Here is a 56,520-nt window from a genome sequence, read left to right as displayed (position 1 = left end):
CGTGCGCATCACCTCGGTGATCAGGTCCTGTTTGCCCTGGAAGTGGTACGAGATCATCCCGGTGCTGCTGAGACCGGCCCGGCGCGCGATGGCCGCGAAAGAGGCACGGGCGTAGTCCGTCTCGGCGATGGTGTCGATGGCGGCACCCACGATCTGGGCGCGGCGGGCCTGCTCGGTGACCGTGAGCACACGCCGTTCCTGTGCGGCCATCACCACCCCGTGATCGCGAGCGCGAAGGCGTGCCGCTGCGGTGCGGCCCGGGCCGGTAGCTCGACGAGCAGGTCGGCGCCGTGCTGCTGCCAGGTCGATGCGGGTGGCCCGCCCACCAGGGCGACCGTGGCGCTGTCGGGGATCGTCAGGTCGCGCAGGGTGATCGCGCCCGCGGGCTGATCGGCGAGCACGATCGCGTGCACGGTGTCGCCACGACGGGTGAAGTGCACCGCGTGACCGTCCGTCGTGGTGGTGGCGGACCGCTCCCACGGGACCGTGTCGTAGATCGCCTCCGCGTTGCGCCCGAGCCAGGTACCGAGCGCGCGCAACGGCGCCCGCTGGAGGTCGGGGATCCGCCCGTCGCCGTCGGGGCCGACATTGAGCAGGAGATTGCCACCCCCGGCCACCACGTCCACCAGCAGGTGGATCACCTCGGCCCCGGTGAGGGTGTCCGCGGCGGTCTCCTCGGCGTTGTATCCGAACGACCTGCCCAACCCCCTGGTCAGTTCCCACGCGCCGGACGGCGGGTCGGTGGGCGGGGCGTACTCGTAGGTGGTGAAGTCGTGGTGGAAGTCCTTGGGCGGGTCGGGAATCGGCTTGCCGAGCGCGCCCATCACCCGCAGCGCCCCGCCCAGGAAGCGCAGATAGGCGGCCCGGGCGACCCGGTTCCCCGGCAGCTTCGGCTGCATCCAGCGATCGTTCACCAGGCCCTCGGGGACGGTGTCGTAGTAGTGCGCCATGATCTCGTGCGGATCCACCTCGGCAGGCCAGCCCATGTCGTTCCAGAGGATCGACGGCGCGTAGGTGTCGATGAGTTCACGCCACTGCGCGGTGGCGTAGCGGGCGTACTCGGGTCCCAGCGCCTGATGCCGGATCAGGTCGGTCATGGTCCGCAGCGGCGTGGTCCGGAAGGTCCAGTTCATGCCGCCGCAGTAGTACAGGCCCATCCGCGCGCCCCGCTGCCGCACGGCGGCCGACAGGTCGCCGACGAGATCGCGGGACGCGCGATAGTCCGCGGGCATATGTGGATTGCCGATATCCGTGGGCCACAGGGGATATCCGTCGAGATGCCGGGTCACCAGGACGACATACCTGGCGCCCGCCCCGGTGAACAGCTCCGCCCACTCGTCGAAATCGACCGCCCGCGCGGCCGCGTCGAAGCGGGGTCGGAAGCCGGTGTAGTCGACACCGTCGCCGTAGGTGGCGGCATGGTGGATCGCGGTGGGGGAACCGGGAACTCGCAGCGAATTGAGGTACCACTCCGCGTACGGGATCCGGTCGGCGGTCGTCGCGCCGGTGGTGAGGTCACGCATGAACGCGGTGTAGTCCGCGGTGCCGCGTGCGGCGAAGGCGGGCACCGAGTACGGGCCCCAGTGCACGAAGATGCCGAGCTTGGCCCCGCGGTACCAGTCCGGGACCGGCCGCTGGGCCAGGGCCTGCCGGTTCGGCGGGTAACTCATCGGCACTCCTCGGTGTCGTGCGGTGCGAGCGGCGATCCGCCGGATTTGCTCAGGTGAGCAAAAATAAGCATACATGAGCAAGATGACCGGGTTCGCCCAGGTCAGGGCCGCGCGAGATCCCGTTCAGCCCTGTGGCATCGGCAGGGGAATCACCACGCCGAGCGGCAGCGTGAGCTGCGGACCCGGTGTGGGGTCGCGGTCGGCCGGTGGCCGTTCGGTGTCGGTGGGCTGCTCGCCGCACAGGATCCCGCACTCGATGGCACCGATGACCGGGAGCGACACGAGGATCACCGGTTCACGCGGCGGGGCCGGGGTCGGTGCCATCGGTTCGAGTGCGAGCGGGGATTCGTCGGCGGGGGAGGGGGAATCGGGTGCCGTGTCGGCCGGTGGCCGGGTGGGTGCCGCCGGATCGAGGACGACGTCGACGCGCACCGGGGCACCGCCGGTGCGGTAGCGCTCCGACCAGCCGAGGACGTCGGCCGCGTAGGCCGCCGAGTAGTTGTAGCGCAGCACCGCACGCTGCCGCGCCGCGGCGTCCCGCAGATCGGTGCCGTCGGCACACAGGTAGCGGCCCGCGGCCATCGCGGCGTCGAACACATTGTGCGGGTCCGTCGTTCCGTCGCCGTTGCCGTCGGTGGCGTAGCGGCTCCAGGTGCTCGGCAGGAATTGCATCGGGCCGACCGCGCGCACGAATCCACCCCCGGCGGCGGGGATCACCTCGTTGCCGGGCAGCGTGCCGTCGAGGGCCGGACCGAAGATGGGGCGCAGCGTGGTGCCCTCCGCGTCGGTGTTGCCCCGGTCGGCGTGATCGGACTCGATCTTGCCGATCCCCGCCAGCAGATGCCAGCTCACGCCACACCCCGGCGCCGAGGTCTGCAGGGACAGTTCGGCATTGCGATAAGCGGCGAGGACGACCTCGGGGATGCCGAGGCCGCCCGTGGTGCCGGTCGACGCGACCGCGATCGGCTCGATCGGCGGCGTCGCGGTCCGCAGTTTGCGCGGCGTCGGCGGCGTGGGCGCGAGCAGTCCGACGACGGTCGACTCGGTCGGCAGCGACTCGACAGTGGCCGGCGCGGCGAAGAGTTCGGGCACGGCCGGTGCGGAGACGCGGGCCGAACCGGTGACGAGCAGCCCGGCCGCGAGGATCGTGGTCGCGGCGAGAGGAGCGGAGCGCATGGGGTGAACACCTTCCGCGGCCCCGGTGCGGGCCGCCTGGAATCGGGTAGTGCGGACGGGTGGCCGTGTCCGGCCTGGTGGCGACGTGATCAGCGCACCGGATACCTGCGGTCGGTCAGGTCGAAGGCGTGGGGCTGACCCGCGTGATAGAGCGCGCTGTCGGCGAGCATCAACGGCTCCCACAGCGGCATCCGGAATCGGGGCGTGATCGGGACGCGGCCCGCCGCCGAACCGCTGACGTGCAGCACCGCGTTCGCCGCCCGCCGCCCGCTCTCGTTGGCACCCTCCAGACACGCGACGTTCGTCCGCGTCCGGATCCAGTCGCCCGCGAGGAACAGGTTGTCGATGGCGGTGGTCGTGTCCGGCCGGTCGGCCCACGAGCCGGGGTTCGGGCGGAAGCCCGCGCCGTCGTAGGAGACCTCCGGGGTGCCGGGATCGCTGACCGGGGTCCGCCAGAACTGTGCGGTGAACACCGCGGTCGCCTTGTCCGGCGGGATCGCGCAGACGTAGTAGTCGGCCTCGACGCGATGCCCGGCGCCGGTGCGGTCGGTCACCGTGGCAACCCGGATGTGCGCGCCGTCGGTCTCGAAGCCCGACAGCCGGGCGCCGAGCGCGAAGGTGACGCCGAGCGAGCGCAGGTGGGCGACCCACGGATCGATGAAGGTCGCCGAGGTCGGCCCGTTGAGCACCCGGTCGTCGCGGTCGCCGTCCGGGTTCAGCAGTGTCCGGACGAAGTCCTCGCCGGTCCGGCCGATCGAATGCGCGCTGCAGGCGCTGGCTTGCGTCGCCATCAGCGTCCGGAGGAAACCGTCGCCGAGGAAGCGGTGGTAGTCGGCCGACGCGTTGTCCAGGCCCGCGAATTCGCTCCAGCTCATCCGTTCCCACTGGCCGAGTCGGCGTTCCTCGCAGCTCGAGATGTAGACCGCCAGCCGTTCGGCGGCGAACAGCGCCTCGTGCGGGCGCAGGCGGAACAGCGCCTCGAACACCGAGGCGAAGGAATCGGCGAACTGCCGTGGCGTCCGCGGGCTCTGGCGCGACCGCAACGGAAACGGCAGCGCGACAGTCGAGTTGACGCGTCCCCTCCCCGCGATCGTCGCCGCGTCGACCCGGACCAGATTGTCGTACACGCCGTCGCGGTTGCGGCGGAACGGAATGCGGCGCAGCGTGTCGGGCAGGTCGCGGTGGCAGCCGAAGAAGGTGTGGAAGCCGTGTTCGCCGGGCAGGCCCCGATCGCTGACGATGCTGCGGCACTTCCCGCCCGCCGCGCCGCGCCGTTCGTAGACGGTGACCGCGAAGCCGCGTTCGGCGAGTTCGTGCGCGGTGGTCAGTCCGGCGAGCCCGGCGCCGAACACGGCGACGGTGCTCCCGCCCGGCGCGGCCGCCGCCCGGCGGTTGGTCGATCGCAGGAAGCCACGTCGCGCGGACTGCCAGTTGATTCCCATGTCTCGTCCAGTCGTCTGTCCGGCCGTCCTCGACGTGTGCGCGCCGTTGCCGGGTGTCGATACCCCACGCCTTATGTTACTGATGATTCTGAACGAGCAGTGCGAAAACGGCGATACACGGTCGACTTAGAGTGAGTCGATGACATCTCTAAGTTGATGACAATTCTTTCAACTCGAGGTACTGTTCGAAGTGCCCGGCGACGACGTGTGTGGCGGAAGTGCCCCTCGCCACAGCGTGATCGCGCGTCGTGCCTCCTCACGTGTTCCGTGCGGCAGCCCAGCGAACTCACTGTCGCGGGGAACGGGTGATCGAGAAGCGCGGCGGCCGGAGTCGATGTGCCGGTTCCGGCCGCCGCGCGCCGGGCAGGCGCGGCGGGGCCTAGTGCGGCAGCGGACGGCCGAGCAGAACGGTCTCCAGCAGCCCGATCACGGTGTCCTGCGGGCAGATTCCGTCGTCACCGAAGGTGCGTCCGAGGTCGACGACCAGGCTGAAGGCGGCGTGCACCAGGATGCGGGCCTCGCCGAGCGACAGCTCCGGCCGGGTCGCGACCACCAGCCGGGCCCACTCGGTGACGATCAGCTGCTGGAGATGGCGCAGCGTCACCTGGTCGGTGTGGTCCACGTGCCGGAATTCCGCGTAGTAGACGAAGGTCAGCGCGCGTTCGTCGAACGACCCAGACACGTACAGCTCGATCAGCGTGCCCAGCGCCGCGGCCGGCGTGCGCGCGGCGGCGGTCGCGGGCCGGATCGCCGCCGACACCCGGTCGGCCGCCCGGCGGAACGCCGCGACCAGCAGATCGCTCTTGCTGCGGTGATAGCGGTAGACCGCCGACGCCGAGGAGAGCTCGGCGGCCGCGGCGATGTCCTCCACGCTGACATTCGGATATCCGCGCTCGTGGAACAGCTCGACCGCCCGATGCAGCAGCAACTCGTGCTTGAACAGGGGTGCGCGGCCGGCGGTGCGGCGAACCCGGGGCGCGGTGCGCGGGCCGGACAGGTCGGCGTCGACCACGGCCCAGCTCAGCGAACCGAGCAGGGCGGCCAGGGTTTTCGCCGGCACCGTCGCGTGATGGTCGCCGATGCTGCTGATCACGGCGTAGATGGACACCGCGCGCACGGCGCGATCGTGCCCGTCCAGCTCCGGCCTGACCTCGCCGATGCGCGCGCGCAGGCTCGCGATCGCCGCGGCGAACTGATCGCTGAACGCCCGGAGGTCCTCGGGTTCCAGATAGCGGCGTTCCCAGCGGGCCAGGGCGGCGGTGGGCCGGTTGGCGATGGTCGCGGCGACGATGGCGGCGAGCACGTGCTCGAGGCGCTGCCGTGGCGTCCAGCCCGCCGCCTCCTCGGGGAGTTCGACCGCCCGCAGCGCCAGGCCCGACAACCGGAGCAGCTCGGCGCGGAACAGCGCGTACTTGCTCGGGAAATGCCGGTACAGGGCGGTCGAACTGATATCGAGCCTGCGGGCGATGTCGTCCATGCTCACGCCGTGGTAGCCGTGCGCGCCGAACGCCGCCGCCGATTCCGCGGCGATCTGCGCCCTGCGGTTCTTGGGCCTGCGCCGGACCGTGCGCGCCGGTGCGTCCGAGGACGGCGCGTCGGCGTGCGTGCCCGGCGATCTGCCCTCGGCCGCGCGCGCGGAACCGCCGCGGTGCCGGGGGGATAGCGCGCCGGGTTCGGTCACTGGGCGGGTGCCGTCGTCAGCGGGGAGTTCACCTTCTCGACCAGCCAGCGGCCGTTGTCGTTGTGCAGGCGCAGCACCATGGACAGCTGCCCCGGCTTGGGCTTGTGCTCGGTGCCCAGGCTGGAGATGGTCTGGCCGATCACCACGATCGCCTCGGCGGACTCCTCGTCGCCGGTGCGGATCGCGCACTGGGTGTCGGTGACCTTCGAGGTGACCTCGCCCTGGGTGAGGACCTCACGCAGTTCCCCGCTGGTGGCCTCGAACTGCTTCTTCCAGTCACCGGTCGAGCCGTCGAGGACCGCGGCGAAGTACGCGTCGAGCTTCGTGCTGTCGTAGTCGGCCAGCACCGGACCGTAGTGGCAGGCGGCCTCGCGCGCCTGCTGCTGGGCCGCCAGCAGGTCCTTGGTGTTCTGGTTCTCGAAGAACAGGAACACCGAGGCCGCCAGCGAGGCGCCGAGCAGGACGGCCGCAGCGCCCCGCAGGCCGAGCCGCCTGCGGTCCATCGCCCGCAGGCGCGAGGCCCACCCCACCGTCGGGGCCGTGGATGGTGTTTCGGCAGTGGGCGTTTCGGCGGCGGCTACGGTCGGCTCGGCGACCGGGGACTCGTCGGTGGTGGTCGGTTCGTTGCTCATCGTGAGGACTCCTTATCGAGGTGCCGGGACCGCGGGCTGGGACAGCTCGTTGCCGGTGGCGCCGGGCGGGGGACCGGAGCCGTTGTCGGGACCGGCGGGCCGCGGGGCATTGGCCGAGCCGCGGATCTGCAGCGCCGGATTGTTGGTCACGCAGTAGTTGTAGAGGCGCACCCTGGTGTCGGTGGTCGGCGTGGTCGCCACCACGGGCACGGTGTCGTAGTCGCAGGTCGGGCGCGGCCAAGGATCGACCATCGTGAAATACATGTTGTCGTAGGCGGGGACACCGACCGCCTCGGCGAAGCGGCTCAGCGACGGGAAGAGCGCTTCGATGGCGGGCTGGCGCAGTTTGGCCGCCCGGGTGATGGCGACCAGGTTCGTCACCAGATCGGTCATCGGGTTCTGCGTCCGGGAGACGAACCCGCCGAGGGTGGCGAGCTGTCCCGGACCCTGTTCGAGCAGATGCCGCAGTTCCGCGTCGGCGGCGGTGAACTGGCGGAACAGCGCGCTGCCCGCGGTGGTCAGCGTGCCCAGATCCGGCTGCGCGTGCGAGGTCGTCGCGGCGATCACCTCGAGATTGCGGATCAGCTGTTCGGTCTGCGGGAGCAGGTCGGTGAGGCCAGCCATGGCGCGGCTGAGCCCGGAGATCATGTTGCGCAACCCGTCCGGGCCGCCGGCCAGCGCTTTGTCGAGTTCGTCGACGATGACATTGAGCCGTTCGGGATTCATCCCGCCGACCAGCCCGCTCAGATTGCCCAGCACCGACTGCATCTGGACCGGGACCGCGGTGTCGGCCCGGCGCACGACCGCGCCGTCGGCCAGGAACGGCCCGGACTCACCGGCGGGCCGGAAGTCCAGGTACTGCTCACCGGCGGCGGACAACCGGGCGACGGCCACGGTGCCACCCACCGGAATCCGGGTGTTCCCGTCGATCTCGGCGACCGCGGCGATGCCGTCGCCGGCGACGCGCACATCACCGACCCGGCCGACGCGCACGCCGCGGAAGGTCACGTCGCTGCCCGTCGTGAGACCGCCCGACGTCGCCAGTTCCACGGTGACGTCGTACTGGCTGCGGGTCGGGTCGAACCGCAGGACCGCGCCGCCCAGATAGAGGCTGCCCAGGACCAGCACCACGACCAGCCCGACATTGGCGACCGCGACACGATGGCGGACCAGCCACTGCCACAGGGGTGGATTCATCGGGGTCCCTCCTGCTGCGGCTGCGGTGCCTGCGGGGTACTGGTGACGCGGCCGATCACCTTGGCGATGACCTCCGCGAGGCTGCCGAGGAACGCGGGCACGTCCCCGCCTTCGGGCCAGCGGCTGCCGGTGGGATCGGTGAGCGCGCCGACGTCGAGATAGGACAGGGTGGCCGCCACGGCCAGGTTCGGGCCGCGCAGGCTGTCGACCAGCGACGGGTACAGCGCGTGGAAGCCGTCGAGGGTGCCGGTGAGGTCGTCGCCCATCTGGGAGAAGCCGTTCATGAGGTTCTGGATGCTCTGGAACAGGCTGACGAACTGCGGCCCGTTGGTCGCGCTGAAATCGCCGAGCGCGTCCATGGTGACCGCGACCCGGTTGATCAGGTCGACGATGGCCTGGTTGTTCTCCGCGAACAGACCGATCAGCTGCGGGAAACTGTCCGCCGCGGCCCCGAGTTCGGTTTTGCGCCTGGCCAATTCGCCGGTCAGAACCGACAGCCCGCCGAGCGTGGCGTCGAGATCGCCGGTGCGCTGGTTGAGCGCGGAGATGACCGAGGTCATCTCGCCGACCAGGTGCCGCAGCTGGGGCGCCTTGCCCGCGAAGATCGAGTCGAGCTCGGCGGTGACCCGCGCGGCCTGATTGAGACCACCGCCGTTGAGCAGCATCGAGATCGAGATCATCAACTGCTCCACCGAGGCCGCCGACGCGGTGTGCTCGGCGCCGATGGTCGCGCCCGCGACCAGGGGCGGCCCGGCCGCCTCGGCGCTGGGCAGCGTCATGGCGACGAAGATGTCGCCCAGCGGCGTCGCCTGGCGCAGCTCCGCGGTGGTGCCCTGCGGCAACTGGATGTCGGCGCGGATCTGCATTTCCACATCGGCCAGGAACGAGGTCGTCGAAATGCCGGTGACGACACCGATATCGGTGCCGCCGATCTTGACGTGGGCCCGATCGGGCAGGTTGAGCGCGTCGCGGAAGGTGGCGTGCAGGGTGTAGCCGGGCCCGCCGATGCCGGGTTCCGGCATGGGCAGGTCGGCCACGGTCATCGAGCACGCGGTGCTCGTCGAGGCGACGGCGGCGGCGCACACGGTGGCCGCCAGGGCCGAGCGGAGATTCATTTCGTCAGTCCCAACAGCGCGGCGGTGAGCCCGAAATCCGGGCCCATATCGGCGATCTTTCCGGTGCGGCAGCCGTCGAGGCGCATCTGGACGCGCTCGCAGAACAGCGACAGCGCCTCGCTGTCGAGCACGATCTTGTCGAGCAGACCGTGCAGGCGCAGCGCCTGGCGCTCCCGGCTGACCGCGTTGTCGACGTTCTGGAACAGCAGCGGCGCCACGTCGACGACCTCGGTGAGATTGCGGGCATTGGCCCGCATCTGGGCCGCGATCGCCACGAACTTGGTGAGCGCGCCCGCGAGCTGGTCCTGGTTCTGGCCCAGCACCGAGGAGGTGTTGGTGATGAAGTCGTCGAGCTGGGTGAGCACCGCCTGCAGGCCGGGGGACTGCTGGCCGAACAGGGCGATCAGTTCGGTGATCCGGCCGCTGAAATCCCGGACGGTCTGGTCGTTCTCGGCGATGATCTGGGTGATCTCGCTCAGCTTCACGATCGTGTTGGCGATCTGGTCCTTGTTGGCGAAGGTCACCTCGAACGCGGCGGAGAGCTCGTCGAGGGTCTCGCGCAGGCGGTCGCCGTTGCCGTCGAGCAGCGGGAACAGGACCCGGCTCGCCATCGGCCCGGTCTCGCTGCCACCTTTGAGCGCCTCGCCGAGCTGATCGAAGTTGGCCAGGATGCGGTCGAGTTCGACCGGGGTCCTGGTGCGCGCCAGCGGCAGATGCGCGCCGTCGGCGAGTTCGGGACCCGACCCGGTGTAGGCGGGCGCGAGTTCGACGTGCCGGTTGGTGATCAGCTGCGGCGACACCAGCGCCGCCATCGCCTCGGCCGGGATCCGGACGTCCCGGTCGACCGACATGACCACCTCCACGTAGCTGCCGCGCGGGGTCACCGAATCGACGACGCCGACCGGAACGCCGAGCACCGAGACCTCGTTGCCCGGGTACAGCCCGGCGACGTTCTCGAAGTCGGCGCTGATCCGCTTCTGCCGGCTCACCATCCGGTCACCCAGCCCGGTCACGCTCTCGGGCAGCAGCGCGCAGCCCGAGGCGAGCAGCGCGGTCAGGCACACCGCCGCCAGCTTGCTCGTGTGTCGTGTGTTCATCAGTTGCACCCCTGTACGGCTTGCGCGAAGCACAGCCAGTTGTCCGGGAAGATCCACGGCGCCCAGATCTCGCCGTAGGGCCCGTTGCCGACCACATTGTTGAACTGGCGCAACGCGACCGGGGAGATCTCGTAGAGCCGGTCCAGGTTCTCCTTGTTCTTGGTCAACCCGTCGGCCATGGTGTTGAGGTTCTGGATCAGCGGACCCAGCTCGCCGTTGTTCTCGATGCCCATGTCCTGCAGCAGCTTCGACATGGCGGCGACATTGTCGAGCAGCTGGGTGAGCAGGGTCTGGCGCTGCTGGACGGCGGCGCCGATGGCCTCGCCCCTGGTCAGCAGCAGGAGCACACTGTTGCGGTTGTCCGAGACCAGCTGGGAGACCTGGTCCATGCTCTTCAACAGCGTGTCGACCTCGTCGCGCCTGCTGTTGATCACCTGGGCCAGCGCGCCGATGCTGTCGAGGGCCTGCACCGCCAGCGCGGGCGAGTCACCGAGCTGGGTGTTGAGCACATCGAGCGCGTCGCGCAGCTTGGCCGCGTCGATGCGTTCGATGCGTTCGAACGAGGAGGTGTACTTCGGGTCCTGCACGACCTTGCTCAGGTTGTACGGCACCGAGGTGCGGTCGAGCGCGATCCGGTTGCCGGGCAAGCCCTTTCCGTTGCCGGGCGTCAGCTCGATGTGCAGACGGCCGAGGATCGTCGACATCTTGATCGCGGCCCGCGCGTCGGGACCGAGCCGGATGTCGCCGCGGATCCGCAGCGCCACCTCCACCCGATCGTTCACCAGCCGCACCGACTGGACGGCGCCGACCTCGATGCCGGCGATGTCGACCGTCGCGCCCGGCCGCAGACCCGCCGCCTGGGCGAACTCCGCGTCGATCGTCTTGTCGCCCAGGCGGACCTGGGCCAGCAGGCTGGACCCACCGAGCAGCACGACCACCGCGAGCGCCGCGGACAGGCCCAGACGCAGGTACCTGTTGCGCCGCCAGAACTCCGGAACCCGCACCCGCATCATCGGCACACCCCCGACTGCGAGTTGCCGCCGACCTGGGAGAACAGGCCTTCGGGGAGCACCACGCCCCACAGCGAGACGTCGAGCCGGCAGATGTAGGCGTTGCCGTAGGTGCCGTAGCTGGTGAATCGCGCGACGCCGTTGAGGAAGTCGGGCAGTTCGACCGCGCCGCGGTCCAGGGCCGCGCCGTTGTAGAGCAGCATCATCACGCCGGTGGTGGCGTCGCGCTGGGCGGCGCCGAGGCCCGGCTTGACCTGGCCGATCAGCGAGACCAAGGAGTCCGTCGCGCCCGCGACCCGTTCCACAGAGCTCTTCAACGACTCCCCTTCGGCGTACAACCCGTCCATCAGGGCGCGGGTCTGGGTGATCAGGGTTTCCAGCTCGCCGCTGCGCTTGGCCAGGCCCGCGAGGACCGAGCTGAGATTGCTCAGCACATCGCCGAGGATCTGGTCGCGCTCCCCGAAGGTGCTCGCCAGCTGGGCGGCCTGGGTGATCAACGCCGCCAGCGACACCTCGTTGCCCTGCAACGCCTGGATCAGCGTTTCCGAGAGCGAGTTGATCTGGTCGGGTTGCAGGACGCTGAACAGCGGCTCGAAGCCGGACAGCAGCGTCGAGACGTCGAACGAGGGCTCGGTGCGGCTCAGCGGAATCTGCGCGCCGACCGGGACGACCGCGCCCGCGCCGTCGCCCGGGGCCAGCGCGAGGTAGCGCTGGCCGATCAGATTCTGGTAGCGGACCAGGGCTTTCGTCGTCTCGGTCAGGTGCTGCCTCGCCTCGATCCGGAAGTCCACCCTGGCGGTGTACTCGGGGGTGAAGTCGATCTTGTCGACCCGGCCGACCCGGACCCCGGCCATGCGGACGTCGTCACCCACCCGCAGCCCGAGGACATCGGTGAACACCGCGGAATACGAACTCGTCTCGCCCGCGACGCCGCGTTGCAGCGTGGACCAGATGGTGTAGGTGAGCACGGTCGTCAGCACCACGAAGAAGCTGAAGCCGACCAGTGGTTTGGTGTATTTCACTGGCGCAGGCCACCTTCGGTATCGGGGACGAGGGGGACGGTGCCGATGATCGACCCGAGCAGCAGCAGCTGGGTGAAGTTCGGCCGCCCGCCGACCAGCGCCGACACCGCGGAGACACCGGTCAGCCTGCGCGGCGGTGTCGCCTGCGGCTGATCGGTCGCCGCGGCGGGCGCGGTGATGCCCGGGATGGCGGGCAGGCCGGGAATCGTCGGCAGCCCGGGCAGCGTGGGCACCGAGATGCTCGGCAGCGCGGGCAGTCCCGGGATCGGCACCGCGGGCACCACCGGCGCCGGACCCGCGGCCTCCAGCCGCTGCGGCAGGAGCTGCGCCGGGTATTCCTGCGGCGGCGCGACCGTGGGCACGGACGGTCCGCCGCAGCGCGGCCCGGTCATCTCGCCGTAGCGCGGGCAGTCCTCGGCGGTGTACTGCTGGAACGGGGTGAACGACACGTCCATCCGCCACGCCATCTGCTTGCGCGGGCCGAAGGTGAAGGTCTGCTGCAATTTGGCCAGCGAGACATTGAGATTGGCCGCCGCGGACTGCAGCGCCCCCGGGTCCTTGGCGATGCCGCCGAGCAGTCCGTCCAGGCCCGACACCAGCTCCTTGCCGGAATCGGGATTGGCGGCGAAGAGACTGTTGACGGCCTCGACCGCGGAATTGCCCTGGGTGAGCAGCTCGACCAGCTGGGTGCGGTGCTCGTTGAGGGTGCGCGCCGAGGTCACCGAGTCGGCCAGCACGCCGACCAGCTCGGGCGCCGACTGGCTCAGCGCGGTGGCCGCCTGCCCGAAATCGCCGAGCAGGTTACCGATCTCGGGAATCTGGTGGATCGAGGTGAGCCAGGTGTCGAGCCGCTCGATGGTGGAGCCAGGGACCCGGGAACCCGGGTCGAGCGCCGCGGACAGCGTCGCCAGCACCCGGCCGAGCTTTTCGGGCTGGATGGTGGCCAGGACATCACGCAGCGTATTGAGGGTGGACTGCAGCTGGATCGTCTCCGCGCTGGTGTCCTCGTGGATGGTGTGACCGCTGCGCAGCGTGCCGGTGGCGGCGCCGTTGTCGACCAGCTGGATCGAGGAGACGCCGAAGATGTTGTCGGGGACCACCCGGGCGGTCACCGTGTCCGGGATCGTCTCGGCGATACCGGGTTTCAGTTCGAAGGTGGCGTGCTGGCGTTCGCCCTTGGCGACCATCGCCACGTCGCCGACCGCGCCGACGACCATGCCGCGATACTTCACGTCGGCGCGCTGCGGCAGCCCGTCACCGGTGCTGGTCAGCTCGGCGCCGACCACCACCGTGCTTTCGAACTCGCCGTTGTAGCGCAGTCCGAGCAGATACAGCGCGGCCGCGACCGCGGACACCATGGCCAGGCCCGCGACGGTCAACTGACGACCGGTCGGCCCGCGTCCACTGGGATCGAGAATCATCCGATCGACCTATCCCGAGATCCGGAATCCGGGGTCGATGCCCCAGATAGCAAGGGTGAGAAACAGATTGGTGAAGACCATCACGACGATGACCATCTTGATCGCCCGTCCCGCCGCGACCCCGACACCTTCGGGGCCACCGGCGGCGACGAAGCCGTAGTAGCACTGGATGAAGGCGGCGATCAGGACGAACACGACCACCTTGAACAGCGAGAAGAACACGTCGCCGCCGATCAGGAACTGGAAGAAGTAGTGGTCGTAGGTGCCCGCGGTGGTACCGCCGAGGAACAGCACCGACAGCTTGGTCGCCAGGTAGGCCACCGCCAGGCCGAGGGTGTAGAGCGGGACGATGGTGACCGTGGCCGCGATCATCCGGGTGGTCACCAGGTAGGGCAGCGGCCGGATCGCGATGGATTCCAGCGCGTCGATCTCCTCGGAGATCCGCATCGAGCCGAGCTGGGCGGTGAACCGGCAGCCGGACTGGATGGCGAAGGCGAGGGTGGCCAGGATGGGCGCGATCTCGCGGGTGGTGGCGAAACCGGAGATGGCCCCGGTCAGCGGGCCCATGGTCAGCAGGTTCAGCGCGGAGTAGGACTCCATGCCGACGGTGATGCCGCCGAACGCGCACAGCACGATGACGACACCGACGGTGCCACCGCCCACGATCAGCGAACCGTTGCCCCAGCCGACATCGGCGACCAGGCGCGCGACCTCCTTGCGGTAGTGCCGCAGCGTGAACGGAATCGCGATCAGGGCCTGGAAGAAGACGATGGCCTGGTGCCCGAGCCGCTGATTGGCCTGGACGGGGATCTTGGCGGCCGCGCCGACGGCGCGGACCGGGCGCAGCGCGGGCGGGATGTACTCGGCGGCCACCTCACACCACCTTCGCCGGGAAGAGGGTGTTGTAGAGCTGGGTGACGATGATGTTGGTGGCGAACAGCATCAGCGCCGAGGAGACCACCGCCGAGTTGACCGAGTTGGCCACCCCGCCGGGCCCGCCCTTGGTGTGCAGACCGATGTCGCAGGCGATGATCGAGGTGAGCGCCCCGAAGATCGCCGCCTTCACCAGCGCGACGAGCAGGTCGTTGGCGACCGCGAAGGACGCGAAGGAGCTGATGAACGACCCCGGGGTGCCGTGCTGGGCGTAGACGTTGAACAGGTAGGCGGTGGCGAAGCCGACGAACACGATGAATCCGCACAGCAGCATGCTGACCAGTACCGCGGCCGCCAGCCGCGGGGCGACCAGCCGGCGCACCGGATCGACGCCCATCACCTTCATGGCGTCGATCTCCTCGCGGATGGTGCGCGAGCCCAGGTCGGCGCAGATGGCCGAACCGACCGCGCCCGCGATCATCAGCGAGGTCACCAGCGGCGCCCCCTGCCGGATGATGCCGAGCCCGGCCACCGCGCCGATGAAGGTGGTCGCGCCGACCTGGTTGACCAGCGCGCCGACTTGGATGGAGACGACCACCGCGACCGGGATCGCGACGAACACCGTCGGCACGGCGGAGACATTGGCCATGAAGGCGCACTGCCGGATGAACTCCTGGAACGGGAATCGCCGCTGCACCAGGGACAGGAACAGCTGGGCGATCGCGGCCCGGCCGAGCAGGACCTGCCTGCCCAGGGTCTCGACCGACTGCTGGGGGTGGCGTTGCCACAGACCGGTGACGCTGTCGGCGATCCGGCCGACCTCGGAGGGTTGCGGCGGCGCGGTGCCCGCCGGGGAATGCTCGGTGGAGGTCACGCCGCACCGAATCCTTTCTTGTCGCGCCGGAGCGCGGCGGTTCAGAGCGTGCTCAGCCAGCGTTCGAGCAGGACGAGGAAGCCGGCGCCCGCGGCGAGACCGACCGCGACGACGCACAGCAGCGAGATCCACATGCCCACGCGGAGAACGGGATTGACCTGCGTTCGGCCACCCAGGATCTTGACGACGGTCACCACGATGTCGATGACCCAGACCAGCGCCATCATCAGGTCATCGTCACATTCGCGAAGGTGAGCACCGGCCAGCAGACGATCGATCCGAGGAACGAGATGACCAGGTCGACGCCGTAGAGGTTGCGCAGATGCGCGGTGTGGGTGAGCGTCCAGACGACGCCGACGATTCCGTACGGGATGCCGATGATGATCAGGGTGCCGAGGAACTCGGAGACCTTCATCTCGTAGCTCAAGAGCCTGTCGAGCCGTCGCAACATGGTGTACCGGTGTTCCTTTCCGCGGGACCGGTGGCATCGACGGCTGGTGGCCGACGTCGCTGACGGTCCGATGATGTTGCCGAGCATTCTGTCGTCGGCGGGTGCTTCTTCGGCTGATCTCCCAGTGAATACACAGCAGATCCGCAGAGTTGGCGGCGATTCGCGTTGATCGCCTGAGCTAAGTTACTACGGATTCTGGGAAATGTGAGCAAAATCGCCGGTAACGTTTCCGGGGTTCGGCGGCTGCTCGTCCAGTGGCCGCATCGGCGCCGCGGCGGCGTTGCCCGACGCCGATGCGGCCCCCGCATCGCGCCCCCGATCCCAACCACGCGATGCGGAATTGACGGTAACATGGTCCGCTGATTGCCGTCTACGGCGCATGAAGCAGTGGAAATATCGATGAAATCTGCCGGAATCGTGATTAACTTATGACGTTGAGGCCGCCGACGGTCGGCGGTTGCGCAGGAGGATCATGATGTCCGCGGTCATCGTCGATGTTGTCCGAACACCGTCCGGGCGGGGAAAACCCGGTGGTGGCCTGTCGTCGGTCCACCCGGCGACCCTGCTGGCCGGGGTGCTGGCCGAACTGGTCGACCGGACCGGGATCGACCCCGCCCTGGTCGACGATGTGATCGGCGGATGCGTCACCCAGAGCGGTGAGCAGTCGAGCAACATCACCCGCACGGCCGTGCTGGCGGCGGACTTCCCGGAGTCCGTGCCCGCCACCACGGTCGACCGGCAGTGCGGCTCGAGTCAGCAGGCGGTGCACTTCGCGGCCCAGGGCGTGCTCGCCGGCGCGTACGACGTGGCGATCGCCTGTGGCGTGGAGTCGATGAGCCGGGCGCCGATGTTCTCCAACGCGCAGGGTAAGGACGCGCTGCGCGGTCCGCTCGCGGTGCGCTACCCGGCCGGGCTGATCGGCCAGGGCATCGCCGCCGAAATCCTCGCCGCCCGATGGAAACTGGACCGCACCACGCTCGACGAGTTCGCGGCTCGCTCGCACCGGCTGGCGGCGGCCACCGCGGCCGCGGGCGGTTTCGACGCGGAGCTGACCTCCGCCGGTGTCCTCGACGCCGACGAGACGATCCGGCCTGGCACGACCGTCGAGGGTCTGGCGAACCTGCGTCCGGCGTTCACCGATCCCGCCGCGCTGGAACGGTTTCCGGAGATCTCCTGGTCGGTGACCCCGGGCAACTCCTCGCCGCTGACCGACGGTGCGTCGGCGGCACTGATCATGAGTGAGCGGATGGCGGCGAAGCTGGGACTGACCCCGCGCGCGCGGTTCCATTCCTTCGCGGTGGCAGGCGACGACCCGACGCTCATGCTGACCGCGGTCGTCCCGGCGACCCGCAAGGCGCTCGAGCGGGTCTCGCTCACCGTCGACGACATCGATACCTTCGAGGTCAACGAGGCGTTCGCGCCGGTTCCGCTGGTGTGGCAGCACGAGCTCGGCGCCGATCCGGAGCGGGTGAACCCGCGCGGCGGCGCGATCGCGCTGGGCCATCCGCTCGGCGGATCGGGCACCCGGCTGCTCGCCACCATGGTCAACCATCTCGAGCAGACCGGCGGTCGCTACGGGTTGCAGACGATGTGCGAGGCCGGCGGCATGGCCAACGCGACGATCATCGAACGGGTGTGACGGCGATGACCACCGCGGCGAAGTCCGGCGAGCCCGACTACGACGACCCGACCAGCGCGATGTACGTGGCCGAGGGGCCGGGTCATGTCCCCATGCCGGGGACGAGCGCGGCACCCGCGCCGGACCCGGCATCGCACGCGCCGTTGACGCTGGCGCAGGTGCGGATCCCGTTGCCCGACAGTCATCGTTCGCCCCGGAAGCGGCCCGCGCAACTGGCGGACGCGCTCGATTTCTGGGCGTTCGCGGGCGCGGCGGCGAATGTGGCGATGCAGTTCGCGCATCGCGGGGTCGCGGCGGGCGTGATGGAGAGCCCGGTCGAGTCGGGGGCGCTGATGGTGCACCCGTGGAAGCGGTTGCGGACCACCGCGGCCTATCTGGCGGTGGCGGTGCTCGGCTCCGACGAGGAGAAGCGGGCGATGCGCGAGGCGGTGAACGTCGCCCATCGGCAGGTGCGGTCGGGGCCGAACTCGAAGGTGAAGTACAACGCCTTCGACCGGAACCTGCAGCTGTACGTGGCAGCGGCGATCTACATCGGCTACGAGGACACCCACCAGCTGCTGTGCGGCAAGATGACCGAGGCCGAGCTCGAGCAGTTCTATCAGGGCGCGGACACCTTCGGCACCACCCTGCAGGTGCACCCCGACATGTGGCCCAAGACCCACGCCGAGTTCGACGCGTACTGGGTGCAGGCGTGCCGGGACGTGGTGTGCGACGACGATTTCCGCGCCTACATCGACGACCTGCTGCACCTGCGGATGATCCACTGGTCGCTGCGCCTGCTGCTGGGCGGGCTGCTGCGGTTCCTGACGGCGGGCTTCCTGCCGCCGCACTTCCAGGAGCAGATGGGTGTCGAGTGGAGTGCGGCCGATCAGCGGCGGTTCGAGAATCTGTTCCTCTTCGTCGGCTTCGTCAACCGGTTCATTCCGCGGTTCATCCGGTTCTCCGGCACCAACGCGATGATGGCGGACGTGCGGCGCCGGATCCGCAAGCACAAGGCGATCATCTGACCCGTCCAGGGGGAGGGGGCCGCCGGTTCGTCGAGCCTGCGGCCCCGGTCAGCGCGCGACCCGGGCCTGTGACACGTAGCGAAGTCGCCGGGGTGCCATCGTGAATCCGGTGCGCGCGGTGAGCGCGACGGCGCGCAGTGCCGCGGTGTCGGCGGCGGTGGGGGCGACGTCGAACAGCGCGAGCGCCCGCGGATGCTGCATCGCCCTGGCGGCGCCCGCGGGCAGGTGGCGGACGATCCAGGCGTCGGGGCGCAGCACCTGATCGCGGAATGCGCGCGCGGCGGGTCCGACGCGCAGCTGGGTCGCGCAGGTGTCGGCGAAGTACTCGGTGAATTCCGGGCGGGTCCGGGGGAGCAGGCGATCGCTGACGCCGTAGGTCCGGTACCAGGCCAGGGTCTCCCGGTAGAGCTGGTCGCGGTCGTCCGGGGAGAGTGTGGGGCCGAACAGGTCGGCGGCGGTGAGCAGCGTTTCCACATAGGTGGCGTGCTGGAAGAGGAAGACCTCGGGATGCAGCGCGTGGTAGCGCTGTCCCCGGTCGTCGACGCCCTTCACGTGCTCGTGGGCGAAGCGGATCACCGAATCCGCGGCCCGGCCCGTGTGGGCCAGATAGATCATCTGCGAAACGGTGCGTTTCTTGTGTTCCCACAGGCGATTCGGCGCGTGCTCGCACAGCGCGGTCGCGATGATGGGGTGCAGGACCTGCAACCCGATTGCGCGCGGCAGCGTCAACAGGAATCGCCGGTCGCCGAGGTGACGCCGCAACAGCGGCCCGGCCCGCTCGGTCATGGATACCCCCTCCGTCGTGATCCGAGCAGTAAGTTACTCTTCATTCTGTCTTGAAGACAGTCATATTCCGAGTGAATCGCCTCGCATGTGATGATGTATTCCCCATCTCGGCCTTGCGTCGACGGGCGAAGGGGTGAGAGTCTGAATGGGTAAGTCTCTCACTCTCTTGGAGGTTGGTCGTGTCTCAGCCCCGCGCGGCAGCGCAGCCGCAGCATCCCGTCGACGACAACGCCGAGCGCAGGCATCGCTACCTGACCGGCGCCGGGGCGATCCTCGGTGGGCCCGCCAATGTCGTGATGCAGCTGAGCCTGCTTCCGGTCGGGCGTGGCGTGGTGGAGAGCACGGTCGAATCCGGGAGCTACGCGCGGAATCCGGGCAAGCGCGCCAAGACGACCCTGACCTATCTCGCGGTGGCGATGCTCGGCACCGAGGAGGATCGGGCGGTGTTCCGGGAGGCGGTCGGTACCTCCCATCGACAGGTGCGCAACCGGCCCGGCGGGCCGGTGAAGTACAACGCCTTCGACCCGCGGCTGCAGCTGTGGGTGGCCGCGTGCATCTACCGCGGGACCCGCGACAGTCTCGAGCTGCTGTTCGGCGCGCTGGACGAGACCTTCGCCGACGAGCTGTACCAGGACTCGGCGCGGTTCGGCACGACCCTGCAGATGCCCGCGGAGCTGTGGCCCGCCGACCGGGTGGCCTTCGACCGCTACTGGGACTCGATGCTCGACGAGCTCGCCCTCGATGCCGAGGTGCGCGGGTATCTGCTCGAGCACGTCGTCGACCTCGGTCCGCAGCCCTGGCCCATCCGGATCGCGGGCCGCCGGATCAATCGCTTCTTCGTCACCGGATATCTCCCGCAGCGGTTCCGCGACAGCCTGGGGCTGGCGTGGAGTCCGCGTCGGCAGCGCGCGTTCGAGCTGGTCATGCGTGGTTTCGGGCGCGTGCTCACGGTGCTTCCGCAGGGTGTGCGGCACCAGCCGTTCCCGCGTCTGCTCGTCGATATGCGCAAGCGCGACGCGGCGGGGAAATCGCTCGTCTAGCGGGGTGGCAAGGTAGGTGTAACGCGAAGTAGCGCCAACCCTTGTATGGTACTGCCGGTACCACTAAACTGGAGGCAGCACCTACTGAGGAGACATCGATGACGCTGTCCACCGCCGCCACGCGTCCGGGGGAACCCGGATACCACGAGATCCTGCGCAGTCTGTCCGAGGGATCTGTGACCAAGCACTTCGACCCCTATGTCGATATCGACTGGGAGTCACCGGAGTTCGCCGTGCACTCCGACGATCCGCGCTGGATCATGCCCGACGAGGACCCGCTGGGCCGCCATCCCTGGTACAAGGCCCAGCCCGTCGACAAGCAGATCGCGATGGGGATGTGGCGCCAGGCCGGGATCGCCAAGGTCGGCCTGGATTTCGAGCAGCTGCTGATCCGCGGGCTGATGCAGTACCTGATCTCGGTGCCCAACGGTGACCCGGAGTTCCGCTACGTCACCCACGAGGCGGCCGAAGAGTGCAACCACACGATGATGTTCCAGGAGATGATCAATCGCATCGGTTATCGCGATGTGGTCGGCATGGGCACCATCGACCGCAAGCTGACCATGATCATCTGGCCCGCGGTGAAGTACTTCCCGGAATTGTTCTTCACGATGATCCTGGGTGGCGAGGAACCGATCGACCACTTGCAGAAATCGCTGCTGCGCGGTGGCGTGGACATGCACCCGATGGTCCATCGGGTCATGCAGATCCATGTGGCGGAAGAAGCGCGGCACATCTCGTTCGCGCACGAGTACCTGCGCAAGAACGTGCCGTCGATGCATCCGATCACGAAAACCGTGCTGTCGGTGGCCTTCCCGATCGCCATGCGGGTGATGCTGTCGATGATCGCGACGCCGCCGAAGCAGTTCGTCGACAAGTTCGGCATTCCGGACGAGGTGATGCGCGAGGCGTACTGGGGCAGCCCCGAGTCGCAGGCCACCAAGCGCGACGTCTTCGGTGACGTGCGCGCGCTGGCGGTCGGCACCGGCCTGATGAACCCGGTCGCCAGGCTCACCTGGCGCCTGCTCGGGATCGATGGCGCCGCGTCGCGCTATCGCAGCGAGCCCGCCCGCAGGGCCGCCTGACCACGCTGATCCGCCCCGACGGGCCGGTCTCCGCGACCGGCCCGTCGTCCGCACCTTCCCCTGGAGTACACCGTTGACTGCCGACCCCACCCGATCGCGCGCCGAGACCTGGACGGCTCCCGCCTGGGCCGTCCTGCCCGACGCCGACCCGTTCTATCAGCCGCGGGCCGGATTCGAGCAGCTCGCCGAGGGCACGATCCTGCGGTCGCGGCCGATCGAACTCGCCGCCTTCGGGCTGATCCCGCTGAAGGTGTCGGCGTGGCAGTTGCTGTACCGCACCACCGACCTGAACGGGCGGCCCGAGGCCGCGGTGACGACGGTGATCGCCCCGGCGGGCGGTGCCGGACCGGCGACGCCGCTGCTGTCGTTCCAGTGCGCGATCGACGCGGTGTCCTCGCGCGGGTTCCCGTCCTACGCCCTGCAGCGCGGCTCGCGCGCGATCGGCACGTTCGCCCACGTCGAGCTGCTGTGCTTCGCCGACGCGCTGAGCCGGGGCTGGGCCGTGTCCATCCCCGATCACGAAGGCATGCTCGGCGCCTGGGGCGCGCCGCGTGAGCCCGGCTATCGTGCGCTCGACGGCGTTCGGGCCGCGCTGGCCTTCGCGCCGCTCGGCCTGGACCAGCGGGCCCAGGTGGGGCTGTGGGGATACTCCGGCGGTGGCCTGGCGACGTCGTGGGCCGCCGAGATGGCGCCCACCTACGCACCGGAACTCGACATCGTCGGCGCGGTCCTCGGCTCGCCGGTGGGCGATCTGCTCTCGACCTTCCACCGGCTCAACGGCAGCCTGCACGCGGGCCTGCCGACGCTGGTCGTCGCCGCGCTGCGCCGGGTGTATCCGGCGTTCGACGCCGTCCTCGGCGAACATGTCAGCGAGGCCGGTCACGCTGTGCTCGAGCGGGCAGCCCGCTCGACCACCGGCGCGTCGGTGCTGCGCCTGGCGCGCTACGACGTCGACCGGCACACGACCATGCCGATCGCCGAACTGCTCGCGCTCGAGGACCTGGTGGCGGTGTTCACCGATGCCGAACTGGGGACCAGGGCGCCCGCGGTACCGCTGCTGGTCGTGCAGGCGGTGCACGACCAGATCATCGCGACCGCCGATATCGACGCCCTGGTGGACCGCTATCGCGCCCACGGCGCGCACGTCACCTACCTGCGCGACCGGCTCAGCGAGCACATCACGCTGCTGGCGTTGTCGACACCGCTGAGCCTGAACTGGCTCGCGGACCGGTTCGCCGGCGCGCCCGCGACACCGTCGCAGACCCGCACGGTGTGGAGCGTGCTCGGACTGCCCGCCGGCCGCCACGGCCTGGCGGGGTTCGTCCGGGCCGCCGCGCGGGTGCTGTTCGGCCGGCCGCTGACCGGCGCGGCGAGCGGGCCCGCCCACGGCGTGCGGCCGGGCGCGGACCGCCACGCGGCGTGACGATTCGATCGGTGACGACTGCCGTCCGGCAGAAAAGGTGAAGTGAGGGGTTCTGTGGTGCTGGGGATCGTGGCGGACGCGCGGCGCGCGGCGCGCAATGTGTGGTCGGTGTCGTTCGGCGATGGGCTCGAGCCGGCGCGGCCCGCGCCGTCGACCACGGTGTACGAGGGGCAGTACCGGCAGCTGAAGCGCTACGACCGGACGACACCGGCGACCGGCAACCCCGTGCTGCTGGTGCCGCCGCTGGCGGTGACGCCCGCCTGCTTCGACCTGCGTCCGGGCCAGAGCCTGGTGCGCTTCCTGCTCGACCAGGGCAGGCAGCCGTACGTCATCGACTACGGCCGATTCGGTTACGCCGACCGCGATCTCGGGCTCGAGGACTGGACCCACGACATCCTGCCCGAGGCGATCCTGCGGGTCGCGCACGAGCACGACGGCCCAGTCGACGTCGTCGGCTGGTCGCTGGGCGGGGCGATGGCCCTGCTCACCGCGGCCGCCCACCCCGACCTGCCGATCGCCTCGATCACCGGTCTGGCCACCCCGATCGACCAGGCCCGCACACCGATGCTGCAACCGCTGCGCTGGGCGGGCCGGGTCACCGGCGGTCGTGAGATGGCCGTGGCCACCCGTCTGATGGGCGGTATTCCGCAGGAGTTCGTCCAGCTCGGCTTCCGGCTCCAGGCGTTCGATCGCGAACTCGCCCGGCCGATGTTCCTGCTGCGCAACGCCCTCGACACCGAGGCACTGGCGCGGATGGAGGCCACCGACCGGTTCATGTCCAGCATGCCCGGCTACCCGGGGCGGTCGTACTGGCAGATCTATCGCAGCCTGGTGTTGCGCAACGAACTGGCGAGCGGGTCGATCCGGCTGCGCTCGGACCTCGTCGTCGAACTGGCCAAGGTCACCTGCCGGGTCCTGCTGGTCGGCAGCCGCGCCGACCTCGTTGTACCCGCGCGTGCCGTGCGGCGCGGTCTCGAGATCCTCCCGAACGCCGCCGAGACCCATTTCGTCGAGGTCCCCGGCGGCCACCTCGGCCTGCTCGCCGGACCGGCCGCCGCCGACACCACCTGGCCCGCGATCGAGGAATTCCTCCGCGGCTGACCGGTTCCACCACGCGACAGGGGCCGGTGACGTGGCGTCACCGGGCCCCGTCGCATCGGCTCGTCAGCCGGCGACCGGCGCCGAACCGTGCAGCTTGCGCAGTTCGTGCTTGACCACCTTGCCGCCGGCATTGCGCGGCAGCGTCTCCACCACGACGAGATCCTTCGGATGCTTGTAGCGGGCCAGATGGGCGTTGAGGTGCGCTTCGAGATCGGCGAGGGTGATCGCGTCGGCGTCCTCGACGGCGATGATCGCCACCGGCACCTCGCCCCACCTGTCGTCGGCCCTGCCGATCACCGCGGCCTCGCGGATGCGGGGATGACTGAAGAGCACGTTCTCGACCTCGGCGCAGTAGATGTTCTCACCGCCGGAGATGATCATGTCCTTCTTGCGGTCGACGACGTAGACGAACCCCTCCTCGTCCCGGCGGACCAGATCCCCGGAGTGGAACCAGCCACCCGCGAACGCGTCGGCGGTGGCGCGCGGGTTGTTCCAGTACTCGCGCATCAACGTCGGTCCGCGATAGACGATTTCGCCGATCTCACCGGGGGCGACATCGTTCATCTCGTCGTCCACGATCCGGGTGGCGATGGTCGGGATCGGCTTGCCGACCGACCCGAGCTTGCGGATCGCGTCCTCGCCGTCGAGCACGCAGGTGATCGGCGACATCTCGGTCTGGCCGAAGACCGCCACATTGAGCGCGTCGGGGAAGGTCTCGGCCATGGCGCGCAGCACCGTGTCCGAGGCGGGCGCGGCGCCCCAGCTGATCACCCGCAGGCGCAGATCACGCTGCGGCACCGAGGGATCGGCGCAGACGATCTGCCACTGCGCCGGGACCAGGAACACCGAGGTGGCGCGCTCGCGCTCCCACGCGTCGAGGACCTCGGTCGCGTCGAAGGCCTTGAGCGGATGGATCACCGTCAGCGAGCCGAGCACGAAACAGGAAGCGATCGAACCCAATCCGGCGATGTGGAACAGCGGTGAGGCGCAGAAGGCGATGTCGTCAGGGCCGTAGCGCATGGCCCGGATACAGGTCAGCGCCTGCGCGTTCATGTTGAGGTGGGTCAGCACCGCGCCCTTGGGGTTGCCGGTGGTGCCGGAGGTGTACATGATCAGCGCGGCGGTGTCCTCGGGCACGTCGAGCGGCTCGTGCGGGTCACCCTCCTCGGCGAGCAGGTCGTCGTAGCCGAGCATGCCCTCGCAGGTGCCGACGCCGACCACGATGCGGGTGTCCAGGCCGCCGGTCTGGGCGGCGACCGCGGTGACCAGCGGGGCGAACATCGCCTCGGTGATGATCGTCGTGGCGCCGCTGTCGGTGACCAGGTAGGCGATCTCGGGCGGGGTGAGCCGGAAGTTCACCGGCACCGCGATGGCGCCGAGCGTATTGACGGCGAACACCGATTCGATGTACTCGGTGTTGTTGAGCATCAGGATCAGCACCCGGTCGCCGGCGCCGACACCGCGCCGGGACAGGGCGTCGGCCAGCTTCTGCACCCGCTCGTGCAGTTCGCGCCAGGTGGTGGTTTCGCCGAGGTAGCGCAGCGCGGGCGCGTCCGGGATGGCGGTGGCGTGCATCGCGATCTGGTTCATCCAGTGATTGCGTCGCGAGCGCATCGGTTCTGCGGCAGTGGACATCGTCGTCTCCTCGAGAGAGCTAGGCCGGGTCGGCGATCGGGCGGGGAGCGCCGGCGAAATTCGGGGCGCGACGGGTGAGCATCGCGGTCATCCCCTCCAGGAAGTCGGCGGAGGTGAGCAGTTCGGTCTGGCCGTGCTTCTCCCGTGCGAGCGCCCCGTCGAGCTCGGACAGGGTGGCGGCGTTGATCGCGGCCTTGGTCAGCTCGAGCGCCCGCCGGGGGCCCGTCGCGAGCTTCGCGGCGACGGTGTCGACGTGCTCGGTGAGGTCGGCGGCGGGCACGCTGCCGGTGATCAGGCCGGCCGCGGCGGCCTCGGCCGCGGGCAGGCGGGCGCCGAGCAGCGCCATCTCCGCGGCCCGCGCCCGTCCCATCGCCGCCGCGACCAGCGCCGTCGCGCCTCCGTCGGGCATCAGGCCGATGGAGGTGAACGGCAGCAGCAGGTAGGTGTCCTCGGCGGCGTAGATGAGATCGGCGGCCAGCGCGATCGAGGTGCCCACCCCGGCGGCGGGGCCGTTGACCTGCGCGATCACCGGGAGTGGCGAGCCGACGATCGCACGGATTACGCCGTTGGCGGTGTCCATCACCAGCTCCGGCGACGCCTCGTTCCCGCCCGCGGCGGCCGCCGCGGCGAGATCGGCGCCGGTGCAGAACGCCTTGCCCGCGCCGGTCAGCACGATCACCCGGGTGGTCGGGTCGTCGGCGGCCGCCCTGATCGCCTGGGACAGTTCGGCCATGGTCGCGAGGTCGACCGCGTTCATCCTGGCCTGGCGATCGATGGTGATGCGCAAGACGCCGTGTTCGGCGTCGACGTGCAGGCTATCGCTCATCGGGCGACCGCCTCGACGATGCTGCCCGACAGCCGGCCCGCGATGAGGTCCTCGGCCTCGCGCACGATCCGCGCGACCAGATCGCCGCAGGTGGGGATGTCGTGGATCAGGCCCTGACACTGGCCGACGCTCCAGATGCCCGCGTCCACATCGCCCTCCTCGTAGACCTTGCGGCCCCGCGCGCCCGCGACCAGATCGCGCACATCGGCGAAGGTGCCACCGCCGCGCTCGATCTCGACGACCTGGCGGCTGACGGCGTTGTCGGCGACCCGGGCGGTGTTGTTCATGGTGCGGAAGATCAGCTTGGTGTCGAGCTCGGTGTTGGCGACGATCTGCTCCTTGACCGCGTGCGCGATCGGCGACTCGACGGTGCACAGGAACCGGGTGCCCATGTTGACGCCGTCGGCGCCCAGCGCCATCGCGGCGACGAGGCCGCGCGCGTCGGCGATGCCGCCGGAGGCGATCATCGGGATCTCGAGTTCGCGCGCGGCGGCGGGGATGAGCACCAGGCCGGGGGTGTCGTTCTCGCCGGGGTGACCGGCGCATTCGAAGCCGTCGATGCTCACGCCGTCGACGCCGACCTGCTGCGCCTTGAGCGCGTGCTTGACGCTGGTGCACTTGTGCAGCACCTTGATCCCGGCGTCCTTGAGGAAGGGCAGGTGGGTGGCCGGGTTGCCGCCCGCGATCTCCACGATGGGCACACCGCCGTCGATGATCGCCTGCCGGTACTCCTCGTACGGCGGCGGCGTGATCGACGGCAGGATCGTCAGATTCACCCCGAACGGCTTGTCGGTGAGGTCCCTGGTGCGGGCGATCTCCTCGCGCAGCGCCTGCGGCGTGGGCTGGGTCAGCCCGGTGACGATGCCGAGGCCGCCCGCGTTGGACACGGCCGCGGCGAGCTCGGCTCGGCCGACCCACATCATGCCGCCCTGCACGATCGGGTGCTCGACACCGAAAGCCTCGGTGAATCGGGTGCGCAACATCGCGCCCTCCCTCCGGATTCGACGTTCCCGTCGGCCGCAGTCCGCTGGGAATGCTTTGCAACCGACGAGAACCATGATTAACTTAACGAGAATTGTGATTAACTTAACGGCGGTCGGCGCGACCTGTCAACAGTCCGCGCCGCCCCGTTGGATCCCAGGAGCTTCCTGCACGGCCGTCCGGCCGCGGGATGATCACCGAGTTGGCCGAAGGATGGTCGAGGATGACCGAAACCCCCACTACCGCACCTATTTCTGCGACAATGATCGCCACCGTGAACCCGGCGACGGGCGAGCCGGTCGGCAGCTGGCCGGTCGACGACGCCGCCGCGGTCGCCGCGGCGGTCGAGCGCGCCCGCGTGGCGGCGCAGACCTGGCGTGAACTCGGGTTCACGGAGCGGAAGCGGGCCTTACAACGATGGGCCGCCCACCTCGTCGTCAATGTCGACGAGTTCGTGGCGCTGATCAGCGCCGAGAACGGCAAGACCGCCGACGACGCCTACCTCGAGGTGGTCACCGCCGTCGAGCACCTGAACTGGGCCGCGGTGAACGCCCGCAAGATCCTGGGGCCGAAGAAGGTGTGGCCCGGAATGATGATGGCCAACCACGAGGCCGTGATCGAGCAGCGCCCGCACGGCGTGGTCGGCGTGATCGGGCCGTGGAACTACCCGGTGTACACGCCGAACGGGTCGATCGCCTACGCGCTGGCCGCGGGCAACACCGTCGTCTTCAAGCCCAGTGAGCTGACCACCGGCGTCGGCCACTGGTACGCCGACGCCTTCGCCGCGGCGAATCCCGCCCTGCCCGAGGGCATTCTGAGCGTGGTGAGCGGTCCGGGGGAGACCGGCCGGGCGCTGGTCGAGTCGGGCGTCGACATGATCGCGTTCACCGGGTCGACCGCGACGGGCAAGCGGATCATGGCCGCGGCCGCCGCGCGGCTCACCCCGGTCGTACTGGAATGCGGTGGCAAGGACGCCGCGATCGTGGCCGAGGACGCCGACATCGCGGCCGCCGCCGACGCGATCGCCTGGTCGGCGATGGCCAACTCCGGGCAGACCTGCGTGGGCACCGAGCGCTGCTACGTCGTCGCCTCCGTGCTCGACGAGTTCCTGGCCGAGCTGACCAAGCGGGTCACCGACCTGCGGCCGGGTTCCGGCACGGACGCCTCCTACGGTCCGATGACGCTGCCGAGCCAGGTCGACGTGATCACCAAGCATGTCGAGGACGCGCTGGCCAAGGGCGGCACCGCCGTGGTGGGCGGGCCCGCGTCGATCGAGGCGCCGTTCGTCGGGCCGATCGTGCTGCTCGATGTGCCGGAGGACTCGATCGCGGTCCGCGAGGAGACCTTCGGGCCCACGCTCACCGTGCGCTCGGTGCGCAATGTCGAGGAGGCGATCGAGCTGGCCAACGCCTCCGAGTACGGGCTGGCCTCCTCGGTGTTCTCGCGCAAGCGCGGCATGGCGATCGCCCGGCAGCTGCGGGCGGGCGCGACCTCGGTGAACAGCCCGGCCGCGTATGCGGCGATCCCGGCGCTGCCCTTCGGCGGTGTCGGCGAGTCCGGGATCGGCCGCATCCACGGCGCCGCCGGCCTGCTCGGGTTCACCCGGCCGCATTCGATCGCGCGGCAGCGCTTCGTGATTCCCGGCATGGCGTTGCTCTCGTTCGCCCGCACCGAGTCGACGCTGTCGACGGTGCGCAAGCTCACCGCTCGCCGCTTCGGGCGAGCCAAGTAGACCCATCCATCGATCGGTACGGAAAGAAGAGGGACAGTATGGGCGTCGAATTCAGCCCGGAACAGAAGGATTTCGCCGCGGCCGTGGCCGCGTTCGCCAAGCGCGAGGCGGGGACGCGGGAACAGCGCGACGCGCTGACCGAGCACGACAGGGAACAGCACAACCCCGGCGTGTACGCGAAGATGGCCGAGCTCGGCTGGCTGGGGCTGACGGTGCCCGAGGAGTACGGCGGCTCGGACGCCTCGATGGTCGACATGTGCATCCTGCTCGAGGAGTCGCTGCGCGGCATGCTGCCGATCGGCGCGATCGGCCCGACGCTGATCACCGGTGGTGCCTACGCCAAGTTCGGCACCGAGGCGCAGAAGGACAACGTGCTGCGCGGCATCGTGCGCGGTGCCTCGCAGTCGATCTCGATGTCGGAGCCCGAGGCGGGCTCGGATGTGGGCAACCTGTCGACCAAGGCGGTCAAGACCGCCGACGGCTGGCTGATCAACGGCCAGAAGACCTGGTGTTCCAACGCGCACATCTCCGAGAACATCCTGCTCGTCGCCCGGACCTCCAAGGAGGGCGGCAAGCACGAGGGCATGACGATGTTCCACGTGCCCGCCGATACGCCCGGTCTGCAGATCTCGCCGATCGAGCTGATGGGCAATCAGAAGGAGACCAACGACCTGTACTTCACCGACTGCGTGCTCCCCGAGGACGCGGTGGTCGGTGAGGAGGGCAACGGCTGGCGTCAGCTGATGACCGGGCTGAACTTCGAGCGGCTCATCCTGGCCGCCATGAGCCTGGGCGCCGCAGAGCGCGCGTTCGAGGACACGATCGCCTTCGTCACCCAGCGCAAGCAGTTCGGCCGTCCGGTCGGCTCGTTCCAGTCGCTGCGGCACCGCCTCGCCGATCTGGCCACCGAGATCGAGTGCACCAAGCTGCTGATCTACAGCGTGGCCAAGGAGGCCGACGCCAACCCGACCAAGGTGCTGGCCAGGGAGGCGTCGATGGCGAAGCTGAAGGCCACCGAGGTCAGCAAGCGGGTGGCGCTGGAAGGCATGCAGATGATGGGCGGCTACGGCTACGCCCGCGAGTTCGACATGGAGAAGCACGTCCGCGGCGCGCTCGTGTCGACCATTTTCGGTGGTACCAGCGAGATCCAGCGCGACATCATCGGTCGCACCCTGGGTCTGTAGCGGTCCACCGACCCCTCGCCGCCGCACCCTCTCCCGGCGGCGGCGAGGGGGTCAGGCGTGGCCGAACAGCGTGGTGCGGTGCAGCGTGGTGACGCGGTTGCGGGGCGCGATGCCGTCGTCACCGAAGGCGCGGCCGAGGTCGACGACCAGCGCGAACCCGGCATGGACGAGGATGCGGGCCTCGGCGTCGGAGAGCTCGGGGCGGACCTGGACCAGGAGCTTGGTCCACTCGGCGATGACCAGCTGCTGGATGTGGTGCAGCGTCACCCGGTCCTCGGCCGCGACATTGCCGAATTCGGCGTAGTAGACGTAGGTCAGCGCCCGCTCGGCGAACGAGCCGTCGACATACAGGTCGATCAGGCCCGACAGCGCGTCGGCGGGGGTGGCCGACGCGGTCACCATCGGGCCGATCGCGCCCGAGACGATGTCGGCCGCGCGGCGGAACGCGGCGGCGAGCAGGTCGCTCTTGCTGCGGTAGTAGCGGTACACGGCCGAGGCCGTGGCCAGCTCGGCGGCGGTGGCGATGTCCTCCACGCTGACGTTCTGGTAGCCGCGCTCGTGGAACAGCTCGACCGACTTCGTCAGCAGCACTTCGTGCATGAACGGCGATCCCGGCTCCGGCGCCGGCGGGGCCGGCGTCGGCTCCGGTGCGGGCAGCTCGACGTCGATCAGGGCCCGGCAGGTCGCGGCGAGCAGGGGCGTGAGCAGCCGGGTCGGCAGCGTCGCGTGGTGATCGCCGATGCTGCTGACCACGCTGAACACCGCGACCGAGCGGACCGCGACATCGTCGCGGGCGAATTCGGGGTGCAGCTCGCGGACGATGGCGCCGAGCAGGCGCACGGCCTCGGCGAACTTGTCGTCGAGGGCCTGGCGGTCCTCGTCGTCGAGATAGCGGCGCTCCCAGCGGACCAGCGCCGTGGTGGACCGGTTGCCGATGGTCTTGGCGATGATGGCGTCGATGACGTGATCGAGGCGCTCCCTCGGGGTCCAGCTCGCGGCGTCGTCGGGCAGGGTCACCGCCTGCACGGTCACCTCGGCCAGCCGGAACAGCTCCTCGCGGAAGAGGGCGTACTTGCTGCGATAGTGCCGGTACAGCGCCGCCGAGCTGATGCCGAGCCGACCGGCGATGTCCTCCATGCTCACACCGTGATACCCGTGCGCACCGAACGCGGTGGCCGCTTCCGCCGCGATCTGCGCGCGCCGGTTCTTCGGCCGCCGCCGCACCACCCGCTCCGGCGCCGCCGTCTGCGGACCGGCCTCGGGCGTCTTCGTCTCGGCCCGCTGCTCGGTATGGTCGGTGACGCTCATGGATCGATCGTACGGAGCCACGCGGCCCGCCCCGATTCGTGGGCGGCGCACCGCGTGTCTATTCGGCGGTGGCGCGGCTGGTGTCGCGGGAGAACTGGACGGCGAGGGCACCGAGAATGAGCACCAGCGTCAGGACGACGAGCCAGGCCGGGAGCCAGTAGGCGGCGATCGCGGCCAGGCAGAGCACGACGGCGCCGACGACCCGGGGGATCCAGCCGGTGCCGGTCTCGCGGCGGAAGTAGAAGGCCTGGGACAGCAGGTAGACGGCGGGCCCGACCAGGACGAGGACGCCCGCGGTCCGCGCGGCGGGCGCGTGGGCGTCGGCCAGCAGGGTCTCGGCGCCCGCGGCGAACACGACCAGGCCCGCGACCACGCCGTAGATCGCGCTCAGGCCGCGATGGACGGCGGCGATCGGGTCGGTGCTGCCGGTCAGCTGGTCCACCACCTGCTGTTCGGCGCGGGCGAAGTACATCTGCCACAGGCAGACCAGGGCGAGGAAGAAGCCCAGGGCCAGGGTCAGGGTGAGCGCGTCGTCGTGGTGGTCGGTGATCACCCGGCCCAGCGTCAGCACCGTCTCGCCGAGCATGATGATGAGGAACAGGCGCATCCGCTCGACGATGTGCTCGGCATCGAAAGTCAGTGCGCCGCTGCGCATCCGGTGGCCGGGCAGCGGATGCGCCAGCCAGGTGCCGATCAGGTCGATCGCCGCCGCGACCGCCCAGCACCCGAGCCGGGCATCCGGGGACAGCGCGGCGCCGACCAGCCAGAACGGCGTCGACACCACGAACCAGAGCAGCACCCGGCCGAAGTGCGCGCGCAGCGGCGGATTCGGCGCGGTGAGCGTCGCGTAGGCCGACGGCCCGATCAGCGCCGCCAGCATCGGGACGACGAACAGCCAGGGACTGTCGTCGAAGGCGTGCGCGATCCCCGCGTTCGCGAACAGGCCCAGCCCCATCACGACCACCGTGACCACCTGGGTGCCCCGCCGCTCGATGTCGAGCATCGTGACCTCGAAGGTGGTGAAGGTCCAGATCCCGACCACCGCGATGAGCGCCACCAGGGTCTCGGCCGCGCCGCGCCAGGTGAGATGGGCGACGAAATGGTGGGTGAGCTGACCGAGTGCCAGGACGAACACCAGGTCGAAGAACAGTTCGAGCGGGGAGACCGCGCGGGCGCGGGGTGTGCTGTGCGCGTTCATCGGCGCCCTCCTCCGTCCGGCCCCCGCGCGGGTGATGCTAACGCGCGAAGGCCCGCCCGCGGTGCCGACACCGTGGGCGGGCCTTGGTCGCGTGGAGCTAGCCGGTCACCGCCGTGTTCTCGACCGCGGGTTCGGGGGCGTCGGCGGTGGCGCGCGGCAGCGTGAACGTCGCGGCGACCGCCAGGATCGCGATGACGAAGCAGGCCAGCGTGTACCAGAGATTGCCGATCGGATCGCCGTTGGCGGTCTCGCCGTTCACCGCGTCGAAGAAATCGGGCAGCGCGGCGAGCCAGAGGCCGGCGAACACCACCAGGTACACCACGGCGTAGCGCTGGACGAACGGGTTCGTGTAGCGCGGTTCCGCCGTCTCGCCCCGGCGCAGGTCCCGCCACCGGCGGACCAGGACGACCGCCGCCACCACCGACAGCGTGATCAGCTCCAGCGCGTAGACCACGCCGCGCACCGTCGTACTGCCCGCGCCCAGCACCGTCGCGGGCAGCGGCAGCAGGAAGGTGCCGACCGAGGCCAGCAGGCCGATCACGAGGGTGCGCCAGACCAATTCGACGCCGGAGAAGTCGCGGCCCTGATCGACCTGACGCCCGACGAAGTACTGCACGCAGAACGCCAGCGACATCGGCCACAGCGCCGCGAACACCACGACACTGCCCACCGGGACCGAGTCGAACATCGGCTGGTTGATCGGATTGTCGATCGACCACTCCCACCACCGCAGCTGCGGCCCGAGGTGGTCGAAGATCTCGTAGAACGCGTGGTGCACGAAACCCACGCAGGTCGCGCCGACGAGGACGCCGTAGCGGCGGAAGACGCCGAGCATCCGGACGATCCCGAAGGCCAGCGTGGCCATCAGCGGATAGATCGCGATGATGTAGATCGGCAGCCTGCCCCACAGGAAGTCGACGGTGAACACGTTGTGCGCGAACATCGTGTCGACGTGGTCCTCGATGCCGAACGCGGCCGGGAAGTACAGCGGCGGCTCGATGACGAACAGGTAGGCGGTCGCGCCGAACCACAGCACCAGATCGGTGGGGTCGCCGTGGCGGCGCAGGCGCACGATCGCGTAGACGAGCGCGAGCACCGCGCCGACCACGATGGTGAGTTCGAGAACGGGCAGCGTCCAGTTCTCCAGGGCGAACGGATTGCGGAACTCGACGAGCCCGCCTGCCTCCGCGCAGGAGAACCCGAGCTGGGTGGCGAGATCGGCGAAGGTGGGGGAGCAGTGCTCGGCCATCGGGGTGCTCCTAGGAACTCACGGAATCGGCGGTGTACCAGCGGGTCACGTCGTAGCCCTCGTCGTAGCGGCGGAACCACTCGTCGGCGAGCGCGGGCAGGTTCTCGTGCGCGGGATTGTGCCGGGGCATCTGGCTGCGGATGATGCCGCCCAGGGCGACGAGCTGTTCGCCCAGGCCCAGATCGTCGAACGCGCGCGGCATGGTGCCGTTGTCGGCGGGCCGCAGCCCGGGCAGCAGCCGGCGTAGGGTCTGTCCGCGCCGGTAGTTGGCGAACATCGACAGCGCGTCGACCTGCCGATCCGCCAGTGGCACATGCTCGTTGAAGCCCTCGCAGGCCACCCGGATCACCTGCAGCACGTGCCGGAAGATCGAGGGCGCCACCCGCATCCGGTACAGCTCGCTGTTCACCACCGAGTTGAAGATGATCAGCGCCGAACTGCGGTGCTCGACCTCCTCGACGAAGTGCCAGATGAACAGCGAGGCCACCCGGTCGTCGCCGGGGGCGAACAGGCTCGCGTCGTTGTCGAGCATCAGCTTGAACACCGGGGTGAAGGTGGCCTCGAGATCGGCGGTGTAGGCGAGGCGGTACTTGACCGGGGTGCTCGCGGTGAGCTTGTCGAACTCGGCGATCACCGCGTCGAGGGTCTGCTGCAGGCCGGGGTAGCGGCGGATCAGCGCCTTCACGTGCTGGCGGTGCGCGGTCGAGTGCTGACCCTCCTGCCGCATGAACGCGTCGGCCTCTTCGGCCACCTCGGGGTCGGTGATCTGCGGCTTCGCCTGCGTGATCAGCTGCACGATCATCTTCTCGAAGCCGATCGCCAGGAACGACACGGCATTGGCCATGGAGGAGAAGGCCGGGTTCTGCGGGTTCCACAGGAACGGCACATCGTAGTCGGCGAAGGCGAAGTCCATTTTGCGGACGTGGAGATCGGTCACGGTGGAGTACCTCGTTGTTCTCGGGCGTGCGCGAGCCGCTCGGCTGGAGTGAGGTAATCATACGAATGTATATCCGAGTGTATGATCACTTTCGCGGAATTCGCGCTGACCTGGGGTTGTGCTAGCGTCCACCCGGTGGCGCGCAGACGTGGATGGGGTGGCAGTCCACCGGCGGACGACGCGGAAGCGTCGCGCCGGATCATCGCCGCCGCAGTGGATCTCATCGGCCGGACCGGGGCGGAGATCAGCATCGCCGACGTGGCGGAATCGCTCGGTGTCATCCGCCAGACCGTGTACCGGTATTTCCCCAGCGCCGACGCGCTGATGACGGCCGCGGCCATCGCCTCGGTGGACGGCTTCCTCGACCGGCTGACCGCGCACGTCACCGGTCTCGGCGACCCGGCCGACGCGATGATCGAGGCCGTCGTCTACACCCTCACCGAGGTCCGCCGGACCCCGCACCTGGGCATCCTGCTCTCGGGCTCGTACTCGAGCCAGCACGCCGACCGGATGACCTCCGACGAGGCGCAGGCCTTCGGCATGACGATGATCCGGCGCTTCGATGTCGACTGGGCCGCACACGGATACGACGACGCGGCCCTGCGCGATCTCGTCGAATACGCGCTGCGCACCATGCAGTCGTTCTTCCTCTCGCCGGGCGATCCACCGCGGACCGACGACGAACTCCGGCGCTACCTGCGCCGGTGGATGGGGATCGCGATCAGCGCCCAGACGGCGGCGACGCCGGGCCGATGAGATCGGCCAGTGCGGTGTCGACATCGGGCCCGGTGAGCGGGTGCCGGACGCTGCGCAGGACCAGCCGGCGCGGTCGCGGGCAGTCCGGCGGTCCGGAATCGGCGTCGGTGGGCACGATGCGCGCCGGGGCACCGAGGCGGTCGCGCACCCGGGTCAGCAGGTCGTAGCGGCTCACCGCCTCCCGGCCGGCGAGGTGGACCACGCCGGTCTCGTCGAGCAGCTGCTCGAGCAGGGGCGCGAGGCTGGGCAGATACAGCGGGGTGCCCACGATGTCGGTGCGCGCCTCGAGTGCGGGCGCGGCGAAGCGGGCGAGGAACTTGTCCGAGCGGGGGCTGCGGCCGTAGACGAGCGGGAGCCGGACGACGAGGTGCCCGGCGCGGGCCAGCACCCGGTGTTCGGCGGCGGCCTTGGTGCAGCCGTAGACGTTGATCGGGGTGCGCAGCGCGGTCTCGTCGTAGGTGTCGCGGGTGCCGTCGAAGACGTTGTCGGTCGACAGGTAGACGAGCTTGGCGCCCGCGTCCTCGACCGCGTCGAGCAGGGCGGCCATCGGCGCCACGTTGATCGCGAAGGCGGCGTCCGGATCCCGTTGGGCGGCAGCCAGATCCACGATGCCCGCGGTGTGGATCACCACGTCGACGCGGTCCGCGACGAGCGCGCGGACCGCGCCGGCGTCGGCGAGATCGAGCGGGACCAGCCCGGATCCGCCGCGGCGGCTGGTCCCGACGACCTCGTGGCGCGTGCCGAGTTGCGCGAACAGTGCGCCGCCGACGAAGCCAGAGGCGCCGAGAACCAGGATCCGCATCGTGGTCAGCGGGCCTGCCAGTTGGGCTTGCGCTTCTCGGCGAAGGCGAGGGTGCCCTCGCGCACGTCCGCTGTGCGGGCGACGCCCATGATCTCGCGGTTGGTGAGGTCCCAGGCGGCGTCGTCGTCGATCTTGCCGTCGACCAGCCCCAGCGCGACCCGCTTGCTCGCCTGCACCGCCAGCGGCGCGTTCTCGGCGATCCGGCCCGCCAGCTCGAGCGCGGCGTCGAGGACCAGGTCGGCCGGGACCACCCGATTGATCAGCCCGAGCTCGAGCGCCCGGGCTGCGGTGATCGGTTCGCCGGTCAGGATCATCTCCATGGCGACCTTGCGCGGCAGCTGCTCGGGCAGCCGGAACGCGCCACCGGCGGCCGCGAACAGGCCGCGGGCGACCTCGGGCAGGCCGAAGGTGGCCGTCTCGGCGGCGACGGCGAGGTCGCTGGCCAGGACGAGTTCGGTGCCGCCGCCGAGGGCGAAGCCGTTGACCGCGGCGATGGTCGGCTTGCTGATCGGGTGGCGGACGTAGCCGGCCAGGCCCCACTGCTCGTTGCCCGGCGCCAGGATGTTCTCGCCGCGACCGAGCGCCTTCAGGTCGGCGCCGGCGCAGAAGGCGCGTTCGCCGGCACCGGTGAGCACGACCGCGCGGACCTGCGGATCGGCCTCGGCCTGTTCGAGCGCCGCGCCCACACCCGTGCTGACCTCGGCGTCGACCGCGTTCATGGCCTGCGGCCGGTTGATGACGACGACGAGCACGTGCTCGCGTTGCTCGACGAGGACTGCGCTCACGAGGAACTCCTTGACTCTCCGCCTGTCCGCCGTGTCGCGTGACAGGTCACCCCGAGATGTATCACGCCGGGGCGCGGTGGGTCCCGGGATCGCGCTACTCACCGGTTCTCGCGCGGTCGCCGGACACTGTGGAAAACTCGGGGAGGAAATTTTCGGTCGGTTGTCGATCGGTGTCGTCGCCCGTTCGACCTAGGGATGAACAGGGACCCACCCGGGTCCACACCTACCCGAGGAGACAGACCATGAAGTACATGCTGATCATGCGCGCGACCGACGACGCCTGGGCCAAGGCCGCCGAGCTCGACTTCGACGAGATGCTGGAAACCATGGGCAAGTTCAACGACGAGCTGATCCGGGCCGGCGTGCTGGTCGCCGCCGAGGGCCTCGACGACCCCGCCGAGACGGTGGTCGTCGACTACGCCTCGGAACCGCCGATCGTCACCGACGGCCCCTACGGCGAGACCAAGGAACTGTTCGGCGGGTACTACATCCTCGATGTCACCTCCAAGGAGGAGGCGGTGGAGTGGGCCAAGCGGATGCCGATGACCGGTCCCGGCGTCAAGACCGAGATCCGCCGCGTCCCCAGCATCGAGGAGTTCCCGCAGGACAACAAGTGGATCGTGAAGGAGCGGGCCTGGCGCGAGGACACCGGCCAGCTCTGAACCGGACGAACGATGACCCAGGACACCGGCCGCGAGGCGGTCGCCGCGGTCTGGCGGATCGAATCGGCCCGCATCGTCGGTGCGCTCGCCCGCTACACCGGCGACTTCGCGATGGCCGAGGATCTCGCGCAGGAGGCGCTCGCCGAGGCGCTGGTGACCTGGCCGCGCGACGGAGTCCCGCGGCAACCGGCCGGCTGGCTGCTCACCGTCGGCCGCCGTCGCGCGATCGACGCCTACCGGCGGCGCGCCGCGCTCGACGACCGCTACGCCACCCTCGCCGGACATCTCGGCGAGGGTGGCGTGCTGACCGGCGGCGCGGCGGCCGACCCGATGCGCACGGCCGACGCCGTGCTCTGGGATCCCGACCAGATCGACGACGACGTGCTGGCGCTGATGTTCATCTCGTGTCACCCGGTGCTCTCCCGGGAGGCGCGGCTGGCCCTGACGTTGCGCGTGGTCGGCGGTCTGACCAGCGACGAGATCGCCAAGGCGTGCCTGGTGCCGACCGCGACCGTGCAGGCCAGGATCACCAGGGCGAAGAAGACCCTCGGTGCGGCCGAGGTCGCGTTCGCGGTGCCACCCGCCGCCGAACGCGGCGCGCGCCTGGGCTCGGTGCTCGGGGTGATCTACCTGATCTTCACCGAGGGGTCGTCGGCCAGCGCGGGCGACGATCTCATCCGCTTCGACCTGGCGGGCGAGGCGCAGCGGCTGGCCCGGGTGCTCGCGCGGCTGATGCCCGGCGAGCCCGAGGTGTACGGGCTGCTCGCGCTGCTGGAGTTGACGGCGGCGCGCTTTCCCGCCCGGACCGGACCCGACGGCGAGCCGGTGCTGCTCGAGCAGCAGGACCGCCGCCGCTGGGACCCGTCCGCGATCCGGCGCGGCCGGGCGGCGCTGGCCAAAGCGGCGCAGGCCGGTCGCGGCCTCGGGGCCTACGGCCTGCAGGCCGCGATCGCCGAATGTCACGCCGTCGCGCCGTCGGTCCAGGCGACCGACTGGGAGCGGGTGGTCCTGCTCTACGAGGCACTGGGCAGGCTCGCCCCCTCGCCGGTGGTGGACCTGAACCGGGCGGTGGCGGTGTCGATGGCCGACGGGCCCGCGGCCGCGCTGCCGATCGTCGACGAGCTGGCCGCCGGGGGAGCGCTGGCGCGGTCGCACCTGCTGCCGAGTGTGCGCGGCGAACTCCTCACCCGGCTCGGGCGGGTCGCCGAAGCGCGCGAAGCGTTCACCGAGGCGATCCGGCTGTGCGGCAACGAACGCGAAAAGACCGTTCTCACAGGCAAACTCACCGCTCTCGAGTGAGGCACGACGTTTCCGGCCGCCGGGGTCGCGCGGGAATCGTCGCACAGTCGTAAAGTTTGCTCGGCTAATTGTCGGGTAGCCCGTAGAGGCGACGACGAGAGGTTTGTGTAGATGTCACAGGAATCGAAATCGGTGCTGCATCGCGCGATCGGTGCTTCGGCGATCGGCAATGCGGTCGAATGGTTCGACTACGGCGTCTACGCCTATCTGGCGACGTATATCGCGGCATCGCTCTTTCCCGGTGACGGCGAGGGGTCGAGCGTCGTCTACACACTGCTCGGATTCGCCGTTTCCTTTTTGATCCGCCCGATCGGCGGCATGATCTGGGGCCCGCTCGGTGACCGGATCGGGCGTAAGCGCGTGCTCGCGACGACGATCGTGCTGATGGCCGCGTCGACGCTGGCCGTCGGCCTGATCCCGAGCTACGAGGTCATCGGGATCGGCGCGCCGATCCTGCTCTATCTGCTGCGGATGGTGCAGGGCCTGTCGGCGGGCGGCGAATACGGCGGTGCCGCGACATTCATGGCCGAATACGCGCCCGACCGCAAGCGCGGATTCTACGGCAGTTTCCTGGAAGTCGGCACGCTGGCCGGATTCACGCTCGGCAATCTGGTGGCCCTGCTGCTGGTGAATATTCTCGACGATCCGGCCATGGAATCGTGGGGCTGGCGAATTCCGTTCCTCATCGCCGCGCCGCTGGGTTTGGTCGGGATGTATCTGCGGAGCCGGGTGGAGGATACGCCGGTCTTCCGCGAGGTCGAACGCAACGACGAGACCGAGGAAACCATCGGCGTCTATCGCGACCTGGTGACCAAATATCTGCGCCCGGTGCTGACCCTGTTCGGTTTGGTGATCGCGCTCAATGTGGTGAATTACTCGCTGCTCAGCTACACGCCGACCTATCTCGGCAACACCCTCGGCATGGCGGAATCCGACGCGTTGCTGGTCCCGCTGATCGGCCAGATCGCCATGCTGGTGACCCTGCCGTTCCTCGGCGCGCTCTCGGACCGGGTGGGCCGCAGGCCCCTGTGGCTGTTCTCGTGCGCGGCGCTGATGATCATGGTCATCCCGGTGTACAAGCTGATCGGCAGCTCGCTGACCGGTGCCATCGTGGGCTTCGCGATCCTGGGCCTGCTCTACGCGCCGCAGCTGGCGACCATCTCGGCGACCTTCCCCGCCATGTTCCCGACGATCGTGCGCTTCGCGGGCGTGGCGATCGGCTACAACGTGGCCACCTCGCTGTTCGGCGGTACCGCTCCGGTGATCAACCAGGCGTTCATCGACGCCACCGGCGATCACCTGTTCCCCGCGTACTACATGTTCGGCGCCTGCCTGGTCGGGCTGGTGGCCGCCTGGTTCCTCATCGAGACCAAGGGTGTCTCGCTGCGTGGCACCCAGGTGCCGGGCACCCCGGAAGCGATCGAGGAACAGCGCGACCTGGGCGACGATCCCGTCCCGGTGCGCTGAGGCGGATGCCGGTCGCCGTGGTGGCGACCGGCATCCCGGTCAGCCCGCGACCGCGGCGCGGAAGACCGCGAGCGCTTCCTCGCCCAGATGCGGCCCGCTGACCTGCACCGGCACATTCGAGGTGGCGACCAGGTCGGCGCAGGTCAGCGCGAAACTCGGGCCGCCGGTCAGGATCTTGCCGAACTCGGCGGACGCGGCGGCGAACACGATCCGCCCGACCTGCGCCCACACCATCGCGGCCGCGCACATCGGGCACGGTTCGCCGCTGGCGTACACCGTGGCCCCGCGCAACGCCTCGGCCTTCCCGGCGGCGGTGGCCGTGGTGATGGCGACCAGCTCGGCGTGCGTGGTGACGTCGCCGCTGCTGCTCACCGCGTTCTCGCCCTCGGCGACGACCCGGCCGTCGCGGTCGACGGCGACCGCGCCGAACGGGCGGTCACCGCGCGCGGAGGCCTGGCCGGCGAGCTCGATGGCGCGACGCAGGTGCGTGATGTCGTTCTCGGTGAGTGTGGTCATGCGCTGAGGTCCACTTCCGTTCCGATGCCGTTGGCGCGAGCCTTGTCGATGAGCAGGCGGGCGGCGGCCAGGTCCTGCAGGCCGATGCCGACCGAGTTGAACAGGGTGATGTCGCGATCGTCGGTGCGGCCCGGTGTCCGTCCCGCGACGACCTCACCCAGCTCGGTGCCCACCGCCGCCTCGGTGATCGCGCCCTCGGCGATGGCCAGCAGCGTGTCACCGGACTTGGTGAGCGTGGTACCGACCGAGTCTACGACGACCCGCGCGCGGCGCATGGCCGCGCCGTCGACCTCCCGGTGATCGGCCCGTGGTGGCGCGCCGACCGCGTTGACGTGCAGCCCGTCGCCGAACCAGGCGCCGTGCACGATCGGCTCCCGCGAAGGCGTCAGCGTGCACAGGATGTCGGCGGCCCGGGTGACAGCCTCCGGCGACGGCTGCGCCCGCACCTCGAGGCCGAGGTCGGCGACGGCCGCGCGAAACCGTTCCACGGTCGCGCTCGACCGCGACCAGACCAGCACCGTGTCCAGGGCGCGCACCCGGGCGATCGCGCGGGTGTGCTCGACGGCCAGCCCGCCGGCTCCGATCAGGCCGAGAACCGAACTGTCCTGGCGCGCCAGATATTTCGTCGCCACCGCGCTGGCGGCGGCCGTGCGGACGGCGGTCACGAGCCGCCCGTCGATGAGTGCCTCGCAGCCGCCGTCGGTGGCCGAGGTCACCAGGATGGCCGAGCGCTGCACCGGCAGCCCGCGCTCGCGGTTGGCGGGCAGGTCGGCGAGCAGTTTCACCACGGCGGCGCCGGCGGCCTCGGCGGCGGCGACCATCGGCACGAAGGCCGCGCCGCCGAGGGCCACGGCGGGCGGCGCGGGGACCAGCGCCGTGCCGAGCGCGAGGTCGGCGTGCGCGCGTTCGACCGCGGCCAGCACCTCGGCCCGGTCGAGGACGGCGGCCACATCGGAATGCGACAGGATCAGAGTCAACGCGGGTACTCCTCGAAAAGCGGGGAAGGGTCAGGAAGTTCGGGCGAAGGCGACGGTCAGGTCGCGCGGCGAGCGGCTGTTGCCGACCAGGCCGCTGACGGCGACGATCGCGATCAGATAGGGCAGCATCACCAGCAGCGCGAACGGCACGTCGACGCCCAGCGCGGGCAGCGCGAACTGCAGCGCCTGCGCGATGCCGAAGAACACCGACGCCCAGATCACGCCGAGCGCGCGCCAGCGGCCCGCGATCACCGCGACCACGGCGAGATAGCCGATGCCGCCGGTCATGTTGTCGCTGAACGAATGCACCTCCGACAGCGCCAGTTGCGCACCACCGAGACCGGCGGCGACCGCGGCCAGCAGCACGCAGCCGTAGCGGACGGCCCGGACGGACAGACCGGTGCGATCGGCGGCGACGGCGTCCTCGCCGATGGCGTCGATCACCAGGCCGAGCTTGGTGCGGCGGGAGAACACGATCGCGAGCGCGGCCACGAGGGCGAGGCACAGGTAGCCGAGCGCGGTCTGGCCGAACAGGGCCGGACCGATCACCGGGATCCGGTGCAGCAGCGGAATCCGCAGCGGGTCGAAGCCCGGCACGGAGTGCCCCCTGCCGTCGGCCAGCAGCAGCCGCGCGCCGTAGGTGGTCGCGCCGAGGGCCAGGGCGTTGCTCGCGATGCCGACGACGATCTGGTCGGCGCGCAGACCGATGCTCCAGATCGCCTGCGCCACACCGAAGATCAGCGCGGCGACGACGGCGGTGAGCGCGCCGAGCACCGGTGATCCGGTGGTGACGGCGCCGAGCACACCGGCGAACGCGCCGGTGAGCATCATCGCCTCCAGGCTCAGGTTGAGCACACCGGCGCGTTCGCTGACCAGCTCGCCACTGGCGGCGACCAGGATGGGCAGGGTGAAACCGATACCGCTGGTGGCGATGTCGGTGACCGTGTCGAGGCTCATCGCTGCGCTCCTGCCAGGTCGGGGGAATCGGTCGTATCGATCGTGGAAACCGGTGGGGGCGTAGCGGGTTCGGAGGTGCGGACCGATTTGGTCCACAGGACCGCACCCGCGATGAACACGATCATCAGCGACTCCACGACCGAGATGGTCGAGGCGGGCACGTTCGCCGCGAGCTGCAGATTGATCCCGCCGGAGACGAGGAAGCCGAGCAGCAGCGACACGGCGACGACGGCGGACAGCGAGCCACGGGCCAGCAGACCGACCACCAGGCCGGAGAAGCCGTACCCGGAGGAGAAGCCCTCGGCCAGCACGAACGGTGCGGTGGCGACGAGCAATCCGCCCGCGACACCGGCGAACGCGCCCGCCGCCGACAGGCTCAGGAAGCGCAGCCGGGGCACCGGCAACCCGAGCCGGGCCGCCGCGTCGGGATTGAGCCCGACCGCCCGCAGCCGGGTGCCGAGCGCGGTGTGGCGCACCAGGATCGCCGTGCCGACCGCCGCCACCACCGCGATCCACAGGGCGATCGTCGCGGGGGAACGCTCGATTCCGAGCAGCGGCAGATGCGCGGCGGGCGTGAGGGGTTCGGATTGCGGCAACGTCTCCGAGGACGTCACCGGCTGCCGCAGCAGCGCGGGCTCGTGCACCACCAGCAGCACCATTGCCAAGCCGACGAAATTGAGCAGCAGCGTGGTGATGATCTCGCTGGTCCCGCGCCGCACCCGCAGGTAGGCCGCGATGGCCGCCCACAGCCAGCCCGCCGCGCCTGCGCCGACGATGACCGCGGGCAGCGTGACGGCGGCGGGCGCGCCGGTGAGAGTGGTGCCGATGGCGGTGGCGGCGATGCCGCCCGCGCAGATCTGGCCCTCCCCACCCACATTCACCAGTCCGGCCCGGTGCGCGATGGTGAAGCCGACCGCCACCAGCATCAGGGTCGCCGCGACATTGAGCGAGGCGCCGATCGCGTAGTCGCTGCCGAACATGCCCTCCCACAGGGCGGTCATGGTCGCCGCGGGGGCGGCACCGGCCGCGGCGGCCAGGATCAGCCCGATCACCCCGGCGGCGAGCATGGCCGCCACGGCCACGACGACCGGCTGATGCGCCCACCGGCGCAGGGGGATTCGGTGCGCGAGCGAGGTGGTCATGCCGCGACTCCCATCATGAGTTCACTGATCCGCTGGGCCGCGGTGGGATCGGACGTCTCGACCGGGCCGGTGAGGGCGCCGCGATAGGCGACGAACACCCGGTCGCACAGGGCGAGCAGTTCGGGGACCTCGCTGGACACCACGAGCACCCCGCAGCCGTCGGCGGCGGCCGCGCGCAACTGCGTCAGCACGAAATCGACCGCGCCGATGTCCAATCCGCGGGTTGGCTGAGCGGCCACCAGGCAGCGCAGGTTCGCGGTGGACAGCTCGCGGGCCAGCACCACCTTCTGCTGATTGCCGCCCGAGAGCGCGCCCATCCGGACCCACGGTCCCGCCGCGCGCACGTCGAACCGCTCGAGCTCGGCCTGCGCGGCCCGGCCCATCGCGCGCTTGTCGAGCAGACCGAACCGGCGGAACCGGCCCAGCTGCCCGAGGAAGAGGTTCTCGGCGATCGTCATGTCGGCCACCATCGCGTCGCGGTGCCGGTCCTCGGGGACGATCCCGAGTCCGAGCCCGGTGCGGGTGGCCGGACGCGCGGCGGTGATGTCGGTGCCGTCGAGGGTGACCGTGCCGCCGGTGGCCGCGACACCGCCTGCCAGCACGGCGACGAGTTCGCTCTGGCCGTTGCCCTCGACCCCGGCGATCCCGACGATCTCGCCCGGCCGCACCGCGAGCCGGACCTCGTCCAGCGCCACACTGCCGTCCGGGCGATGCGCGCTGACCCCGTCGACGGCGAGCACCGGCGCGACCTCGCCGAGGTCGGGTGCCGCCGCGCGCACCACGGGTTCGGCCGCCGGGTCGAGGCCGAGCGTGGCGGCCACGGTCGGGTCGAGGTCGGCGGCGGTGCGCCCGACCATGGCCGTGAGCAGGTGCGCGATGCTGGTGTTCGACATCCGCCCACCTCCGGCGACCGTGCCGCGGCGCAGCACGGTCGCGGCGTCGGCGACCCGGGCGACCTCGCCGAGCTTGTGCGTCACCAGCACCACCGCCTTGCCGTCGGCGGCGACGGCGCGGCAGGTGTCGATCAGCGCGTCGATCTCGGCCGGATCGAGCACGCCGGTCGGTTCGTCGAGCAGGATCAGCGACGGATCGCGCAGCAGCGCCTTGACGATCTCGACCTTCTGGCGCGCGCCGACCGGCATGGTCGCCACCCGCTGGTCGAGATCGATCCGCAGCCGGTAGCGCCGCGCGATCTCGTCGAGCCGATCGGTCAGCTCCGCCCGGCGCATCCGCACGCCCCGCTGGGTGAGCAGCAGGTTCTCCGCGACGGTCATCGTCGTGACCAGGCTGAAGTGCTGGTGCACCATGGCCACGCCCGCGGCCATCGCGGCGGCGGGGGAGTCGGGACGGAACTCGGTGCCGCCCAGCGTCATCCGGCCGGTGTCGGGCCGGTAGCCGCCGAAGACCAGGTTGCACAGCGTCGACTTGCCCGCGCCGTTCTCGCCGAGAACGCAATGGACGGTGCCGGATTCGACGGTGACGTCCACATCGTGCAGGGCCTGCACGTCACCGAAGCTCTTACCCAATCCCTGCAGGGTCAGTGCGGAAGCGCTCATGCCGGCCTCAGTACGGCTTGACCGCGCCGGTGGACAGGGCCGTCTTCGCCTTGGCCAGCGCGTCGGCGACCGCGGTGTCCTTGCTGCACAACACGAAATCGGTGCCGTGGTTGGGTGAGGTGAGCCCGAAGCGCACGTTCTCGGCCTTCCAGGAGTTGTCGAGCGCGGCGTTCACGGCGTACTCGACCTCGGCGCCGATGTCGGTGTGCACGTAGCCCAGGTAGACCGGATTGGTGCAGTCACCGGGGATCGGGCCGCCGACCATGGCCGCGCCGGACTGGGTCGCGGCCTGTTCCATGCCCGCCTTGCCGAGATTGACGATCTGGCCGAGCGCGCCAGCGCCCGCGCCGTAGTCGGCCAGGGCGGCCTGTTTGGCCTTGGCGGGGTCGTTGAAGTCGCCGACGTACTGCGGGGTGAGCACCTTCACGTCCGGCTCGGCGAACCGGGCGCCGTTGCCGAAGGCGTTGGCGGCGTTGACGATCGCGGGCAGCTCGACCCCGCCGACGAAGGCCACCGCGCCGGTCTTCGCGCCCGCCGCCGACACCGCGCCGCTGAGGAACTCGGCCTCGGCCTGCTGCGGGTCGTAGTAGGCGAGATTGGCCATCGGCTTCGCGTCGGCGGGCCCGCCGATCTCGACGAACTTCACGTTCGGGAACTGCGGGGCGACCTTGCGCACGTCGGCGTCGGTCTGGCCGCCGAGGGAGATCACCAGGTCGTTGGTGGAGGCGAAGCGGACCAGGGCCTGCTGGTAGTCACTGGCGGCGACCTGCTCGACCTTGCTCAGCTCCACCTTGTCGCCGAGGGTGCCGGCGATGCGCTGGTAGCCGAGGTATCCCGACTGCATGAAGCCGGTGTCCGACAGCGAGCCGGGGAAGAACACGCCGACCTTCAGCTTGCCGCCCGACGCGGCGGAATCGGAGGACCCGCAGGCCGACAGCAGGGCGGCGGCGGCGAGAGCGGCCGAGCCGACGGCGATCGCGCGCCGAGTGGACTTGTGCACGGGGTACTCCTTGATCGAACGAACCGCTTACTTAGCGGTATACCGTTAAGTGTCAGCCTGGTGCCCGCAGATGACGGGCGGATTACCGAAACGTAAGAAACGGTCGCTCCCGGCTCTCGGTACTACCGTGGGGGCTGTGCAGGCGCGGAAGGATGGTGCGGTGACGGAGGAACCGGCGAAGAAGTCGCTGCGGGATCGGGCCTATGAGGAGCTCCGCGACCGGATCATCGACCTGCGGCTGAGCCCCGGCCAGCGGCTGGTCGAACGCGATCTCGCGACCGAGCTGGCGATCTCCCGGATCCCGCTGCGCGAGGCGTTGCAGATGCTCGAGCGCGAGGGCTTGGTCGTCATCGTGCCGCGGCAGGGGGCGATCGTCGCGCCGTTCACGGTCACCGATGTGCGCGACCTGTTCGACGTCCGCGAGAGCCTGGAGGTGCTCGCGGCGCGGCTGGCCGCCGAGCGCGCCGAACCCGCCGACCTCACGGCGCTGCGCGACCAGCTCGATTCCGCGCGCCGCGCCACCGCCGCCGGTGACCAGGCCGCGATCGCCGCCGCCAACGCCGGCTTCCACACCCTCATCGTCGAGGTCTCCGGCAACCCGCTGCTGCATTCGCTGCTGCGCCCCTTGGAATCCCGGGTCCGCTGGCTGTTCCACCTCACCAAGGAACGCGACCCCGGCACCCAGTGCGAGGAACACGAAGCCCTCTACGCCGCCATCGCCGCGGGCGACCCGGACGCCGCCGCCGAGATCGCCTACCGCCACGTCGCCTCGGGCCGCGAACCCAGCCTCGCGCTCTCGGCCCAGTGGTCCATGCCCGCCATCGACCCGGTCTCGGCCACCCGCACCCGCCAGCGGACCTCGCAGCGCGAGAAGAGCGCGTGATGATTCCGGAGTCGGCGCAGGATTCGTCGGGGGAGACGATCGCGCGCGCGGTGCGCGCGGAGATCCTGTCGGGCCGATTGCCCGCGGGGGAGCGGCTGGTCGCCGAAGCGCTGGCCCAGCGGTTCGGGGTGTCGCGCATTCCCGTGCGGGAGGCGCTGGCGCGGTTGCAGTCCGAGGGCTTCGTGACGATCGTCCGGCATCGCGGTGCCACGGTCGCGGAGCCGCCGGTGTCGGTCGCGCGGCAATTGCTCCAGGTGCGGCGGGGAATGGAAGTGCTGGCGGCGCAGCTGGCCGCGGAGAATCGCGGGGGCGCGGTGGCCGGCGAGCTGTCCGGCTACGTGGACGGCCAGCGCGCCGAATCCGGCGGCGCCGGATCGCCGTTCCACGATCTGATCGCCCGTGCCTCCGGCAACGACGAGCTGCGCAGGTTGCTCGGTGATGTGAACGCGCGGGTGCGCTGGGCACTCGGGCACAATCCGGAAGTGTCGGCGAGTGACCACCGCGCGGTGGCGATCGCTGTCCTCAATGGCGCTGTCGTGCAGGCCGGTTACCTCATGGACGAACACCTGCGCCGCGACGACGTGTACTTCGCGGGCACGTTCTCCTCCTGAGTCCCGATCAAGATTGCATTCAATTTGGGGGGATATATCGATCAGTTAACGTGATTAGATGTGGTCGAAACGTGTAGGTCAACGGGATTGCATACAAAGTAGGCAGCTTGCTTCCAGTGCCGCTGAGGCAGCTCGCCGATGCGAACGTTGTCGGTGTCGCTCCCGTCACCGGAGTCCGCGATGTCCCTCACCTCCTCTGACACTCCGTCCGCCACCTCCTCGCCCGCCGCGTCCCCCGGCCTGGCCGCCGCGCTCGATCGCATCGGCTTCGGCCGGGTCCAGGTCGTCGTCATCGCCCTGCTGATGGCCGGGCTGTTCTTCGACTCGCTCGAACAGAACTCGACCGGCGCCATGGGCCCGCTGCTGAAAGACGCCTTCGGCATCGGCAATGCCGAGCTCACCCTGATCAACACGGTGACCGTGATCGGCGGCCTGGTCGGCCGGCTCGTCGGCGGCTATCTCGCCGACCGCTGGGGCCGCCGCACCGCGCTGAGCCTCAACCTGCTCGTCTACACCCTCGGCGGTCTGATCAGTGCCGCCGCCGTCGACTACGAGATGCTGCTGGCCAGCCGGTTCGTCGTCGGCGTCGGTCTGGGTGGTGAGTTCACCGTCGGCTTGGCGATCCTGGCCGAATTGGTGGCCACCCGGCACCGCGGGTCGCTGCTGGCGACGCTCAACATCTCCTCCGGCGGCATCGGCAATATCGCGTCCTTCGGCTTCTTCGCCCTGGTGCTCGGTCCGCTCGGCGGCCTCCTCGGCGGTGACGACACCTCGTGGCGCTGGACGTATGTGATCCTGGCCGTTCCCGCGGTCCTGGTCGTCTACTTCCGCAGGTATCTGCCCGAATCGCCGCGCTTCCTGCTGTCGAAGGGGCGGATCGACGAGGCCAATCTGAGCCTCACCCGGCTCGGGAGCGGCAGCATCGCGGGGCTGCGGCACCCGGGCGCCACGGTTCGCTATGTCACCGAGGCCGATATCCCGCGAAAGACCAAGTCCTCGTACGCCGAAGTCTTCAAGGGCCGCAATCTGCGCCGGGTCGCCGCGGTGGGCGCCGCCTCGTGGATGTCGTTCGGTGCGCAGGTCACCCTGCTGTTCCTGATGCCGATCCTGCTGGTGTCGCGGGGCTACTCGCTCACCGATTCGCTCGCCTTCACCATGATCATGAACATCGGCAGCCTGTTCGGTGCCTGCGCCGCCTGCTATCTCGCGGGACGCGCGCCCCGCCGGGTCACCGTCATGGCGGCGGCCGTGCTCGGCTGCGTCTCGGCGATCGCCTTCGCCCTGTTCGCGAACTCGACGATGCTCCTGCTGACCCTGGGCATGATCTTCCAGTTCTTTACGATGCTGCTCAACACCATGCTCTCGGTGTGGTCGCCGGAGCTGTTCCCGACCTCGGTCCGCGCGATGGGCGCCTCGGTGGTCAACGGGATCGGCAATGTCGCGGGCGCCGTGATGCCCTTTCCCGCCCTGTTCTTCTTCGACATCGCCGGTGTCCCCGGCGTTTTCGCGATGATCGCCGCGATGTACGCGCTGCTGGTGATCGCCGCCCGCTTCGGCCCCGAAACCTTCGGAAAGCCCCTGGAGCTCGTCAGCGGGGAAACCGCTGCGGCCTCCGCCTAGTCCCCGACCGTTCGAGCAGAGGAGCCCGATCATGGACGAACTGAAGATCTCCGCCACCGCGCACGGACTGAACTATCTGCCGGAGTATGTCGCCGCCGATACCGGACTGTTCGCCGCGCACGACCTGGCCGTGACCGCCACCGCCAAGGATCCCTGGACCGGCGTCCTCGACGACCTGGACAGCGGCGCCGCCGACATCGCCCTCGGCGGCCTGTGGGTTCCCGGAATGTACTGGGGCACACCACGGGAACTGACCGTCTTCGCTCAGCTGAACCACCAGTTCCCCAAGGCGCTGGTGGTCCGCGACACCCACGCCGGATTCGGCTGGGCGGACCTGGTGGGCCGGACCGTGCTGGCGCCGGGCATCGGTGGCAGCGCGCCGTACGCCTTCACCGCGGGGCTCCTCCGCGAGGCCGGCGTCGATCCGGCCGGCATCGAATTCCTGCGCGATCTGTCGACGCCGATGTTCGTCGAACTGTTCGAGGCGGGTCTGGGCGACGCGATCATCCTCGACCTGACGACCGCGCAGATCATGCAGGACAGGGGAACCGGTGTCATCGCGATCGACTACACCGAAGCCGGCGGACTGGGTCCGAACAGTGTGTACTACCTGCGCACCGATCGGTTCGAGGAGCTGTCGGATCGCCTCGTGCGGTTCACCTCGGCCCTCGACCTGGCCATGCGGCGCTTGCGGACGACGGCGGTCGCCGAGCTCGAACCGCTGCTCGCCGCCCACTGGCCGGACGTGGCGACGTCGACGCTGCTGCGTTCCTGCGAGCGCATCAGGGCATCGCGCACCTGGGAAACGGTCCGCATCGACGCCGCCGCCAGCGATCGGTGGATGCGGATGCTGGCCGAAGCGGGGATGGTGCGCACGGCACCGCCCTTCGTCGACCTGATCGAGACCCGCATCGTGGACAGTATCGAGCTGACCGCCTCGCCCCGCTGAACCCACCCCGGCGGGGGCCGTCGCCTGGTCCGGCGACGGCCCCCGCCGTTCGGCAACCCCGTGCTCAGACGCCCGGGTCGGTGCGATCCGCGGCGGCGCGCAATGCCGTTCGCGCGGCCTGGACCGCCGGGTGGGCATCGGTGCCGTTGCGGTGGGCCAGATAGGTGTGGCGCCGGATCGGCAAGGGGGTCAGCGTGATCGCGGCGGGCGGGGAGTGCAGGGCCATCGCGGGGACGATCGCGGCGCCCGCGCCCGCCGCGACCAGTGCCAGCACGGTCGTGAAATCGTCGGCGTGATGGCGGATGCGCGGGGTGAAGCCCGCGGCCTGGCAGACGCGCAGTGTGACGGTGTGACACAGCGTGCCGGGAGTGCCCGCGATCCACGGGGATTCGACCTGGGCGCGGAGCGGATCCGGTGTGCGAGCCGGGGTGCGCGTGGCGAGGTGGACCGTCTCGGAGTGCAGGGGCTCGGTGCGCAGGGCCGCGTCGGGGGTGGCGGGGACCAGGTCGTAGTCGTGGGTGAGGGCGATGTCGAGGGTGCCGGCGCGCAGGGCGTCGGGGACCTCGGCGGGGTCGATCTCGGTCACCGTGAGTTCCAGGCGCGGATGGTCGGTGCTGAGGGTGACCAGGGCGGGGGAGAGCAGGGTGCGGGCGGCCGTGGGGAAGGCGCCGATGCGCAGGGTTCCGACGAGTTCGTCTCGGGCGCAGGCTAATTCGGCATCGGCGCGTTCGAGGGCGGCCAGCACCGTCTCGGTGTGGCCGACGAGCAGATGCGCCGCGGGGGTGAGCAGGACGCGTCGCCCCGTGCGTTCGAGCAGGGGGACGCCCGCCTCGCGTTCGAGCGCGGTGAGCTGCTGGGACACCGCCGACGGTGTGTAGCTGAGCGCGTCGGCGACCGCGGCGATGGTGCCGCGATGAGCGAGTTCGCGCAGGAGGCGGAGTTTGCGGACGTCCAGCATCAGTTCAGCTTACGTTTGTCGTCAGGAACGTGAACTGGACCTGATGTATTCGTGGCTCGACGATGGACCCATGACATCGCTGCAGGGACTGTTCGTCCCCATGATCACCCCGTTCACCGCCGACGGCGACCTCGCGCTCACCGCCCTGGAACAGCACGCCCACCGGGTGCTCGACGCCGGCGCGACCGGGCTCGTCGCCCTGGGCACCACCGCCGAGCCGTCGGCACTCACGGCCGAGGAACGGGCGCTGGTCCTCGATCGCTGCGCCGGCGTCTGTGCCGAGCGGGACGCACCGCTGATCGTCTGCGCGGGCGGCAATGCCACCGCCGACTCGGTCCGGGCGGTGGGTGCGCTGCGGCAGCCGATCGCGGGCGTGCTCGCGGTGGTGCCGTACTACGTGCGGCCCAGCGAGGAGGGCGTGATCGCGCACTTCACGGCGCTGGCGGCCGCCAGCCCGGCGCCGCTCTACGTCTACGACGTGCCCTATCGCACCGCGCGCCCCCTCGGCGGTGACACACTCGTGCGGCTCGCCGGCATTCCGAACATCGCCGGGTTCAAGCACTCCGTCGGCGGTGTCGACGCGGCCAGCGTCGAATTGCTGGCGCGGGCGGGGGAGGCGACGACGGTGCTGTGCGGCGACGACCGCTTCGCCTCGGCCCTGCTCGCGCTCGGCGCGCGCGGCGGCATCCTCGCGGCGGCCAATATCGCGCCCGCCGCCTACGCGGAGCTGATCGCCGCGTGGCTCGCCGGTGACGTCGCCCGGGGCCGCGCGCTCGGGCATCGCCTCGACGCGCTCGGCGCCGCGCTGTTCGCCGAACCCAATCCGACGGTGATCAAGGCGGTGCTCGCCGAGCGTGGCCTGATCCCCAGCGCGGCTGTCCGGCTGCCGCTGTTGTCCGCTTCGTCCGAGTCCACGATCGCGGCGTTGCGGGCGGCGGAGGCGGCGGCGGTGACGCCGGTGTGACCCGAGATCACGAACAGTAAATTTCACTGGTCTTCGAGGGCGAAAGGTGCCAGGCTCAAGCGGTGACGAAACCTCCGGATATCGGCGCCGCCGATCCCACCTCCGACAAGCTGGACGCCGCCGTACTCAAAGTGGCGGGCGTGGTCGTACTCGGCGCGGTGATGTCGATTCTCGACATCACCGTGGTCACCGTGGCGATTCCGACGTTCATGGCGGATTTCAACGCCTCCGTCGAGGTCGTCGCCTGGACCATGACCGGCTACACCCTGGCCCTGGCCTCGGTCATCCCGATGACGGGCTGGGCCGCCGACCGCTTCGGCACCAAACGCCTCTATATGGCGGCGCTGTCCTTCTTCATCATCGGGTCGGTGCTGTGCTCGATGGCGTGGAGTATCGAATCGCTGGTGGCCTTCCGCGTCATCCAGGGCATCGGCGGCGGCATGCTCATGCCGCTGGGCATGACGATCATGACCCACGCCGCGGGCCCGCAGCGGATCGGCCGGGTGATGGCGGTCCTGGGTGTGCCCATGCTGCTCGGCCCGATCTGCGGCCCCATCCTCGGCGGCTGGCTGATCGACTCCTTCAGCTGGCACTGGATCTTCCTGATCAACCTGCCGCTGGGCCTGGTCGCGCTGGTCCTGGCCTACATCGTGTTCGCGCCCGACAAGCCCAAGCCCTCGGAATCGTTCGACTTCCTCGGCATGCTGCTGGCCTCGCCCGGCCTGGCCCTGTTCCTGTTCGGCGTCTCCTCCATCCCGGAGAAGGGCACGGTGCTCGCCGCGCGCGTGCTCGTCCCCGCGATCATCGGCGCGGTCCTGCTGGTGGCGTTCGTGTTCCACGCGCTGCGCACCGAGCATCCGCTGATCGACCTTCGCCTGTTCCGCAACCCGTCGCTGCGCTTCTCGGTGCTGACCATGTCGCTGTTCGCGACGGCGTTCTTCGGCGCGGGCTTCCTGCTGCCCAACTACCTGCAGCAGGTGCGCGGTGAGACGGCGTTCGACTCCGGTCTGCTCATGGCCCCGCAGGGCATCGGCGCCATGCTGACGATGCCGATCGCCGGCTTCCTGGTCGACAAGATCGGGCCAGGCAAGATCGTGCTGTTCGGCATCACCTTCATCACCGTCGGCCTGGCCGGCTTCACCCAGCTCGAGGCCGACACGTCCTACCTGATGATCGGCGGCGCGCTGTTCGTGATGGGTCTGGGCATGGGCTGCACCATGATGCCGGTGATGACGGCCGCCATCCAGACGCTCACGCACGCCCAGGTGGCGCGCGGCTCGACGTTGATGAACATCATCAACCAGACCGCGGCCTCGATCGGCACCGCGGTGATGTCGGTCGTGCTGGCCGCCCAGCTCAACGACCACCCGTCGACCAAGATCGGCATCGCCTCCAACGCCAAGCCCGAACTCGCGGCGCAGTTCCCGCCCGAGCTGATCCAGCAGGGCCTGGACCTGGCCGCCGAGGCGTTCAGCCACACCTATTGGGTCGCGGTGATCCTCGCCGGCCTGACCCTGATCCCGGCGTTCTTCCTGCCGCGCACCAAACCGGACACCCCGGTCGACGCCGAAGCGTCGATCATGGTCTGATCCGACTCGCGAAAGCCCGGGTGGAACACGATGTTCCCCCCGGGCTTTCGCGGTATCTCAGCGCCGACCGGCGATCTCGTGCAGGACCCGCACCATCCGATCGATCTCGTCGACGGTGTTGTAGAACGCGAACGACGGCCGCACCGTCGCCTCCACCCCGAGCCTGCGCAGAATCGGCTGCGCGCAGTGATGCCCGGCCCGCACCGCGATGCCGCGGTCGTTGAGCGCCCTGCCGATGTCGACGGGATCGCATCCCTCGATCACGAACGAGAGCACGCTCGCCTTCTCCGCCGCGGTCCCGATGAGCCGGGCGCCCGGCACCGCGGCCACCAGCGGGGTCGCGTAGGCGAGCAGTTCGTGTTCGTAGCGGCCGATGACGTCCATGCCGATGCGCGAGACGTAATCGATGGCCGTGGCGAGGCCGACCGCGTCGGCGATATTGCCGGTACCCGCCTCGAACCGGCCCGGTGGTGGCTGGAACGTGGAGCGTTCCAGCGTGACATCGGCGATCATGTTGCCGCCGCCCTGCCACGGCGGCATGTCCTCGAGCACCGCGGACTTGCCGTAGACGGCGCCGATTCCGGTGGGCCCGAACAGCTTGTGCCCGGAAAACACGAAGAAATCGGCGTCGATGTCGCGCACATCGATCGGGGTGTGCGGCACCGACTGCGCGCCGTCGATCAGCACCGTGGCCCCGACCCGCCGGGCCTGGGCGGTCAGCTCGCGCACCGGGGTGATGGTGCCCAGCGCGTTGGACACCTGGGTCACCGACACCAGTTTCGTGCGGTCGGTGAGCAACCGGGTGTACTCGTCGAGCAGCAGCTGACCGCGATCGTCGACCGGGATCACCTGGATCCGCGCGCCCGTCTCCGCGGCCAGCAACTGCCACGGCACGATGTTCGCGTGGTGCTCGAGGTGCGAGATCAGGATCTCGTCGCCCGCGCGCAGGTTCTTGCGACCCCAGGTCTGGGCGATCAGGTTGATGCCCTCGGTCGCGCCGCGCACGAACACGATCTCCGACGGCGACCCCGCGCCGAGGAAGCGGGCGACGGTCTCGCGCGCCTGCTCGTAGGCATCGGTCGACCGGGCCGCCAATTCGTGTGCCGCCCGGTGGATGTTGGAGTTCTCGTGCGCGTAGAACGACGCGAGCCGATCGATGACCGCGCGTGGCTTCTGCGTGGTGGCGGCATTGTCGAACCACACCAGCTGATGCCCGTTGACCCGCTCGGCCAGGATCGGGAAGTCGGCGCGCACGGCGTGCACGTCGAAGGCCGGATGCGGATCGGCCGCGACCGGCGGGACCGGCCCGCCGTCGAGGAAATAGAACGACGGCGCGCCGGGCGGTGCCGGTGCCACCGGAGCACGCGGCGGCGACAGGATGTCGCGCAACGACGGCAGCACCGCGAGGAACGGATCGACATGCACCGCGTCGGCCCGCACCGGCGGGCTCGACGGGACGTGCTCGGCACCCCAGCCCGGCACCGCGGGCGCGGTGGTCGGACCGCCGGGCACCGAACTTCCCGACGCCCCCACCGGTGGTGCGGGCCGGAAGACCGGCGGTGCCTTCGTGGCGGGCGCTGGTGGCGTGACCGGCGCGGACGGGGCGTCCGGTTGCAGCAGCGACACCCCCGGTGTGCCCGCCGCTCCGGTCGGCAGCGCGGCGAAGAGCTCGCCGGCGAGGCGCGCGAGCGTCGCCTCGTCCGGGAGTCCGTCGCCGCCGCCCGCCTCAGGCCCGGTAGGACGGGGCGTAGTCATGGAACTTGTCCACCTCGGCACCCTCGAGCAGGGCCACCGCGTCGTCGGTCAGGATGGTCAGCGAGCAGTACAGCGACACCAGGTACGAGGCGATGGCACTGCGATCGATGCCCATGAACTTCACCGACAGGCCCGGCCCCTGCTCCCCGGCCAACCCCGGCTGGTACAGCCCCACCACACCCTGGCGGGATTCGCCGGTGCGGATCAGCAGGAACGACGTCTTGCCGTCCACCACGGGCACCTTGTCCGACGGAATGATCGGAATCCCGCGCCACGTGATGAATTGGGAGCCGAACAGACTGACCGTCGGCGGCGGCACTCCGCGCCGGGTGCATTCCCGGCCGAAGGCGGCGACACCCTGCGGATGCGTGAGGAAGAAGCCGGGTTCCTTCCAGACCTTGGTGATCAGATTGTCCAGGTCGTCGGGGGTCGGTGGCCCGGCCAGGGTCGTGATGCGCTGGCGCTCCACGGTATTGGCGA

General features: G+C 70.0%; 53 protein-coding genes (2 of these 53 only partly in view). 18 read left to right on the top strand and 35 right to left on the bottom strand.

Annotated features, from left to right (window positions below; all coding sequences use genetic code 11):
- The 16 genes from ACFVW6_RS10510 to ACFVW6_RS10435 form a co-directional block, all read right to left on the bottom strand.
- Nucleotides 1-210, bottom strand: partial view of a TetR/AcrR family transcriptional regulator gene (locus tag ACFVW6_RS10510; RefSeq protein ID WP_378826739.1) — the 5' portion only. It extends 387 nt beyond the left edge of the window; 210 of the gene's 597 nt are visible here — the first part of the coding sequence; it begins with the start codon at nucleotides 208-210; its stop codon lies off the left edge, out of view.
- Entirely contained in the window at nucleotides 210-1,670 is a 1,461-nt protein-coding gene (locus tag ACFVW6_RS10505) for an alpha-L-fucosidase (RefSeq protein ID WP_378826737.1), read from the bottom strand. Before ACFVW6_RS10505 ends, ACFVW6_RS10510 begins: the two co-directional genes overlap by 1 nt.
- Before the next feature lie 123 nt (nucleotides 1,671-1,793).
- Nucleotides 1,794-2,846: a lytic transglycosylase domain-containing protein gene (locus ACFVW6_RS10500; protein WP_378826735.1), complete on the bottom strand. Its 1,053-nt coding sequence runs from the start codon at nucleotides 2,844-2,846 to the stop codon at nucleotides 1,794-1,796.
- A gap of 89 nt (nucleotides 2,847-2,935) precedes the next feature.
- Nucleotides 2,936-4,288, bottom strand: a complete 1,353-nt coding sequence (locus ACFVW6_RS10495) for an FAD-dependent oxidoreductase (protein ID WP_378826732.1) — start codon at nucleotides 4,286-4,288, stop codon at nucleotides 2,936-2,938.
- Nucleotides 4,289-4,667: 379 nt separating this feature from the next.
- On the bottom strand, nucleotides 4,668-5,969 hold the full coding sequence (locus ACFVW6_RS10490; RefSeq protein ID WP_355283870.1) for a TetR family transcriptional regulator: 1,302 nt from the start codon (nucleotides 5,967-5,969) through the stop codon (nucleotides 4,668-4,670).
- Complete coding sequence (locus ACFVW6_RS10485; RefSeq protein WP_378826729.1) at nucleotides 5,966-6,601, bottom strand: hypothetical protein; 636 nt, start codon at nucleotides 6,599-6,601, stop codon at nucleotides 5,966-5,968. Before ACFVW6_RS10485 ends, ACFVW6_RS10490 begins: the two co-directional genes overlap by 4 nt.
- A 12-nt stretch (nucleotides 6,602-6,613) precedes the next feature.
- Nucleotides 6,614-7,798: an MCE family protein gene (locus ACFVW6_RS10480; RefSeq protein WP_378826722.1), complete on the bottom strand. Its 1,185-nt coding sequence runs from the start codon at nucleotides 7,796-7,798 to the stop codon at nucleotides 6,614-6,616.
- Nucleotides 7,795-8,913 (bottom strand): MCE family protein, encoded by a 1,119-nt coding sequence (locus ACFVW6_RS10475; RefSeq protein ID WP_378826720.1) that lies wholly within the window; start codon nucleotides 8,911-8,913, stop codon nucleotides 7,795-7,797. The genes ACFVW6_RS10480 and ACFVW6_RS10475 overlap by 4 nt, the downstream gene beginning before the upstream one ends.
- Nucleotides 8,910-10,010, bottom strand: a complete 1,101-nt coding sequence (locus ACFVW6_RS10470; protein WP_378826718.1) for an MCE family protein — start codon at nucleotides 10,008-10,010, stop codon at nucleotides 8,910-8,912. Before ACFVW6_RS10470 ends, ACFVW6_RS10475 begins: the two co-directional genes overlap by 4 nt.
- Nucleotides 10,010-11,023, bottom strand: coding sequence for an MCE family protein (locus tag ACFVW6_RS10465; protein WP_355283859.1), 1,014 nt, complete (start codon nucleotides 11,021-11,023; stop codon nucleotides 10,010-10,012). The genes ACFVW6_RS10470 and ACFVW6_RS10465 overlap by 1 nt, the downstream gene beginning before the upstream one ends.
- A complete protein-coding gene (locus ACFVW6_RS10460; protein ID WP_378826698.1) occupies nucleotides 11,020-12,042 on the bottom strand; it encodes an MlaD family protein in 1,023 nt (340 codons plus the stop codon). Before ACFVW6_RS10460 ends, ACFVW6_RS10465 begins: the two co-directional genes overlap by 4 nt.
- Nucleotides 12,039-13,463 carry an MCE family protein gene (locus ACFVW6_RS10455; protein ID WP_378826696.1) on the bottom strand — a complete coding sequence of 475 codons (1,425 nt, stop codon included), beginning with the start codon at nucleotides 13,461-13,463 and terminating at the stop codon, nucleotides 12,039-12,041. The genes ACFVW6_RS10460 and ACFVW6_RS10455 overlap by 4 nt, the downstream gene beginning before the upstream one ends.
- A 9-nt stretch (nucleotides 13,464-13,472) precedes the next feature.
- Nucleotides 13,473-14,336 carry an ABC transporter permease gene (locus ACFVW6_RS10450; protein WP_355283853.1) on the bottom strand — a complete coding sequence of 288 codons (864 nt, stop codon included), beginning with the start codon at nucleotides 14,334-14,336 and terminating at the stop codon, nucleotides 13,473-13,475.
- 1 nt (nucleotide 14,337) lies between these two features.
- Nucleotides 14,338-15,210 (bottom strand): MlaE family ABC transporter permease, encoded by an 873-nt coding sequence (locus tag ACFVW6_RS10445; RefSeq protein WP_378826692.1) that lies wholly within the window; start codon nucleotides 15,208-15,210, stop codon nucleotides 14,338-14,340.
- A gap of 41 nt (nucleotides 15,211-15,251) precedes the next feature.
- The gene (locus ACFVW6_RS10440; protein ID WP_378826690.1) at nucleotides 15,252-15,437 is read right to left on the bottom strand and encodes a hypothetical protein; all 186 of its coding nucleotides are present in this window, start codon (nucleotides 15,435-15,437) and stop codon (nucleotides 15,252-15,254) included.
- Nucleotides 15,437-15,661 (bottom strand): hypothetical protein, encoded by a 225-nt coding sequence (locus tag ACFVW6_RS10435; protein ID WP_357349945.1) that lies wholly within the window; start codon nucleotides 15,659-15,661, stop codon nucleotides 15,437-15,439. Before ACFVW6_RS10435 ends, ACFVW6_RS10440 begins: the two co-directional genes overlap by 1 nt.
- A 472-nt stretch (nucleotides 15,662-16,133) precedes the next feature.
- Between ACFVW6_RS10435 and ACFVW6_RS10430 the strand changes: the two genes are divergently transcribed.
- Both ACFVW6_RS10430 and ACFVW6_RS10425 read left to right on the top strand, forming a co-directional pair.
- A complete protein-coding gene (locus tag ACFVW6_RS10430; RefSeq protein WP_378826687.1) occupies nucleotides 16,134-17,300 on the top strand; it encodes a thiolase family protein in 1,167 nt (388 codons plus the stop codon).
- Between the two features lie 5 nt (nucleotides 17,301-17,305).
- On the top strand, nucleotides 17,306-18,307 hold the full coding sequence (locus ACFVW6_RS10425; protein WP_378826685.1) for an oxygenase MpaB family protein: 1,002 nt from the start codon (nucleotides 17,306-17,308) through the stop codon (nucleotides 18,305-18,307).
- 48 nt (nucleotides 18,308-18,355) lie between these two features.
- Here ACFVW6_RS10425 and ACFVW6_RS10420 read toward each other — a convergent pair whose 3' ends face one another.
- The gene (locus ACFVW6_RS10420; protein WP_378826683.1) at nucleotides 18,356-19,093 is read right to left on the bottom strand and encodes an oxygenase MpaB family protein; all 738 of its coding nucleotides are present in this window, start codon (nucleotides 19,091-19,093) and stop codon (nucleotides 18,356-18,358) included.
- 179 nt (nucleotides 19,094-19,272) lie between these two features.
- Between ACFVW6_RS10420 and ACFVW6_RS10415 the strand changes: the two genes are divergently transcribed.
- From ACFVW6_RS10415 to ACFVW6_RS10400, 4 genes are all read left to right on the top strand, one after another.
- Complete coding sequence (locus ACFVW6_RS10415) at nucleotides 19,273-20,133, top strand: oxygenase MpaB family protein (protein WP_378826681.1); 861 nt, start codon at nucleotides 19,273-19,275, stop codon at nucleotides 20,131-20,133.
- 98 nt (nucleotides 20,134-20,231) lie between these two features.
- Complete coding sequence (locus ACFVW6_RS10410) at nucleotides 20,232-21,218, top strand: diiron oxygenase (RefSeq protein WP_378826679.1); 987 nt, start codon at nucleotides 20,232-20,234, stop codon at nucleotides 21,216-21,218.
- Between the two features lie 73 nt (nucleotides 21,219-21,291).
- Nucleotides 21,292-22,641, top strand: coding sequence for a lipase family protein (locus tag ACFVW6_RS10405; RefSeq protein WP_378826677.1), 1,350 nt, complete (start codon nucleotides 21,292-21,294; stop codon nucleotides 22,639-22,641).
- Between the two features lie 42 nt (nucleotides 22,642-22,683).
- Nucleotides 22,684-23,742, top strand: a complete 1,059-nt coding sequence (locus ACFVW6_RS10400; RefSeq protein WP_378826674.1) for an alpha/beta fold hydrolase — start codon at nucleotides 22,684-22,686, stop codon at nucleotides 23,740-23,742.
- Between the two features lie 63 nt (nucleotides 23,743-23,805).
- On the opposite strand, the gene fadD5 is transcribed toward ACFVW6_RS10400, so the two are convergent.
- From fadD5 to ACFVW6_RS10385, 3 genes are read right to left on the bottom strand one after another with little or no spacing between them, the layout of a single operon-like run.
- On the bottom strand, nucleotides 23,806-25,377 hold the full coding sequence (gene fadD5 / locus ACFVW6_RS10395; RefSeq protein ID WP_378826672.1) for a fatty-acid--CoA ligase FadD5: 1,572 nt from the start codon (nucleotides 25,375-25,377) through the stop codon (nucleotides 23,806-23,808).
- Between the two features lie 19 nt (nucleotides 25,378-25,396).
- Nucleotides 25,397-26,203, bottom strand: coding sequence for an enoyl-CoA hydratase-related protein (locus ACFVW6_RS10390; protein WP_378826670.1), 807 nt, complete (start codon nucleotides 26,201-26,203; stop codon nucleotides 25,397-25,399).
- On the bottom strand, nucleotides 26,200-27,186 hold the full coding sequence (locus tag ACFVW6_RS10385; RefSeq protein ID WP_355281868.1) for a nitronate monooxygenase family protein: 987 nt from the start codon (nucleotides 27,184-27,186) through the stop codon (nucleotides 26,200-26,202). Before ACFVW6_RS10385 ends, ACFVW6_RS10390 begins: the two co-directional genes overlap by 4 nt.
- Before the next feature lie 260 nt (nucleotides 27,187-27,446).
- Between ACFVW6_RS10385 and ACFVW6_RS10380 the strand changes: the two genes are divergently transcribed.
- Nucleotides 27,447-28,916: an aldehyde dehydrogenase family protein gene (locus ACFVW6_RS10380; protein ID WP_378826668.1), complete on the top strand. Its 1,470-nt coding sequence runs from the start codon at nucleotides 27,447-27,449 to the stop codon at nucleotides 28,914-28,916.
- Nucleotides 28,917-28,954: 38 nt separating this feature from the next.
- Nucleotides 28,955-30,100, top strand: a complete 1,146-nt coding sequence (locus tag ACFVW6_RS10375) for an acyl-CoA dehydrogenase family protein (RefSeq protein ID WP_355281872.1) — start codon at nucleotides 28,955-28,957, stop codon at nucleotides 30,098-30,100.
- Nucleotides 30,101-30,151: 51 nt separating this feature from the next.
- Here ACFVW6_RS10375 and ACFVW6_RS10370 read toward each other — a convergent pair whose 3' ends face one another.
- The 4 genes from ACFVW6_RS10370 to ACFVW6_RS10355 form a co-directional block, all read right to left on the bottom strand.
- Complete coding sequence (locus ACFVW6_RS10370) at nucleotides 30,152-31,408, bottom strand: TetR/AcrR family transcriptional regulator (protein WP_378826664.1); 1,257 nt, start codon at nucleotides 31,406-31,408, stop codon at nucleotides 30,152-30,154.
- A gap of 58 nt (nucleotides 31,409-31,466) precedes the next feature.
- On the bottom strand, nucleotides 31,467-32,606 hold the full coding sequence (locus ACFVW6_RS10365) for a low temperature requirement protein A (RefSeq protein WP_378826662.1): 1,140 nt from the start codon (nucleotides 32,604-32,606) through the stop codon (nucleotides 31,467-31,469).
- A 97-nt stretch (nucleotides 32,607-32,703) separates the two neighbouring features.
- Complete coding sequence (locus ACFVW6_RS10360; RefSeq protein ID WP_378826661.1) at nucleotides 32,704-33,855, bottom strand: hypothetical protein; 1,152 nt, start codon at nucleotides 33,853-33,855, stop codon at nucleotides 32,704-32,706.
- Nucleotides 33,856-33,865: 10 nt separating this feature from the next.
- Nucleotides 33,866-34,792 (bottom strand): metal-dependent hydrolase, encoded by a 927-nt coding sequence (locus tag ACFVW6_RS10355; RefSeq protein ID WP_355281883.1) that lies wholly within the window; start codon nucleotides 34,790-34,792, stop codon nucleotides 33,866-33,868.
- Nucleotides 34,793-34,927: 135 nt separating this feature from the next.
- On the opposite strand from ACFVW6_RS10355, the gene ACFVW6_RS10350 reads away from it, so the two are divergent.
- Entirely contained in the window at nucleotides 34,928-35,548 is a 621-nt protein-coding gene (locus ACFVW6_RS10350) for a TetR/AcrR family transcriptional regulator (RefSeq protein ID WP_355281886.1), read from the top strand.
- Here ACFVW6_RS10350 and ACFVW6_RS10345 read toward each other — a convergent pair.
- Both ACFVW6_RS10345 and ACFVW6_RS10340 read right to left on the bottom strand, forming a co-directional pair.
- Entirely contained in the window at nucleotides 35,514-36,350 is an 837-nt protein-coding gene (locus ACFVW6_RS10345; protein WP_378826658.1) for an SDR family oxidoreductase, read from the bottom strand. The two genes, ACFVW6_RS10350 and ACFVW6_RS10345, sit on opposite strands and share 35 nt — an antisense overlap.
- A 5-nt stretch (nucleotides 36,351-36,355) precedes the next feature.
- On the bottom strand, nucleotides 36,356-37,135 hold the full coding sequence (locus tag ACFVW6_RS10340; protein ID WP_355281891.1) for a crotonase/enoyl-CoA hydratase family protein: 780 nt from the start codon (nucleotides 37,133-37,135) through the stop codon (nucleotides 36,356-36,358).
- Between the two features lie 242 nt (nucleotides 37,136-37,377).
- Here ACFVW6_RS10340 and ACFVW6_RS10335 point away from each other — a divergent pair, with 242 nt between their 5' ends.
- The 3 genes from ACFVW6_RS10335 to ACFVW6_RS10325 all read left to right on the top strand — a co-directional run bounded on the left by ACFVW6_RS10335 (nucleotide 37,378) and on the right by ACFVW6_RS10325 (nucleotide 40,563).
- Entirely contained in the window at nucleotides 37,378-37,797 is a 420-nt protein-coding gene (locus ACFVW6_RS10335) for a YciI family protein (RefSeq protein WP_355281893.1), read from the top strand.
- 12 nt (nucleotides 37,798-37,809) lie between these two features.
- The gene (locus ACFVW6_RS10330) at nucleotides 37,810-39,096 is read left to right on the top strand and encodes an RNA polymerase sigma factor (RefSeq protein WP_378826654.1); all 1,287 of its coding nucleotides are present in this window, start codon (nucleotides 37,810-37,812) and stop codon (nucleotides 39,094-39,096) included.
- Between the two features lie 111 nt (nucleotides 39,097-39,207).
- The gene (locus ACFVW6_RS10325; protein ID WP_365014830.1) at nucleotides 39,208-40,563 is read left to right on the top strand and encodes an MFS transporter; all 1,356 of its coding nucleotides are present in this window, start codon (nucleotides 39,208-39,210) and stop codon (nucleotides 40,561-40,563) included.
- A 39-nt stretch (nucleotides 40,564-40,602) separates the two neighbouring features.
- On the opposite strand, the gene ACFVW6_RS10320 is transcribed toward ACFVW6_RS10325, so the two are convergent.
- The 6 genes from ACFVW6_RS10320 to ACFVW6_RS10295 are packed head-to-tail and all read right to left on the bottom strand — an operon-like array spanning nucleotide 40,603 to nucleotide 46,711.
- Complete coding sequence (locus tag ACFVW6_RS10320; protein WP_355281900.1) at nucleotides 40,603-41,079, bottom strand: nucleoside deaminase; 477 nt, start codon at nucleotides 41,077-41,079, stop codon at nucleotides 40,603-40,605.
- Entirely contained in the window at nucleotides 41,076-42,056 is a 981-nt protein-coding gene (locus tag ACFVW6_RS10315) for an ornithine cyclodeaminase family protein (RefSeq protein ID WP_378826651.1), read from the bottom strand. Before ACFVW6_RS10315 ends, ACFVW6_RS10320 begins: the two co-directional genes overlap by 4 nt.
- Nucleotides 42,057-42,086: 30 nt before the next feature.
- On the bottom strand, nucleotides 42,087-43,013 hold the full coding sequence (locus tag ACFVW6_RS10310; RefSeq protein ID WP_378826649.1) for an ABC transporter permease: 927 nt from the start codon (nucleotides 43,011-43,013) through the stop codon (nucleotides 42,087-42,089).
- The gene (locus ACFVW6_RS10305) at nucleotides 43,010-44,155 is read right to left on the bottom strand and encodes an ABC transporter permease (RefSeq protein WP_378826647.1); all 1,146 of its coding nucleotides are present in this window, start codon (nucleotides 44,153-44,155) and stop codon (nucleotides 43,010-43,012) included. The genes ACFVW6_RS10310 and ACFVW6_RS10305 overlap by 4 nt, the downstream gene beginning before the upstream one ends.
- Entirely contained in the window at nucleotides 44,152-45,711 is a 1,560-nt protein-coding gene (locus ACFVW6_RS10300; protein ID WP_378826644.1) for an ABC transporter ATP-binding protein, read from the bottom strand. The genes ACFVW6_RS10305 and ACFVW6_RS10300 overlap by 4 nt, the downstream gene beginning before the upstream one ends.
- A gap of 7 nt (nucleotides 45,712-45,718) precedes the next feature.
- Complete coding sequence (locus ACFVW6_RS10295) at nucleotides 45,719-46,711, bottom strand: BMP family protein (protein WP_378826642.1); 993 nt, start codon at nucleotides 46,709-46,711, stop codon at nucleotides 45,719-45,721.
- A gap of 160 nt (nucleotides 46,712-46,871) precedes the next feature.
- Between ACFVW6_RS10295 and ACFVW6_RS10290 the strand changes: the two genes are divergently transcribed.
- From ACFVW6_RS10290 to ACFVW6_RS10275, 4 genes are all read left to right on the top strand, one after another.
- Complete coding sequence (locus ACFVW6_RS10290) at nucleotides 46,872-47,594, top strand: GntR family transcriptional regulator (RefSeq protein ID WP_355281914.1); 723 nt, start codon at nucleotides 46,872-46,874, stop codon at nucleotides 47,592-47,594.
- Nucleotides 47,594-48,205, top strand: a complete 612-nt coding sequence (locus ACFVW6_RS10285; protein ID WP_378826639.1) for a GntR family transcriptional regulator — start codon at nucleotides 47,594-47,596, stop codon at nucleotides 48,203-48,205. Before ACFVW6_RS10290 ends, ACFVW6_RS10285 begins: the two co-directional genes overlap by 1 nt.
- Before the next feature lie 180 nt (nucleotides 48,206-48,385).
- Complete coding sequence (locus ACFVW6_RS10280) at nucleotides 48,386-49,825, top strand: MFS transporter (protein WP_378826637.1); 1,440 nt, start codon at nucleotides 48,386-48,388, stop codon at nucleotides 49,823-49,825.
- Nucleotides 49,826-49,856: 31 nt separating this feature from the next.
- Nucleotides 49,857-50,774, top strand: a complete 918-nt coding sequence (locus ACFVW6_RS10275; protein WP_378826635.1) for an ABC transporter substrate-binding protein — start codon at nucleotides 49,857-49,859, stop codon at nucleotides 50,772-50,774.
- A 64-nt stretch (nucleotides 50,775-50,838) separates the two neighbouring features.
- Here the strand turns inward: ACFVW6_RS10275 and ACFVW6_RS10270 are convergent, their stop codons facing one another.
- A complete protein-coding gene (locus tag ACFVW6_RS10270) occupies nucleotides 50,839-51,732 on the bottom strand; it encodes a LysR family transcriptional regulator (RefSeq protein WP_378826633.1) in 894 nt (297 codons plus the stop codon).
- A 70-nt stretch (nucleotides 51,733-51,802) separates the two neighbouring features.
- Here ACFVW6_RS10270 and dapA point away from each other — a divergent pair, with 70 nt between their 5' ends.
- Nucleotides 51,803-52,696 carry a 4-hydroxy-tetrahydrodipicolinate synthase gene (dapA, locus tag ACFVW6_RS10265; RefSeq protein ID WP_378826631.1) on the top strand — a complete coding sequence of 298 codons (894 nt, stop codon included), beginning with the start codon at nucleotides 51,803-51,805 and terminating at the stop codon, nucleotides 52,694-52,696.
- Nucleotides 52,697-52,758: 62 nt separating this feature from the next.
- Nucleotides 52,759-54,285 (top strand): DHA2 family efflux MFS transporter permease subunit, encoded by a 1,527-nt coding sequence (locus ACFVW6_RS10260; protein WP_378826629.1) that lies wholly within the window; start codon nucleotides 52,759-52,761, stop codon nucleotides 54,283-54,285.
- Nucleotides 54,286-54,342: 57 nt separating this feature from the next.
- Here the strand turns inward: ACFVW6_RS10260 and ACFVW6_RS10255 are convergent, their stop codons facing one another.
- Nucleotides 54,343-56,040 (bottom strand): family 2A encapsulin nanocompartment cargo protein cysteine desulfurase, encoded by a 1,698-nt coding sequence (locus ACFVW6_RS10255; protein ID WP_378826627.1) that lies wholly within the window; start codon nucleotides 56,038-56,040, stop codon nucleotides 54,343-54,345.
- Nucleotides 56,012-56,520, bottom strand: partial view of a family 2A encapsulin nanocompartment shell protein gene (locus tag ACFVW6_RS10250; RefSeq protein ID WP_378826623.1) — the 3' portion only. Its footprint extends 424 nt past the window's final position; the window shows 509 of its 933 coding nt (coding positions 425-933); its start codon lies beyond the right edge, outside the window; it ends in the stop codon at nucleotides 56,012-56,014. The genes ACFVW6_RS10255 and ACFVW6_RS10250 overlap by 29 nt, the downstream gene beginning before the upstream one ends.

Origin of the sequence: Nocardia sp. NPDC058244 (assembly GCF_042882065.1) — a bacterium.
GTDB lineage: Bacteria > Actinomycetota > Actinomycetes > Mycobacteriales > Mycobacteriaceae > Nocardia.
This window is presented reverse-complemented; position numbering and strand designations above follow the sequence as displayed.

Coding starts and splice junctions, on each gene's coding strand:
- ACFVW6_RS10365 (WP_378826662.1), bottom strand. CDS start 32,606: ATGAACGCGCACAGCACACCCCGCGCCCGCGCGGTCTCCCCGCTCGAA.
- ACFVW6_RS10370 (WP_378826664.1), bottom strand. CDS start 31,408: ATGAGCGTCACCGACCATACCGAGCAGCGGGCCGAGACGAAGACGCCC.
- ACFVW6_RS10435 (WP_357349945.1), bottom strand. CDS start 15,661: ATGTTGCGACGGCTCGACAGGCTCTTGAGCTACGAGATGAAGGTCTCC.
- ACFVW6_RS10480 (WP_378826722.1), bottom strand. CDS start 7,798: ATGAATCCACCCCTGTGGCAGTGGCTGGTCCGCCATCGTGTCGCGGTC.
- ACFVW6_RS10310 (WP_378826649.1), bottom strand. CDS start 43,013: ATGAGCCTCGACACGGTCACCGACATCGCCACCAGCGGTATCGGTTTC.
- ACFVW6_RS10410 (WP_378826679.1), top strand. CDS start 20,232: ATGACGCTGTCCACCGCCGCCACGCGTCCGGGGGAACCCGGATACCAC.
- ACFVW6_RS10500 (WP_378826735.1), bottom strand. CDS start 2,846: ATGCGCTCCGCTCCTCTCGCCGCGACCACGATCCTCGCGGCCGGGCTG.
- ACFVW6_RS10390 (WP_378826670.1), bottom strand. CDS start 26,203: ATGAGCGATAGCCTGCACGTCGACGCCGAACACGGCGTCTTGCGCATC.
- ACFVW6_RS10305 (WP_378826647.1), bottom strand. CDS start 44,155: ATGACCACCTCGCTCGCGCACCGAATCCCCCTGCGCCGGTGGGCGCAT.
- ACFVW6_RS10495 (WP_378826732.1), bottom strand. CDS start 4,288: ATGGGAATCAACTGGCAGTCCGCGCGACGTGGCTTCCTGCGATCGACC.
- ACFVW6_RS10325 (WP_365014830.1), top strand. CDS start 39,208: ATGTCACAGGAATCGAAATCGGTGCTGCATCGCGCGATCGGTGCTTCG.
- ACFVW6_RS10475 (WP_378826720.1), bottom strand. CDS start 8,913: ATGAATCTCCGCTCGGCCCTGGCGGCCACCGTGTGCGCCGCCGCCGTC.
- ACFVW6_RS10440 (WP_378826690.1), bottom strand. CDS start 15,437: ATGATGGCGCTGGTCTGGGTCATCGACATCGTGGTGACCGTCGTCAAG.
- ACFVW6_RS10270 (WP_378826633.1), bottom strand. CDS start 51,732: ATGCTGGACGTCCGCAAACTCCGCCTCCTGCGCGAACTCGCTCATCGC.
- ACFVW6_RS10430 (WP_378826687.1), top strand. CDS start 16,134: ATGATGTCCGCGGTCATCGTCGATGTTGTCCGAACACCGTCCGGGCGG.
- ACFVW6_RS10385 (WP_355281868.1), bottom strand. CDS start 27,186: ATGTTGCGCACCCGATTCACCGAGGCTTTCGGTGTCGAGCACCCGATC.
- ACFVW6_RS10360 (WP_378826661.1), bottom strand. CDS start 33,855: ATGGCCGAGCACTGCTCCCCCACCTTCGCCGATCTCGCCACCCAGCTC.
- ACFVW6_RS10380 (WP_378826668.1), top strand. CDS start 27,447: ATGATCGCCACCGTGAACCCGGCGACGGGCGAGCCGGTCGGCAGCTGG.
- ACFVW6_RS10300 (WP_378826644.1), bottom strand. CDS start 45,711: ATGAGCGCTTCCGCACTGACCCTGCAGGGATTGGGTAAGAGCTTCGGT.
- ACFVW6_RS10345 (WP_378826658.1), bottom strand. CDS start 36,350: ATGCGGATCCTGGTTCTCGGCGCCTCTGGCTTCGTCGGCGGCGCACTG.
- ACFVW6_RS10280 (WP_378826637.1), top strand. CDS start 48,386: ATGTCCCTCACCTCCTCTGACACTCCGTCCGCCACCTCCTCGCCCGCC.
- ACFVW6_RS10285 (WP_378826639.1), top strand. CDS start 47,594: ATGATTCCGGAGTCGGCGCAGGATTCGTCGGGGGAGACGATCGCGCGC.
- ACFVW6_RS10505 (WP_378826737.1), bottom strand. CDS start 1,670: ATGAGTTACCCGCCGAACCGGCAGGCCCTGGCCCAGCGGCCGGTCCCG.
- ACFVW6_RS10420 (WP_378826683.1), bottom strand. CDS start 19,093: ATGACCGAGCGGGCCGGGCCGCTGTTGCGGCGTCACCTCGGCGACCGG.
- ACFVW6_RS10335 (WP_355281893.1), top strand. CDS start 37,378: ATGAAGTACATGCTGATCATGCGCGCGACCGACGACGCCTGGGCCAAG.
- ACFVW6_RS10485 (WP_378826729.1), bottom strand. CDS start 6,601: ATGAGCAACGAACCGACCACCACCGACGAGTCCCCGGTCGCCGAGCCG.
- ACFVW6_RS10470 (WP_378826718.1), bottom strand. CDS start 10,010: ATGAACACACGACACACGAGCAAGCTGGCGGCGGTGTGCCTGACCGCG.
- fadD5 (WP_378826672.1), bottom strand. CDS start 25,377: ATGTCCACTGCCGCAGAACCGATGCGCTCGCGACGCAATCACTGGATG.
- ACFVW6_RS10425 (WP_378826685.1), top strand. CDS start 17,306: ATGACCACCGCGGCGAAGTCCGGCGAGCCCGACTACGACGACCCGACC.
- ACFVW6_RS10375 (WP_355281872.1), top strand. CDS start 28,955: ATGGGCGTCGAATTCAGCCCGGAACAGAAGGATTTCGCCGCGGCCGTG.
- ACFVW6_RS10275 (WP_378826635.1), top strand. CDS start 49,857: ATGGACGAACTGAAGATCTCCGCCACCGCGCACGGACTGAACTATCTG.
- ACFVW6_RS10465 (WP_355283859.1), bottom strand. CDS start 11,023: ATGATGCGGGTGCGGGTTCCGGAGTTCTGGCGGCGCAACAGGTACCTG.
- ACFVW6_RS10455 (WP_378826696.1), bottom strand. CDS start 13,463: ATGATTCTCGATCCCAGTGGACGCGGGCCGACCGGTCGTCAGTTGACC.
- ACFVW6_RS10255 (WP_378826627.1), bottom strand. CDS start 56,040: ATGACTACGCCCCGTCCTACCGGGCCTGAGGCGGGCGGCGGCGACGGA.
- ACFVW6_RS10330 (WP_378826654.1), top strand. CDS start 37,810: ATGACCCAGGACACCGGCCGCGAGGCGGTCGCCGCGGTCTGGCGGATC.
- dapA (WP_378826631.1), top strand. CDS start 51,803: ATGACATCGCTGCAGGGACTGTTCGTCCCCATGATCACCCCGTTCACC.
- ACFVW6_RS10320 (WP_355281900.1), bottom strand. CDS start 41,079: ATGACCACACTCACCGAGAACGACATCACGCACCTGCGTCGCGCCATC.